The following is a 54,822-nucleotide window of genomic DNA, read 5'->3' as shown; positions in this document are numbered from 1 at the left end:
TGGTTTCGTACGTCAGTCCTCGCGCCAAGAAGAACCCGATCGACATCAGCACCACCACCGTGTTCACCGGCACGGGGAGTTACTTCGACACCAAGTCCCTGGAGCTCGCGCGCGACAAACCGCTCACGATCACCCGGCAGGTGCGCGGCGACGTCGCCGACAGCGTCCGCAGCGGGCGGGCCGTCTGGGACGTGTCGACGTCCATCGACACCGAGGAGACGCTGCCCGCGGCCGACACCACCGACTCGCTCCAGTGGACGCTGGAACGCTGGGTCACCGACCGCAGGACCAATGAGCCGGTGCACTGCTGCAAGGAGCAGCCCGTCTTCGACGGCGAGGCCTACCTGAAGTTCCCCTTCGATGTCGAGAAGCGCACCTACCGCTGGTGGGACGGCACGCTCGGCTCCACCGTCTCCCTCCGCTTCAGCGGTACGAAGAAGATCCAGGGGTACGAGGGCTACCGCTTCACCGGGACGGTGGCGCCGGCGAAGACGGGCACCCGGATGGTGCCGGGACGCCTGGTGGGACTGCCCGAGCGGGGCCAGGTCCTGGCCGAGGAGTGGTACGCCAACCACGGCGTGGAGCTGGTCGTGGACCGGCGCACGGGACGCATCGTGAACGCGATGATCGGCCCGCGCAAGACGCTGCGGGCCCCCGGCGGGAAGAAGGACGCGCTGGTGCTGCTGGACAGCCGACGGATGGAGTTCACCCCGGCCACCCAGCGCGCCCAGGTGGCGCAGGCGAGTGCGGACAGCGACAAGCTGCGGCTGGTGGGCGAGACGCTGCCGGTGGGCGGCGGCGCGGCGGGGATCGCGCTGGCGGGGTCGGGGCTGTTCCTGGTCGTACGGGGCCGCAGGGACACCCCGGACCAGGGCTGAGCCGTCCTCCGGCGGCCGGGAAGCGCCCCGCGGCAGGGCCGCGCGCGCTCCCGGCCGGGCCGTGGGACGCGGCCGACGTGCTCCTGGGGGGCCGAGGTCAGCAGCATGACCCCGCCGAATGGCTTACCGAGTGCGGGATGTGATGAGGCGTCAGCCGATATCCGTGCGGAATTTGTCACGCACGTGAGTAGCCGCCCCGCACCCGGTGGCGAAAACTGCCTAACCACCCCACCGCACACGCAACGCCGTACGTCCCCACCCGTCAACCACCGCCAGGCCGCCCGCGGCCGCTCATCGGTCAGTCATCGGTTCCGCACCCTCGACACGAGTTGGAGCCCGGATGCCCCAGCACGGACCCCCCACGCCGCCCCTCGCGGCGCCCCCCGCGCCCCGCACGTCCCTGCGGCCCCCACAGCCGCAGGAGCCAACGGTACAGCCCCGCCGCATCGTCTTCCTGTCCCGGCGGGACCTGGGCAACCCCGCCGCCGGCGGCTCCGAGCTCCTCGTCGACCGGCTGGCCGACGGACTCACCGCCCTCGGCCACGAGGTCACCCTGCTGTGCGGCGGCCCCACCGCCCGCCGCAACTACCGGGTCGTGTCGGCGGGCGGCGACCTCGGCCACTTCCTGCGCGCCCGCCGCACCTTCGAGAAGCACATCGGCGGCTGCGACCTGCTGGTCGAGGTCTGCAACGGCCTGCCCTACCTGACTCCGCTCTGGCACCGCGGCCCCAGTCTCTGCCTGGTCAACCACGTGCACACCGAGCTGTGGGGAATGCGCTTCCCCGGCCCCGCCGCCGGACTCGGCAGACGCCTGGAGCACTGGGCCCTGTCCGCCGCCCAGCGCGACAACCTCCTGGTCGCCGTCTCGCCGTCCACCGCGAACGCCCTCGGCGCACTCGGCGTGGACCGCGAGCGCATCCGCGTCGTGCACAACGGCGTCGAGAGCCCGCAGGTCCTCACCGCCCGCTCCCCCGAGCCGCTGTTCCTCGCGGTCGGCCGCCTGGTGGAGTACAAGCGCATCGACCTGCTGCTGCGCCTGTGGGAACGGGTGCGCCCGGTCACCGGGGGCAGGCTGGTCATCGTCGGCGACGGCCCCGAGCGCCGCCGGCTGGAGGCGATGGCGGGCCCCGGTGTCGTCTTCAAGGGATACGTCTCCGAGGCCGAGAAGCACGAACTGCTCTGCGCCTCCTGGCTGTTGCTGCACCCGTCGGCCGTCGAGGGCTGGGGCCTGGTGGTCACCGAGGCCGCCACCCGCGGCACCCCGTCCGTCGGTTTCGACGTGCCGGGGCTGCGGGACTCCGTCGAGGACGGGGTCACCGGCGTCCTGGCGCGCGGCGAGAGCTCGTTCGCCGCCGCCTGGTGCGCGCTCGCCCTGAGCGCCGAACGGCGCACCGCGATGGGACGGGCGGCGATGCGCCAGGCGGAGCGCTACCGCTGGTCGGGCACGGTGAGCGCGTTCCGCGCGGTGGCCGCCGAGGCCGTGGGCGCCGCCGTACCGCAGCCGAAGACGCCGGGGCCGGTGCCGGCCGGGGCGGTCGCCCTGCGATGAAGGACGCCAGCCGCACTCCGCCGCCGCTCCGGGACCCCTCCTTCCGGCGCTCCGCCGCACTCCTGCGGGCCTTCCTGAACGAGCAGGAGGACCCCGAGCACTGCTACACGCTGCTCGCGCGGGACGCCGCCGACCAGGTGCAGCGGTACGTGCCGCTCAAGGACCGGGTCGTGGTGGACGTCGGCGGGGGCACCGGGTACTTCGCCCGGGAGTTCCGGCGGCGGGGCGCGGAGACGTACCTCTTCGAACCGGACCCCCGGGCGCTGACGCCCGCCGGGCACCGGCCGCCGGAGGGCTCGGTGCTGGCCGACGGCTATCTGCTGCCGCTCGCCGACGGGGCCGCCGACGTCTGCTTCTCCTCCAACGTGCTGGAGCACGTCGCCGACCCGCAGACCTTCCTCAGCGAGATGGTGCGGGTGACCCGGCCCGGCGGGCTGATCTACGTGTCGTTCACCAACTGGTTCTCGCCGTGGGGCGGCCACGAGTGGGCGCCCTGGCACTACCTGGGCGCCGACCGGGGCCGCCGCCGCTTCGAGCGGCGCACCGGCCGCAGCGCCAAGCACACCGTCGGCGAGAACCTCTTCCCGATCCACGTCGGGACCACCCTGCGCCAGGTCAGGGAGCGGGAGGACGTCGCCGTCGTGTCGGCGCGCGCCCGCTACTGGCCGCTGCTGCCCTCGCTCCCTCCGCGGATCCCGGTCCTGCGGGAATTCGTCACCTGGAACCTCCTCCTCATCCTCCGGCGGTGTCCATGACCAGCACGCTCCAGGCTCCGCCCGGCCCGCCGTCGCACGCCGCGCCGGTGCCGGACGGGCGCGGCCCCGACGACGCGCCCCGCTCCCGCAAGTGGCTGCTGGGTTTCTGGGCGGTCGTCCTCGTGGCGTTCCTGGCGGTGTCGCCGGGGCGCATGACGTTCGAGACGAAGCTCGGCGTGGCCGCCGCCCCGTTCACCTTCCTCGCCGACCTGGGCGAGCTGTGGCACGCGCGGGCCGGGTTCGGCGGGATCTTCGACCAGTACATCGGTTACGCCTTCCCGATGCTGCCGTTCTACGCGCTGGCCGACCTGGTGCAGCTGCCGGTGTGGCTGGCGGAGCGTCTGTGGCTGTCGCTGGTGGTGTCGGTCGCGTTCTGGGGTGCGCTGCGCCTGGCGGAGCGGCTCGGGGTCGGCTCCGCGCGGAGCAGGCTGCTGGGCGCGGCCGTGTACGCACTGTGGCCGACGTACACGATCGTCATCGGCTCCACGTCGGCGGCGGCGCTGCCGGGGGCGTTCCTGCCCTGGGTGCTGCTGCCGCTCGTCAACCCGGCGCTCAGCGCCCGGAGTTCGGCGCTGCGCTCGGCACTGCTGATCCCGTTCATGGGCGGGGTGAACGCCGCCTCCACCCTCGCGGCGCTGCTGCCGGTGGGCCTGTACCTGCTGAGCCGCCCGGCCGGGCCGCGCCGCCGCACCCAGCTCCTGTGGTGGGTGCCGGGGGTGCTACTGGCCACCCTGTGGTGGGTGGTTCCGCTGCTGCTGCTGGGCATCCACGGCGAGAACTTCATGCCGTACGTCGAGCAGGCGAGCACCACCACCGACACCATGTCCGCCACCGAGCTGCTGCGCGGCGCGGGCAACTGGACGGCGTACCTGAACTTCGGCGAGCCGTGGCTGCCCGCCGGGTGGACGGTCGCGGCCTCCGTGCTCGCGATCCTCGGCTCGGCCTGCGCGGCGGCGATCGGGCTCGCGGGGCTCGCCCGGCGGGACGTGCCCGAGCGGCGCTGGCTGCTGCTGGTCGTGCTCTCGGTCGTCCTCATCACCCTTGCGGGGTACGGGGGTTCGCTGGGCGCGCTGTTCCCCGGCACGATGCAGGACTGGCTGAACGGGTGGCTGGTGCCGTTCCGCAACATCTACAAGTTCCAGTCGGGTCTGGCGCTCGCCCTGGTGCTCGGCCTGGTGCACGCCGTCGCGGTGGTCTCGGAGCGGCACGGAACCCGCCGGGTGCCCGGCCGCTCCCACCTGCCCGCGCTGGCGGCCCTGCTCGTCCTGCCGGGCCTGCTGCTGCCGTACGTGAACGGCAGCATCCTCCAGCCGGGAGCGTTCCGGAAGCTCCCCGACCACTGGGCGCAGACGGCCGCCTGGCTCAAGGAGCACTCCCGCGACACCCGGGCCCTGGTCACGCCGGCGACCGCGCACGGCATCCACACCTGGGGCTCCACCATCGACCAGCCGCTGGACGTGTTGGCCAAATCCCCGTGGGCGCAGCGGGACTTCGTGCCGTTCGGCACCCCCGGCAACCGGCGGGTGCTCGACGCGGTCGAGCAGTCCCTGATGTCCGGCGGCGAAGTCCCGGGCCTGGCCGCCTACTTGAACCGGGCCGGGCTGCACTACGTCGTCGTACGCAACGACCTCGACCCCGACCAGATCGGCTACGTGCCGCCGCAGACCGTGAAGCGCACCCTGGAGTCGTCCGGGTACCGGCGGGTGACCGGCTTCGGTCCGGTCCTCACCGGCGGGCGCATCCCCGACGACACGCCCGTGCAGGTCGAGGGCCTGTACCCGAGGCAGCAGGCGGTCGAGGTGTACGAGCCCCCGTCCGGCACCCGTGACCCGGGGCGGGCGGCGCTCAAGCCGGTGGCCGACACGATGACGCTGGCCGGCGGCCCCGAGTCCCTGCTGCGGCTGTCCGCCGACCCCTCACTGCGGGACCGGCCGGCCGTGCTGACCGGGGACAACGCCCCCGGACTCGGCGAGCCCCCGGTGCGGGCGGCGGGCGACGGGCTGCGCCGGGCGGACACCCGGTTCGGGCTGGTGAACACCAACACCTCGTACACGTACACCGAGAAGGAGCGCAATCAGCCGGGCAGCGCGCAGGACCCCGGCCGCGAACCCCGGCAGATCCTGCCCGACGACGATCCCCGCCGCCAGACGACCGCCGTGCTGCGGGGCGCGAAGTCGGTGACCGCGTCCAGCAGCGGGAACTGGCTGTTCCACCTCCCCCAGTACGACCCGGTGAACGCCTTCGACGGCAACCCGGAGACCGCCTGGGCGGAGGGCAGCGCGGCCCGGCCCGCGGGCCAGTGGCTGCGGGTCGACTTCAACGCCCCCGTGACCATGCCCGGGACGCTGCGCCTGACCCCGCTGCCCTCCGACGGGATGCGGGCCGCGCCGACGGTGGTCCGGGTGGAGACCGACCGGGGCGGCGCGACCAGCCCGCTCCAGCCGAACGGGCAGCCGCAGACCGTGGACGCCCCGCCCGGTGAGGCCAAGTGGCTGAAGATCACCATCGAGGAGGCCCAGCAGGGCCGCCCCGGCCTGATGGGCGCGGGCTTCAGCGCGGTGGACGTCCCCGGCGTGACGGTGACCCGGCTGCTGTCCCTCCCCAAGGACGCCGCGGACGACGGCACGGACCCGAACGTGCTCTCCCTGCACCGGGGCAGCGACCCCGGCGGGCTCTCCCCGGTCTCGGCGGAGGTGGGGCTGCACCGCCAGTTCACCACCCTGCGGGACGGGGCGTACTCGCTGAAGGCGAAGGCCCTGCCCGTTCCGGGCGAGGCCCTGGACGAGCTGCTCTACCGTCAGGCGCCGGACCAGCGGCGGCAGTTGCTGGTGAGCGCCGAATCCACGGCGAAGCTCGGCACCTCGCTGAGCCCCCGCAACCTCGTGGACGGCGACCTGAGCACCTCGTGGATCTCCGGCAACAAGGCCGTCCTGCACCTGCGGTGGCCGGAGAAGCGGCCCGTCGGGCAGATCGTCTTCGCGGCGGCGGGCGGCCTCTCCACCCGCCCCGAGCAGGTCGAGATCAGCTCCCCGGACGGCGCGGCGACGGCCGCCGTCGACCCCAACGGCCTGGCGAGCTTCCAGCCGATCACCACCGACCGGCTGGACATCACCCTCACCAAGGCGGCGCCGCTGACCATCCACAACCCGGTGGCGCAGGGCGAGCTGCAGCTCCCCATCGGACTGAGCGAGGTGTACGTCCCGGCCCTGGAGGACTACCGGGTGCCGCAGCCCGACCCCTCCCGCGCCTTCTCGCTCCCCTGCGGCCAGGGCCCGGTCCTGTCCGTCGACGGCACGCTGCACGCCACGAGCGCCCGTGGCACCCTGCGCGACCTCACCGAACGCCGCCCGATCGAGGTCTCGCTGTGCGCGGGCGAGCAGCGGGACGGCGTGGCCCAACTGGCCGCCGGTACGCACCGGTTGGAGGCGGGTGACACGGGTCCCCTCGCCATCACCGACCTGACGCTGACGCGGGGCGCGGTCTCCGCGCCCTCCGCCGACCGGCGCGCGCTGGACTTCAAGGACTGGTCGGGCGACGCGCGCGAGGTGAGGGTCGGGGCGGGCGCGGCCTCGTACCTGCAACTGCACGAGAACGCCAACCCCGGCTGGCGGGCCACCCTGAACGGCAAGGAGCTCAGCCCGGTCCGGCTGGACGGCTGGCAGCAGGGCTGGCTGGTGCCGGAGGGCGAGGGCGGCACGGTGCGCCTGGAGTTCGCCCCGGCGCGCTGGTACGTCGGCGGTCTCATCGCGGGCGGTGTCGCGCTGCTGGCGCTGGCGGGCCTGGTGCTGTGGACCCGGCGGGACGCCCGCGAGCCGGACGGGCCCGTGCCGGCGCCGCCCGCCCCCGGTGCCGTGCTCGGCCTGGCGGCGCTGACGGTGATCATGATCCTGGTGGCGGGGCCGCTGGCCCTGGCCGTGCCCGTCCTGGCACTCCTGGCCCGTTGGCGCCCGGCGCTGCTCCCGCTGGTCGCCCTGGCGGCGATGGCGGGCGCGGGAGTCGCGGCGGCCTGGGGCGCGGGAACGCCGGTGGCGGCCCAGGCGGGCGCCTTCGGCCCGCTGGCCCAGTCACTGGCCGTGGTGGGCGTGGTGGCGGCGGTGGTGACCCTGGGCTCCGCGGCGGCGCCGGACTCCGGAGGCACCCTGCGGTGGCCGTGGCGTCGGAGGGAGGGGTGACGGCGCGAGCACGCTCGCGGCGGGGGGACGTCCCGCACCGGCAGGCGGGGGTTCCGGCCCGGCGGGCGGGGGTTCCGGTCCGGCGGGAGGACGTCCCGCTCTGCCGGGCGGGGGTTCCGATCCGGCGGGCGGAGGTCCCGCGCCGCCGGGCGGGGGTTCCGGCCCGGCGGGGGGACGTCCCGCTCCGCCGAGCGGTGTCCGTCTGCTTCCGGCGGGCGGACGTCCCGCGCTGCCCGGCGGACGTTCTGGTCCGGCTCGCGGACGTCCCGCACCGCCGAGCGGTGTCCGTCTGCTTCCGGCGGGCGGACGTCCCGCGCTGCCCGGCGGACGTTCTGGTCCGGCTCGCGGACGTCCCGCACCGCCGGGCGGAGTCCGTCTGCCTCCGGCGCGCGGAGTCCCCCTGCTTACCGCGGATCGCGGCCCGGCGCCGCACCGTCCGCGCTGCCGCGGCCCGCGGCGTCGGGACGGCCACCGCTCACCCGTGCCCCCGGGCCCGGCCCCACGTCGATCACCCGAGGAGCCCGTGATGCGCGCCCCGAACTCCACCACGCCCTTCACCGTCGTCGACGAGATCACCCGGCACTGTCTCGACCCCGCCGAGCCCGAGACCGTGCACATCGAGGTGCACCTCCCCGAACCACCCGATCCGGAACGGCTGCGGAAGGCCTTCGTGCAGGCCCTGCGGCAGCATCCCCGCGTCCTGATGCGCGAGGCCCCCGGACCCTGGTACCGCCGCCGGTACGAGTGGGAGCTCACCGCGCACCCGGACACCACGGGCGTCGTCGTCCACCACTCCGACGCGTCGCCCGGCGTGCTGGAGGCGGCCAGGGCACGGGCGCTCACCCACGCCCCGCCGCTCTCGCTGTCGCCGCCGGTACGGCTGGAGATCATCGGGAACGTACTGCTGCTGGTCCTCAACCACACCGCCCTCGACGGGCCCGCCTGCCTGCGCGTCCTCGCCACCACCGCCGAGCTCTACGGGGGCCGCGACAACTCCCCCGCCGCCTCCGCCACGCCCGAGCGGCCCGAGCACCGCCCGCGGCAGCCGGTCCCGGGGACCGGGTTCGCCCCGGTGGCGCGGGTCGCCGCCGGACCGCACCGGGGCACCAAGGCCACGGGCAACGGCATGCTGGCCGTGGAGCTGCCGGTGCCCCGCCGGCCGTCCGGCGTCCTCTACACCGTCAACGACCAGTTGATGGTCGCCACCGCCCGCACCATCGCCGAGTGGAACGCCGAGCGGGGCGCGCCCCCGCGCCCGATGCGGATCACGATGCCGGTGGACGACCGCTCCCGGGGCATGGACATGCCCATCGGGAACGGCACCCGACTGGTGGAAGTCCCCTTCCTGCCCGAGGAATTGGCGCAAGCGGACACGCCGGGGCTGCTGATGCGGACCGCCGACCGCACGCGCGCGCTCAAGGCCCTCTCGCGGCCCCAGCTCGGCCACGGGGCGCGGCTGCTCACCGCACCGGTCGTCCCCGTCGCCCTGCGCGCCGCCGCCACCCGGCAGCTCCGGCGGGCCGTGGCGGCGTGGACGTCGACCACCCTGCTCAGCAACATCGGCCGGGTCCCCTACCCCCTGGACTTCGGCGACGGGGCGGGCCGGGCGAGCGCGGTGTGGTTCTCGGCGCCGGCCCGCATGCCGCGCGGGCTGACCGTGACCACCGCGGCCACCGCCGGCCGCCTGCACCTCTGTCTGCGCTGGTCGGGCGCGCTGCTGGGCCGGGCGGACGGCGAGCACCTGCGCGAACTCTTCGAGAAGCACCTCCAGTCGACCTCCGCGCTCGCCCCACCCGCCACCACCCCCTGAAACACCGTCCCCGCCACCGCCCGACGACGCACCTCCCCCGCCCCTTTGACCCCGAGGAGGGATCGCCGCCATGACGGCTCCCACCGCCGACCCGCACCTGCCCCGCGACGCCGCCCACGAGGAGCCGCGCGACGGACTGCGCGACTTCTACGAGAACCCCGCCGTGCCCGTCGCCTCCGGCGACCCGCGCAGCCGCCGCCAGGCCCTCATGCTCGCCGCCGCCCTCGCGGGCGCCCCCGGCGCCACCGTCCTCGACGTGGGCTGCGGCGACGGCACCGCCGCCGCGACGGCCGCCCCGCTCCTGCCCGGCCACCGGATCGTCGGGGTGGACTGGTCGCAGGACGCCCTGCGCAGGGCGTCCCGGCGGTTCGCCACCACCAAGGGCGAGTTGTCCGCCGTGCGCGGCCAACTCACCGACAGCGGACTGCCGTTCGCGACCGCGTCCGCCGACGCCGTCCTGTTCAGCGAGGTGATCGAGCACCTCGTGGACCCCGACAGCGCGCTCGACGAGATCCGCCGCGTCCTGAAGCCCGGCGGCCACCTCATGCTGTCCACCCCCAACCTCGCCGCCTGGTACAACAGGGCACTCCTGCTCGCCGGGGTCCAGCCGGTCTTCTCCGAGGTGAGTCTGCGCGGCATCCACGGCCGACCGGGCCGCGAGGTCGTCGGCCACCTGCGGCTCTACACCGCGCGCGCCCTGCGCGGCCTGCTCACCGCGTCCGGCTTCGAGGTCGTCCGCACGGCCGGCGCCCCCTTCCACGGGGTGCCCCGCCCGCTACGCGCCCTGGACCGGCTGGCCTGCGCCGCGCCGTCCGCCGCCTCGATCCTCCTCGTCCACGCACGCGTACCCGGACGACGCGCCGCCCCCGCTCCCGGCCGGGGGAGTCGAGAGCCGTGATGTGGTGGGGCGTGCTGGCGGCACTGTGCGCGAACGTCCTCTACAGCGGAGGCTTCGTCCTCCAGAAGCGCGCCCTGGGCGACCTGCCGGGCCTGGACGTGCACCGCCCGCTGCGCGCGGTGCGGCTGCTGCTGGGCAGTCTGCCGTGGGTGGGCGGGTCGCTGGCGCTCGCGGGCGGGTTCGCCGCGCAGTTGGTCGTCTACCGGACCCTGCCGATGACCGTCGCGCAGGCCCTGTTCATCTCGGGCCTGGTGCTGCTCCTGCTGCTGTCCTCGCGCACCCTGGGCGAACGCGTCTCGGTGCGCGAGCGGTACGCGATGGGCGCGGTGGTGCTCGCGCTGCTGATGGTGGTGCTGTCGCTGGACTCGGGCGGCGAGGACGTGGGCGCGTACTCGCCGCCCGCCCTGATCCTGCTGCTCAGCGGGGTGTCCATCGGCGCGGGCATCTGGGTGTACGTCGTCACCGACCGGCGCGACGCCGTCCGCACGCCGCCGGCCGACGGCGTCCCGCACCGGACCAGCGGTGTGCCGTACGGGGTGGCCGTCGGGCTCGTGTACGGGGTCAGCTCGCTGGCGATCAAGGGGCTCTCGGCGCTGTTCGACGCCGGGAACCTGCCCGGCACGGTCACCGCCGTGCTGACCTCCCCGTACCCCTATCTGCTGCTCGTGACCGGCGGCACCGGTCTCGTCCTGTCGCAGACCGCGCTCCAGCGCTGCCGGGCCTCGCTCGTGGTGCCGGTGTGCACCACCACGTCCTGCCTCTACACCGCCACGCTCGGCAGCCTCGCGTTCGGCGAGTCGCTGCCGGGCGAGCCGCTGCGGCTGGTGCTGCGGGTGGCGGGGGCGGCCCTGGCGGTCGCCGTCCTGCTGAGCCTTTCCTCGTACGAACAGCCCTCACCCGAAAAGGACCTCACCCGTGAACCCCACTGACCCGCTGCTGAAGATCCTGGCCTGCCCGATCGACAAGGGCCCCCTGTCCCTGGTCCCGGACGGGAGCGCCCTCTACAACCCGCGGCTGCACCGCCGGTACCCGATCGTGGACGGCGTCCCCCAGCTCCTGCCGTCCTCGGGCGAGCAGTTGGACGAGGGCGAACACCGCCGCCTCATGTCGTCCTGACGCGGGGCGGCGGGGCGCGGCGGGGAGCCTCAGGGGTAGACCCGCACGGAGTTCGTGGAGGTCAGGCTGGTCCACAGTCCGGTGCTGCAGTTGTTGACCGTGAGGTCCCAGGCGACGCTTCCGGTGCCGTTGTAGCCGGTGCGTCCCTGGACCTTGGCGCCGCCCGTCTGGCAGTTCTTGACGGTGTAGTCGCCGACGAGGTTGGCGACGTTGTACGTCCCGTAGCGGTAGAAGCTGTAGACCATCGGGTGGTTGGGGCTGCCGTCGAAGATGTCGCCCCGGTAGATGCAGACGTAACCCGGACTGCAGGAGGCGGTCGCCCGCGCCTCGGCGGCCGAGGCCGTCGACGTGGTGGTGAGGGCGGTCGGCACGGCCAGGGCGAGCGCCGCGCCCAGGGCGGCCGGGGCGCGGCCCCTCCGGGTCGCCCGTCGGGGTCGAAGAGGGGTGCGGGTGACGTTCACGTGCTCTCTCCCATTCGTCGTGCCGAGGTACCGCGCGGTACGGAAGTGGTCCGTCCGGAAGCAGTATGGGTCTTCGCCCGGCCTCCGTCACCGGCGCGACGGGGCGAAGGCGCGAACGGGCGCACGCATGACCGGCGGGACGCCGGCGGGCCCGCGACCTGCGGGGCTCCGCGGAGTCCGTGGCCGAGCCACCCTCTTCCGTACCCTGGCAGCATGCAGATGCGCCCCACCTTGAACTGGGTTCCCGACGGTGACCTGCCGCCCGCCGTCTCCGACTGGACGCCCGTCGCCGACCTGCTGGGCCGTGGCGGCGTGCTGGTGCTCAGCGGTGCCGGGATCTCCACGGAGTCCGGCATTCCGGACTACCGGGGCGAGGGCGGCAGCCTGAGCCGCCACACCCCGATGACGTACCAGGAGTTCACCTCCGACCCCCGGGCCCGGCGCCGCTACTGGGCGCGCAGCCACCTGGGCTGGCGGGTCTTCGGCCGGGCCCGCCCGAACGCCGGGCACCGGGCGGTGGCGGCCTTCGCCCGGCACGGCCTGCTCTCGGGCCTCATCACGCAGAACGTCGACGGGCTGCACCAGGCCGCGGGCAGCGAGGACGTCGTGGAACTCCACGGCAGCCTGGACCGCGTCCGGTGCCTGACCTGCGGCACCGTCGAGCCGCGCGGCGCGCTCGCCGTCCGCCTGACCGAGGCCAATCCGGGTTTCGCGCCGGTGGCCGCCGGGATCAACCCGGACGGCGACGCCGACCTCACCGACGCGCAGGTCGGGGACTTCCACGTGGTGCCGTGCACGGTCTGCGGCGGTGTCCTCAAGCCGGACGTGGTGTTCTTCGGCGAGCCGGTCCCGCCGCAGCGGGTCGAACAGTGCCGGGAGCTGGTCCGCGGGGCCGCGTCGCTGCTGGTCCTGGGCTCGTCGTTGACGGTGATGTCGGGGCTCCGGTTCGTACGCCAGGCCGCTCGGGCGGGCACGCCGGTGGTGATCGTCAACCGGGACGCGACGCGCGGCGACCGCGAGGCGCGGGCCCGGGTGGCACTGCCGCTCGGGCAGACGCTCACGGAGGTCGCCGACCGGCTCGGGGTGGAGGTCGACCAGGCGGAACCCGTACCACACCGAGGAGAGCACCACTGATGCCGACCCCGTCCGGCCCCCACCCGCACTCCCGCCCCCTGTACGGCTGCATGGGAATCGGCGGCGCCTGGGACCCCACCCCGTACACGGCGGCGGACATCGCCGAGGCGGAGGCCGCCGTCGAGGCCGCGCTGTCGGCCGGCATCACCGTGTTCGACCACGCCGACATCTACCGGCACGGCAAGTCCGAGGCGGTCTTCGGCGAACTCCTCGCCCGGGACGCCGGGCTGCGCGGCCGCATCACCCTCCAGACCAAGTGCGGCATCCGCCTGCCCGACGGCGACGGCGGCGGCCGGTACGACCTGCGCGGGAGCAGCATCGTGCGCCGCGTCGAGGAGAGCCTGACCCGCCTGCGCACCGACGTGCTCGACGTCCTGCTGCTGCACCGGCCCGACCCGCTGACCGGCCCCGAGGAGATCGCGGAGGCGCTCGGCTCGCTGCACGCGCAGGGGCTCGTACGGCGCTTCGGCGTGTCGAACATGAGCGCCGCCCAGATCGAGCTCCTCCAGGCCCACCTGGACGTGCCCCTCACCGTCAACCAGCTCGAAATGAGCCTGGCCGCCCGCGACTGGGTCGAGTCCGGGGTCCTGCTGAACACCCGGGCGGCGGCCGACAACGGCTTCCCGCACGGCACCGTCGAGTACTGCCAGGGCCGGGGCGTCCGGCTCCAGGCCTGGGGCGCGCTCGCCCAGGGCCGCTACACCGGCCGCGCCCCCTCCTCCCCCGCCGCGCGGCTCGTCTCCGGCATCGCCGCCCGCAGGGGCACGACACCGGAGACGGTCCTGCTGTGGTGGCTCCAGCGCCACCCGGCCCGGATCGCCCCGGTGATCGGCTCCAGCCGCCCCGAGCGCATCCTGCGCTGCGCCGACGCGGTGCGCCGCGCACCGGAGCTCACCCACGAGGAGTGGTACGAGCTCTGGACCGCGGCCCGGGGCGAGCCGCTGCCGTAACGGCGCTCAGGACGCTCAGAAGGCGTGTGCCATCAGCTCCGCGAACAGCGCGTCCTCGTCGGCGTCGAGGCCCCGCGAGCGGAACCAGGCGCAGATGTTGGCGCAGTCGCGCTGGAGGAAGGCCATCCCGTTGAGGTTGCCGACCAGGTCCACGATCTGGGGCAGATCGATGATCACCAGCCGCTCGCCCGCCGCCAGGATGTTGTACGCGGACAGGTCGCCGTGCACGAAGCCGTTCTGCACCATCGTGGCCAACGCGTCGGTGAGCTGCTCGAAGTACGAGGCGAGCAGTGGGGGCGAGGGCCGGACCTGGGCGAGCCGGGGCGCGGTCACCGCCGCGCCCTCCTCGTCGGGAACCGTGATCCACTCCATCAGGATCTCGGTGCCGTCGATCTGGACGGGGTACGGAACGGGCAGCCCGAGGCCCCACAGCCGCACCAGCGCGCCCCACTCGGACACGGCCCACTCCCCGGCCGCGACCTGCCGTCCGAAGGTGCTCTTGCGCTTGAGGGCGCGCTCGTCGCGGGAGCGCCGCATGGAACGGCCCTCGGTGTAGGAGGCGGCGCGGTGGAAGCTGCGGTGTTCGGCGGAGCGGTACCGCTTGGCCGCCATGACCGCACCGGCGTCCGGATCGAGGGGGTCGGCCCGCTCGACGAGGTGGACGTCGGCCTCCTTGCCGGTCTTGAGGACGCCGAGTTCGGTGTCGATCGCGCCCTGCGAGGTCACGACCCAGTCGGGGCGCGGCTCGGGGCCCCGGCTCAGCGGTTCGACGCTGAGCCAGGTCGACCAGCGCTGGCCGTCCTTGAGGTCGTCGTCGTACGCCTGGAAGTCGAAGACGAAGCGTTCGTCGACCTCGCCCGGATCGGCCGCGGGCGGGACCCGGCGGGAGGAGTCGACGGCGGAGAGGTCAGGAAAGGCCGGGAACTGCGGGAACTGGGGGTACTGCGGGAAGTCGTCGCGAGACATCGCTGAAGGTGCTCCATGAGATGAGGGAAGACAGGACTGCGGGCAGCCCGAGAACAGTCGTGATCACGGTCGTGCCTCCTCTCGCGAAGCACCGGGCGGCTCCCGGCGTCCCGCCCATGGTGCGGTGCGGACGCGGGGGCGGCAACCGAATTGATGCGGCGCCCCGCCAACTCCGTCCCGCCGGACTCACCGAGCGGGTGTTATGATCACTTCCTCAGCCTTTCGGGTCCGGACGCTTCCGGCCGAGAGGCTTTTTTTGTGCCCCGAGGCAGCGGGCACGTCTCCGCAGGGCTTCTCCGGGCGTTCCGCCCGGAGAAGCCCTGCCCGCCCCTCCCCCGAAGGAGCCCCGTGTCCGTCTTCTCCGTGCGTCCCGCGTACGAGGCCGACCGCCCCGTGCTGGAGCGTCTCTGGCTGATGTTCCGTCACGACCTGTCCGAGTTCGGCGGGCAACTGCCCTTCGCGGACGGGACGTACAGGAGCGACTGGCTCCGGATGGCCTTCGAGGAGGCCGACCGGGCGCCGTACCTGCTGCTGAGCGGCGAGCACCCCGTCGGCCTCGCTCTCGTCCGCGGGCTCGACGGCACCACGCGTGTGCTGAACGGCTTCTTCGTGGTGCGCGGGGCCCGCAGGTCGGGGATCGGGCTGCGCGCGGTGGCGGAGGTCGTCGCCCGGCACCCCGGCCCCTGGGAGATCGCCTTCCAGGACGCCAACGCGGGCGCCGTGCGCTTCTGGCGCCGGGTCGCCGCCGAGATCGCGGGCGACGCGTGGACGGAGGAGCGCAGGCCGGTCCCGGGCCGGCCCGACCTGCCGCCCGACGTGTGGATCTCCTTCGTACGGCCGGGGCCGCGCCCCCCTCAGAAGGCGTAGCGGACGCGCAGCCAGGGGGCGTGGGTGGTCAGCAGGTGCTGGAGCTGCTCCAGGGAACGGCGTTTGACGTCCGGGGAGTAGCGGACGTTCAGGGCGCCGTTCTGGGAGCGTTTGGTCTCCTGGGCGGCCGGCTGCCAGAGCAGGTCCTCGGCGCGGGGGTGCCAGCCGAGGTTGACCTCGTGGAGCTGTTCGTTGTGGGTCAGCATGATGATCTCGGCCGCCGCCTGCTGCTTCACCCGGGCGGGCAGGACGTCGTCGAGGTGCGTGAGGAGGTCGGCCCAGTCGCGCTGCCAGCCGGGGCGCAGGACGACGGGCGAGAGGTTGAAGTGGACCTCGTACCCGGCGTCGAGGAAGTCGGGGGCGGCGGCGATCCGCTCCGCGACCGGGCTCGTACGGATGTCGAGCACGCGGGCGTCCGCCGACGGCATCACGGAGAAGCGCACCCGGGTGCGGCCCCGCGGGTCCAGGGCGAGCAGGTCGGGGTTGACGAACTTGGTCGCGAAGGACGCCTTGGCCGTGGGGAGGGTGCGGAAGGCAGCGATCAGGTCGGCCGTGTTGTCGCAGACCAGGGCGTCGACGGAGCAGTCGCCGTTCTCGCCGATGTCGTAGACCCAGGCGTGCGGGTCGCACTGGTTGGGCTCCGGTTTGGGGCCCTGGGCGCGGACGTGGCGGCGGACGTAGGCGACGATCGCCTCGATGTTGGTGAAGAGGGTGATCGGGTTGGCGTACCCCTTGCGGCGCGGGACGTAGCAGTAGGCGCAGGACATCGCGCAGCCGTTGGAGGCGCCCGGGGCGATCCAGTCGGCGGACCGTCCGTTGGGGCGCGTCTCCAGGGTGCGCTTCACGCCCAGTACGAGGGTCTCGGTCTTGACCCGGACCCAGCGGGCGACGTTGCCGTCGTTGCCGTGCAGGGAGGGGATGCGCCAGTGGCTCGGCACCTCGGTCACCCGGGCGTCCGGCAGTCTCGCCATGATCTGCCGGCCGCGCGGCGAGTCGAGGGCGGCGGGTTCCGCGTAGACCTCGCGCACGTCGAGCAGGCGGCGGGCCTGCGCGCTGTCGGCGAAGGCGGAGGACCGCGGGGCGGCGTCGGACCAGTCGAACAGGGCCTCCTGTTCGGGCCGGTCCGGCGGCGGCCCCGTGCTCGGCCGGTCCACGGGCGTCTCCTCCGACGAGCGGTATGGGGGGAAGCGAGCCGTCAGCGGTGCGGGTTGCCCTGGTCGGGGTCGTCGTCAATGGTCTGCCAGGTCTCGCCGCGCTGGCTGCCGCCGCTGGGCTGCGGGGGCGACCCGGCGCCCTGTCCGGGCACCTCCGACCGCTTCTTGTTGCCCGCACGACGGCTGCCGAAGAAGAACGCCCCCAGCAGGAAGAGCACCACCACGACGCCCACCACGATCAGCAGCAGCGAAGGCCCGCCCTCGGCGGCCAGGATCTGAGAAGAGTTCATGTCCTCCTGCCTACCCCCGATTCGATCAATCAGCGACCGGAAGGGCGTCCTAAATGGCGCCGCCCCGCCCGCACACGACGGCTCCGGGAACATCGCCCCTGGTCAGGGCGGCATTCCCGGAGCCGGGTGAAAGGTCAGCCCACCGGCACCCGGTTGCGCGGAACCAGTTGGGCCACCCCGAACAGCAGGGCGTACCCCTCCGGGAGCCCGGCCAGGATCCGCTCGCTCAGACGGGGACCCGCCAGCCGGGCGACCTGACGCAGCACGGACCCCGCGTCCCACCGGGCCGGTCCCGGTCCGGTGCCCCGGCGGGCGGCCAGGTCCTGGACGAAGCCGAACCCGGTGAGCGGGCGCGGGCCCGGGGCCCGGGAGACGAGGGCCTCGGCCGCCTCGCGGGGCAGCCGGGCGGCCAGCTCGACCCGTTCGTCCCCGGTGAGCTGCGCCCCCAGGCAGGCCAGCACCATACGGGTGACGTCCTCGGCGTGCGCGGCCGACCGGTACAGGCCGTCGGCCCGCACCCGGGCCACGAACTCGCGGAAGTCCGCTCCGTGCTCCCGGGGCACGGCGTCGGGCGTACGCGTGCGCCCGGGAGTCGCGGTGGCGGTCATGCGTTGATCTGCCGGGGCTGCTCACCCGTGCCGCTGATCGAGATCTTGCGCGGCTTCGCCTTCTCGGTGACCGGGATGCGCAGACTCAGCACACCCGCGTCGTAGCGGGCGTCGATCCGCTCGGTGTCCAGGGTGTCCCCGAGGATCAGCTGCCGGGTGTGGGTGCCCGACGCGCGCTCGGCGGCGATCATCTCGGCGCCCTCCGGGGCGGCGGAGCGGCGCTCGGCGCGCACGGTCAGCACATTGCGCTCGACGTCCAGGTCGATCGACTCCGGGTCCACGCCCGGAAGGTCGAAGTGCACGACGAACTCGTCGCCCGACCGGTAGGCGTCCATCGGCATGGCCGCCGGGTGCGCCGCCGTTCCCCACATCTGCTGGGCGAGCCGGTCCAGTTCACGGAAAGCGTCGGTACGCATGAGCATCACGGTGACTCCTTTTCTCTCTGCGGCTGCGATGCCCTGACGTCTTCTTATATAGCTCACCAACCAGAATGTTGACAAGCCCCGACTCAACTAAAGTGCGGGCCCGGAACCCGGGGTTGGCATCGGCCCGTGGGGGAACCCGCACGCCGACGATCGGAGAGCGGATGCAGGTGGACCTCCTCGGCTTCCTCGGTGTGGTGCTGGTGGCGTACGTGGTGCCGGGACCCGACTTCCTGGTGGTGGTCCGGTCGGCGACCGAGCACCCGTCGAAGGGACGCGCCGCCGGCCTCGGCGCGCAGACCGGGCTGTGCGTGCACATGCTCGCCGCCGCCGTCGGCCTTTCGATGGTGGCCGCCCGCTCCCCCGTGGTCTTCGACGTGATCAAACTGCTGGGCGCGGCCTACCTGGTGTACCTGGGCGTACGGGCCGTCCTCGCCGCCCGCCGCGCCGCCCGGGAGCACCGCACGCACCGGGAGGCGGCTGCGGACACCCCCTTGACTGCTGGGCCGGCTGGGCCGGCTGGGCCGACCGGGGAAGAACCCGGCCGGGGCCGGTGGCGGTCCGGCTTCTCCCAGGGCTTCCTGACCAATGTGCTCAACCCCAAGGCGGCGCTGTTCTTCCTGAGCATCCTGCCGCAGTTCGCGCACGGCACCGGCTCGCTCACCCGGGAGATCTTCTTCCTCGGCGCCCTGGATGTCCTGATCGGCGTGGGCTACTGGTTCGGCCTGGTCGCCGTCGCCGCGCGCCTCCAGGCGTTTCTGGCGCGTCCGAAGGTCCGCCACCGCTGGGAGCTGACCACCGGGTGGCTGTTCATCGCGATCGGCGTGGGGGTGGCGACCGCCGCCTGAGGCTACCGCTGCCGCGCCGGGGCCATCGCCCAGCGGATGACGCCCGTCACCGCCGTCCCGGAGGCCCGGGTCAACGGAGCGAGACGGCGCGGGCCCGCGCTCAGGTCCAGTTCCGTGCGGGCCCAGGCGGGCATCAGCGCGGCCGCGTTCACGGTCAGGGCGCGGTAGGGGACGCGGGCGGGCCAGGGCAGCGGGGGCTCGGTGACGATGAACCGGGCGGCCTCCCGCGCCGCCCGCGTCGCCCGCAGTTCCGGGCGGTATCCGGCGAGCACCTCGCGCAGTTGGGCCACGTCCGAGGGCGGCCGCTCCGCCCCGAGCGCCTCGGCGATGCGGGCCGCGTCCCGGACGTACGCGTCGCAGTCGGCCCGGGACAACGGGTGCGCGCCGAAGGTTTGGTGGGCGGTGAGGAAGCTGTCCACCTCGGCGGCGTGCACCCAGGCCAGGAGGTGCGGGTCGTCCGCGCGGTAGGGGCGGCCGTCCTCGGCCGTTCCCCGCACCCGGGCGTGCACCGCGCGCACCTGCGCGACGGCGGCCGACGCGTCGGCGTCGGTGCCGTACGTGGTGACCGCCAGGAAGGTGCTCGTACGGGCGAGCCTGCCCCAGGGGTCGCCCCGGTAGCCCGAGTGCGCCGCGACCGCGGCCATGGCCAGCGGGTGCAGGGACTGCAGGAGCAGGGCGCGCAGCCCGCCGACGAACATGGAGGCGTCCCCGTGCACGGTCCGGATCGGCCGCTCGGGGCCGAACCAGCGGGGGCCCTCGGTGCCGTGGATGCGTTCCCGGTTGGCCGGTCCGTCCTCCCCGGCCACCTGGGCGAACAGCAGGCCGCCCAGGCGGTTGCGCAGAGCCTCGCCGGTGCGTCGGATCACGTCCGTGCCTCCCCTGTGCCATCGTCGGTGCCTCCAGTGTGCCTCCGGGGACGGGCGTTCACGGCGGCGGATTTCGGATCGGCGCTCATACGCCGGATGTTCCGGGGCAGCAGTGGCCGTGAGGGAGAAGAGCTCCCCGCGACGGCTGGGCGGCAGGTCGCCCGGTTATACGAAGCCGAAGAGGAAGGACGCTCTGTGTCGAAGGTCGAAGAGTCCGTCGAGGTCGAGGTCCCGGTACGCACCGCGTACGACCAGTGGACCCAGTTCGAGACGTTCCCGCAGTTCATGGACGGCGTCGAGCGCATCGAGCAGCGCACCGACCGGCTGACCCACTGGGTGACGAAGATCGGTGGCGTCAGCAAGGAGTTCGACGCCGAGATCACCGAGCAGATCCCCGACGAGCGGGTCGCCTGGCGGGCCGTGGGCGGCGAGGTCAAGCAGGCCGGTGTGGTGACGTTCCACCGCTTGTCCGCGGACCGGACCAAGGTCATGCTTCAGCTCGACTACGAGCCGGAGGGGCTCACCGAGAACGTCGGTGACAAGCTCGGGATCGTCAAGAGCAAGATCACCGGCGACCTGAAGCGGTTCAAGACGTTCATCGAGGACCGCGGCCGCGAGACCGGCGCCTGGCGCGGCCAGGTCTGACCCGGCCGCCGGCCGCGAGCCCTGGAATTCCCGGCCGGAATTCCAGGGGTTCCCGGGCCTCGGGGCGGCCCCCGCGCGAGCACCTCGCGCGGGGGCCGCCCCTTTTTCCGTCCTCGGGTTTTCCATCCTCGGGACTTCTTCCTCAGGACTTCTTGTGGACCACCTTGCGGACGTTCTCCACGCTGCCGCAGTCGTCCTTCAGGTACTCCTCGCGCGCGCTCAGGAAGGCCGAGCCGAGTTCCGTGCGCCGGGAGTCGGCGACGTTCTCGCGGGCCCCGTTGAGGATGGTGCGCTCCTCCTCGTCCAGGTGGTGCGTGACCGCCTCGACCAGTTCCTCCAGCTTCTCGTCCCAGTCGTCGGAGCCGACCTCCTCGACCTCCAGGAGGGCCAGCAGGGCCTCGTTGCCCTCGTCGTGCTCCTCGGAGCCGTGCTCGACCTCTTCGTCGTCGATGTTCTTGTAGCGCTTGAGAGCGGGGTACACCTCGTCCTCCTCCGCCTCCCCGTGCGCGATCAGCAGCGCGGAGAACTCCCGCAGCGCCCCGGCCCGGTCGTCCTCCACGCTGCGCATCCGGCGGAACAGCTCCTCCATCCGGCGGTGGTCCTCCAGGATCAGTTCCACCACGTCCTGCGACTGCTGTGCCACGGTCTTCTCCACATCGGTAGGCGGCAACGTCCCCCCTCGGGTACCCCGTCCCACGCCGTCACCCCCTTCCGACTGGGCCGAATGCGTTTGCGCACCGGTCTCACTGTTCGTGGGACTCGCCGCCGGTGCCGCGGGGGCCGCTGCGGGGGTCGCCGAAGGAGACCTCGTCCGCCTTGACGACGTCGGCGTCCATATTGCGCTCCATCATCTGCAGGGCCGCCTCGGCGAGGTCCTCGTGGATGTGGGCGACCGCGTCGCGCGGGATCGTCACCCGCAGGTGGCGGATGTGCGCGTCTAGGGCGGAGTACAGGACGCACTGCTCGGTGACCTGGCCGCACAGCACGATGTGCTCCCTGCCCTGCTCCCTGAGCAGATAGCTGAGCGGGGTCTCGTAGAAGATCGAGTGCCGGGCCTTGAGGACGAAGAGCGACCGGTCGTCCGGCACCAGCGGACGCACGAGATCGGCGTGCGGCCCCTCCAGCGCCCGGTCGAGAATTTCGCCCTGGTGGGAACGCCACGCGCCGTAGTTGTCGTTGACGTAGATGACCGGGACGTCCAGCCCGCGGGCCCGCTCGATGAGCCGGACGATCGCGGGGAGAGCGGTTTCGGCCGACGGGAGCAGGAGGTGGGCGTCGTCGTGTTCGTAGGTATTGATCATGTCGATGACGATGAGCGCCGTCGGCCCGGTCTCGTCCCGCCCCGTGTCGTCGCGCCCGGTGTCGTCCCGTCCCGTGTCGTGACCCGTGCCCCGGCCGGTGTCCCGTTCCGCGTCCTGCCCCGCTTCCTGTTCCGTGTCCTGGTCCATGTCCTGGTCCATGTCCTGTGCCGTGCCCTGTTCCATGCCCTCCACCTTGCCCTTCGCGTACGCGTTCCGCCCCTTCACCTGCCCAGGACCGCCGCCTTCTCCCGAATCCCCGTGCGTCGCCGGGGGTACGGTCCGGCTTCCCGGGTACTGCGAGGTGGAGCGTCCGCCCCCCGATCCGCTGAGGAGTCCCCGTGTCCCTCCCCGACGAGCAGCCGACCGACCGGTCGACAAGCGTGACCACGTCGACCGCCGCCGCCGAACTGCTGGCCGGACTCCAGGTCGACGAGCAGCGCCCGGAACAGCCCGTGCTGCTGAACGAGGACGGCGGGCCCCTGCAGACCTGGCGGGAGAACTACCCGTACGACACGAAACTGCGCCGCGCGGCGTACGAGCGGCAGAAGCGCATCCTCCAGATCGAGCTGCTGAAGCTCCAGAAGTGGGTGCGCGACACCGGGCAGCGGGTGGTGGTCCTGTGCGAGGGGCGGGACGCGGCGGGCAAGGGCGGCACCATCAAGCGCTTCACCGAGCGCCTCAATCCGCGCGGGGCCAGGGTCGTGGCGCTGGACAAGCCCACCGACCGCGAGCGCGGCCAGTGGTACTTCCAGCGGTACATCACCCAACTGCCCGCCGCCGGGGAGATCGTCTTCTTCGACCGGTCCTGGTACAACCGGGCCGGGGTCGAGCGGGTCATGGGCTTCTGCACGCCCGAGGAGTACCGGCACTTCTACGCGCAGGCGCCGGTCTTCGAGCAGATGCTGGTCGACGACGGGTTCGTGCTGGTGAAGTTCTGGTTCTCGGTGTCGCAGGGCGAGCAGCGCACCCGGTTCGCGATACGCCAGGTCGATCCCGTACGGCAGTGGAAGCTGTCCCCCACCGACCTGGAGTCGCTGGACCTGTGGGACGCGTACACGGCGGCGAAGGTCGACATGTTCCGCGCCACGGACACCGAGCACGCGCCGTGGACGGTGGTGAAGAACAACGACAAGCGGCGGGGACGCATCGAGGCGATGCGGCACCTGCTGCTGCGCTGCGACTACACGGCCAAGGACGAGGAGGCGATAGGCGTCGCCGACCCCCGCATCATCGGGGCCGCCGACACGCTGCTGGAGTCCGGCGAGGCGCCGACCGCCCTGTCCCCGACCCCGCTCCTGTCGCAGCCGGAGGGGGACGGTCCCGGACGCCATCCGGAGACCGGGAGGCCCGGGGAGGCCGAGCGGACCGGGAAGCCGGAGGAGAAGGCGAAGGGGGCCGGGAAGCCGGAGGAGAAGGCGGACGGGGCCGGGAAGACCGAGGGGTGAGCCGCTCAGGCCACTGCCCGGAGCCTGGCCGCGGCCAGGGCCTCCTTGACCTCGCGGGCGACGCGGGCGGCGTCCGCGGGGTTGTTCACCACGTCGGTGCACGTCATGTCCACGACGAGGACGTCGCTGGCCGAGTAGTGCAGGTGCACCCAGTCGTCGTAGCCCGACCACAGCGTGCGGTAGTACTCGACGAGGCCCGCGTCCTGCTCGAAGTCCCGGCCGCGCAGCCCGATGCGGTGCAGCACGGTCTCGAAGTCCGCCTTGAGGTAGACCATCAGGTCGGGGGCCTTGCGGTAGGGCAGGCCCTCGATCTCGCCCATCATCTCGCCGAGCAGGCCCTCGTACACCCGCATCTCCAGGGCGGTGATCCGGCCCAGGTCGTGGTTGACCTTGGCGAAGTACCAGTCCTCGTAGATGGAGCGGTCCAGGACGCTGTCGTCGTTCTTGTACGCCTCCTTGATCGAGGCGAACCGGGTCTGCAGGAAGTAGAGCTGGAGGAGGAAGGGGTAGCGCTTGGCCTGGATCTCCTCGGGGCTCGCCGTGTAGAAGAGCGGGAGGATGGGGTTGTCGTCGACGCTCTCGTAGAAGACGTCGCTGCCCAGCTCCTTGGCGATCAGTTCGGCGACGCTCGTCTTGCCGATCCCGATCATGCCACCGACGCAGATCACTGCCATTCCTCGCTTCTCCCCCGGGGTTCTCGCACGCGCGGCCGGGCGGGCCGGGCGCCCCGCACCGCGGGGAGACGGGCCGGCGGGCCGCGGTGTCCCCCGGGTTGCTTCCCGGTGGTCCCTGCCGGGCCACGCGGCGACGAGTCGCTGCCCCGCGACCGGCTAGAAGCATAGACGACGCCTTGGCCACGGCTCGCGCGCCGGTCCGCGCCCGCCGGGGGCCCGCTCGCACGCGCTCCCGCGCCCGCCGGGGGCCCGCTTGGGCTCGCACGTGTTCGCGAAGGGAGACCGGATGGAGTGGCTGTGCGACTCATGTGTTCCATGTTCGGCTCAACTGGCCTACGTTCGTTGGCACTTGCCACCCGCCGTTGCCGAAGGCGGGTTTCGGGAACGGAGGGGCGGCGCGGTGACGACTGCCGGTGAGGAGTGGGGCGAGCGGGCCAGGTGCCTGTCCCTCGATCCGGACGACCTGTTCGTGGAGGGCGCGGCCCAGAACAGGATGAAATCGGTGTGCGGGAGCTGTCCGGTGCGCACGGAGTGCCTGGCGCACGCACTGGACCGGCGCATCGAGCACGGCGTCTGGGGCGGCATGACCGAGCGCGAACGCCGTGCCCTGCTGCGCCGCCGTCCCCTGGTGACCTCCTGGCGCGGTCTGCTGGAGGCGGCCCGCCGCGAGCACGAGCGCGACAGCCGGGCGTCACGGGCGGGGTGAGGCCGGGCGGGGGGCGGCGGCCCCTCCGCCACCCCCTGTCAGTTGAGCCGGATCAGCGCCTCCACCAGGCCCGGCCTGGTCCGCGGGAAGTCCAGCGGCACGATGCCCGGGCCGCGCCGGCCCCCGGCCTCCGGGCGGCTCAGCAGGGCGTGCACCTTGGGGTTGAGGCGGTCGGAGTTCCAGCGGGGCGGGAGCCCGGCGGCGGCGCTCACGAGGTTGGCGTACTGCTTGCCCGGCCGGGCCACCGCCTCCCGGAACCGGGCCTCGATCCGCGGGTACTTCGCGAACGGCTCGGCCTGGCAGTCGTCCTGGATGTCGGAGACCGAGGAGTCGCCCCAGCGGATTCCGCCCGGCAGTCCGCGAAGAGGGCCCCGAACTCCGCCCCGGAGACCTCGGAGTACTCGTGCTTGACCCGCATCAGCACCGTCTCCGACGGGTGGGCGGCGAGGAAATCGCTGCAGGCGCTCAGCACGTCGTCGAAGTCGAGGCGCTGGTAGACCGCGCCGTGATGGATCGTGTACGAGCCCTCGAAGACTCGGCACCGTATGCCGAGGGAGCGGATGCCGGACGCCAACTGCTGGGCGACGGTGGTGTTCTGGCACTCCGCCCACGGCCCGCCGTACCGCGCTCCCGAGTCGTGGGCGCCGGGCACCGTCAGCGTACGCAGCGGCCGGCCCGCGTCCAGCCCGGCCATCCAGTCCCCCGTGCCGAGGGCCCGGGGGCTCTCACCGGCCCGGGCCGTTCCCGTACCGGCGCGGGCCAGCGCCCCGGCGGCGGAGAGGGCCACCGCCCCTCTGAGGAACCCACGCCGATCCATGCGCAACCCGTCTCCCCGGTGTCGCCGCGGTCACAGGGACGCAGCGAAGCACACCTGACGCCCCGTCAGCCAGGGTGTGCACCGGGCCGGCCTCCCGCTGGCGGCCCCTTCGTCGCGCGCGCAGACTGGTCCGCATGGTCAAGGACAAGGACACGCGCCCCGGCCGGCGCAGCGCCGGCCTCCTGCTCTTCCGCCGCACCGGCACGGCCGGGCCGCAGGACGTCGAGGTGTTGATCGGCCACCTGGGCGGCCCCTTCTGGGCGCGCCGGGACAAGGCCGCCTGGTCGGTCCCCAAGGGCGAGTACGGCCCCGACGAGGAACCGGCGGCGGCCGCCCGCCGGGAGTTCCAGGAGGAGCTGGGTCTGCCCGTACCGGAGGGAACGTGGCTGCCGCTCGGCGAGGTGCTCCAGAACAACGGCAAGACGGTCGTGGCCTGGGCCCTGGAGGCGGACCTCGACCCGGCGGACGCGGTGCCGGGGACCTTCGTCATGGAGTGGCCGCGCGGCTCCGGCGTGCAGCGGGAGTTCCCGGAGATGGACCGCTTCGCCTGGTGCACCCCCGCGCAGGCGGCCGAACGGCTGGTGTCGGGCCAGTCCGCCTTCGTCGACCGCGTCCTCGCACTGGTTCGGCCCTCCTCGTAGCGCCCGGCCCGCTCCTCCGGACGGGGCCGCTCACCCCGTCCGGCCGTTCGGGCTCAGCGTCTCGTCGAAGAAGTCGGCGACGTGTGCCAGGACGTGGGCGCGGTCGGATCCCGGGAGTCCCATGGCGACATGGGTGCTGAAGCCGTCCAGCAGGGCCCGGACGCGGGTGGCGATGCGCTCGGCGTCCACGGCGCGGAACTCGCCCCGGGACGCGCCCTCGACGAGGAGGGCCACCAGGTCGCGGTGCCAGGACAGTTCGATGTCCAGGAGCCGGTCGCGGGCGGCGTCGTCGAGGGAGCGGGCCCGGTTCCAGAGCTCCAGCCAGAGCGTCCAGTGGGGGTCGCGGGGCGCCTGGGGAACGTACAGCCGCACGAAGGCGTCGAGCCGCTCCCGCACCGGGACCTGGCGGGCCAGGGCCTGGCGGCGCTCCACGCCGAGCTGTTCCTCGCTCCACTCCAGGGTGCGCAGCAGCAGCTCGTCCTTGGAGCGGAAGTAGTAGAGGAGGTGGCCGCTGCTCATGCCGACCTCCCGCCCGAGTCCGGCCATGGTCAGCCTGTCGAGGCCGTCCTCGGCGATGGCGGCCATGGCGGCGGCGAACACCGTCTCGCGCGGCGGCGCGGTCCTGCGCCGCCGCGGGGCGGGACCGGACGCGGGACCGGGGCCGGGCACGGAGCCGGGCGGGGGGTCGGCAGGGGCGTTGTTCACTCGTACGTTCTACCTGATCGGTGCGGTACGGAGGGGGGCGGTGCCGTCGGGGCCGGTCAGGCCCCGGCCGTCGGGCGGGCGGGCTGCTGCTGGGTGATGCAGTGGATGCCGCCGCCGCCCGCGAAGATCGTGCGGGCGTCGACGAGCACCACCTCGCGGTCCGGGAAGAGGCGGCGGAAGAGCGCGGCGGCCTCCTCGTCGCGGGGGTCGTCGAAGGCGCACAGGACGACGCCGCCGTTGCAGAGGTAGTGGTTGATGTAGGAGTGGTCGAGCCAGTGGCCCTCCTCGTCCTTCACGCCCGCCGGGGCGGGGACCTCGATGACGGTCAGGGGGCGGCCCTTGGCGTCCGTCTCCGTGCGGAGCTGCGCGGCGATGTTCCGGCAGAGCTCGTGGTCGGGGTGGGCGGGGTCGGGCTGGGAGTGGACCAGGACCACGCCGGGGGCGGCGAACGCGGCGACGATGTCGACATGGCCGAGGGTGCCGTAGCCGTGGGGAGGGTAGTCGCCGGTGAGGCCGCGGGGCAGCCAGATCGCCTTGGTGGTGCCCAGCCGGGCGTGGATCTCGGCCTCGACCTGCTCGCGGGTCCAGCCGGGGTTGCGCTCCGGGCCGAGCTGGACGGTCTCGGTGAGCAGGACCGTGCCCTCGCCGTCGACGTGCAGGCCGCCGCCCTCGTTGACCAGGCGGGAGGCGTGGGTGGGGACGGACGCCAGGTCCGCGACGTGCGCGGCGACCTTGGAGTCGTGCTCCCAGGAGGCCCATTCCTGGGCGCCCCAGCCGTTGAACACCCAGTCCACGGCGGCCAGTCGGCCCGACTCGTCGTCGGTGACGAAGGTCGGCCCGATGTCGCGCATCCAGGCGTCGTCCAGGGCGTGCTCGACGAGGTCGACGTCCGGCCCGAGCAGGGCGGCGGCGCTCTCGGACTGGCCCGGGGCGACGACCATCGTGACGGGTTCGAAGCGGCGCACCGCGCGGGCGACGGCGGCCCAGGCCTCGCGGGAGGCGGCGAGTTCGGCGGGGTCGTGGAAGGTGGTGTTGGGGCCGGGCCAGGCCATCCAGGTGCGCTCGTGCGGGGCCCATTCGGGGGGCATGCGGAACATGGTCGTGTCCTTGTGTCAGGGGGCGGCGGGGCTCAGGGGGGCGGCGGGGCTCAGGGGGCAGCGGGGCTCAGGGGAGCGGCCGGTCAGCCGGACGGTCAGCCGGTCAGCCGGTCAGAGGAAGTACAGGCGGTTGAGCGAGACCGAGTCCGAGGGCTCGGAGCGCAGCGGGTCGCCGTCCAGGGTGACCAGGCCGGTGCGGCCGTCCACGTCGACGGAGCCCGTGCGGGAGTTGCGGAGCAGGTCGGCCGGGCCGATGTTCCGGGTGCCCCGGACGGCGACCCGGCGCCGGCGGGTCGGCATGCTGTCGTTGCCCTGGTCGAGGGCGGCCTGCGCGACGAAGGCGACGGAGAGGTCGGCGGGGGCGGCGCCGTGCGCGCCGAACAGGGGGCCCAGCACGAGGGGCTCGCACGTGTCGGTGGCGGCGTTCGGGTCACCCGTGACCCCGTACGCGGGGAAGCCCGACTTCAGCACCATCTGGGGCTTCGCACCGAAGGAGTCGGGCCGCCAGAGCACGATGTCGGCCATCTTGCCGACCTCCACCGAGCCGACCTCGTGGGCGAGGCCGTGGGCGATGGCGGGGTTGATGGTGAGCTTGGCCAGGTAGCGCAGGACGCGGGCGTTGTCGTCGTCGCCCTCCGCGCCGCGTTCGGCCTTCATCTTCCCGGCGAGCTGGAAGGTGCGGCGCACGGTCTCGCCCGCGCGGCCCATGCCCTGGGCGTCGGAGGAGGTGATGCCGATGGCCCCGAGATCGTGCAGCACGTCCTCCGCGCCCATCGTCCCGGCGCGGATGCGGTCGCGGGCCATGGCGGCGTCGCCGGGCAGGTCCGTCTTGAGGTCGTGTACGGAGACGATCATCCCGTAGTGCTCGGCGACGGCGTCGCGGCCGAAGGGGAGGGTGGGGTTGGTGGAGGAGCCGATGACGTTCGGCACACCGGCCATCTTCAGCACGTTCGGGACGTGTCCGCCGCCGCAGCCCTCGATGTGGAAGGCGTGGATCGTACGGCCTTCCAGGACGCGCAGGGTGTCCTCGACGCTGAGGCATTCGTTCAGCCCGTCGCTGTGCAGGGCGACTTGGACGTCGTGTTCGTCGGCGACGCGCAGGGCGGTGTCCAGGGCGCGGGTGTGGGCGCCCATGTCCTCGTGGACCTTGAACCCCGAAGCTCCGCCCTCCGCGAGCGCCTCGACGAGGGGCGCCCCGTGCGAGGAGGAGCCCCGGGCCAGGAAGCCGATGTTGACCGGCCACGCGTCGAAGGCGCTGAACGCGTGCCGCAGCGCCCACGGCGAGTTGACCCCGACGCCCCACACCGGTCCGAACTCCTGGCCGATGATCGTGGTGACGCCGCTCGCGAGCGAGGCCTCCATGATCCTGGGCGACAGCAGGTGGACGTGCGTGTCGACGGCCCCGGCGGTCGCGATGAGCCCTTCGCCCGAGACGATGGTGGTCCCGGTCCCGACCACCACGTCGACGCCGTCGAGGGTGTCGGGGTTGCCGGCCCGGCCGACGCCCGAGATCCGGCCCTCCCGGATGCCGATGGAAACCTTGCGGATGCCCTGCACCGCGTCGAGCAGCAGCACGTTGCTGATCACCACGTCGCAGGTGTCCCGCACGGCGGCGGCCTTGAGGTGCAGCCCGTCCCGCGCGGTCTTGCCGAACCCGGCGAGGAACTCGTCCCCGGGCGACTGCGAGTCGCTCTCCACGCGCACGACGAGCCCGGAGTCCCCGAGCCGCACCCGGTCCCCGGCGCGGGGGCCGTGCACGGCGGCGTACTCGTAGGGGGTGATGGCAGGGCTCATCGGTTCGCCTCCGTCGGACGGGGGGTGGGTTCAGCGGGCACGGAAGGGGTGGAAGGGGCTGCGGTCCCGGGCCGCCCGGCACCGGCGGAGCCGGCGGGCACGGCACGGGCCGGGGAGGCGGAGGCGTACGGCACCGCCCCGACGGGGCCGGGGCCGGGATCGGGGGCGGCCGGGGGGCGGGTCACAGCGCCGCCCCCAGATAGCCGCACGCCGCCGCCCTGCGCAGGGCCTCCTCCTTGGCGCCCGGCGCGTCGAGCGGGCCGTCGACCAGTCCGGCGAAGCCGATCGCGACGCGGGCGCCGCCGATCGGGACCAGGCCCACCTCGGCGCGCTCGCCGGGGCCGAAGCGGAAGGAGGACCCGGCGGGGACGGCCAGGTGCATCCCGTACGCGGCGGCGCGGGGGAAGTCCAGGCGGGGGTTCGCCTCGAAGAAGTGGAAGTGCGAGGTGACGGACACCGGGACGTCGGCGGTGTTGTGCACGGTGATGCGCACCGTCGCGGCGGGGTCCTCGTAGCCGGGGCCCGGCAGGAGGGCGCCGGGGGCGTCGTCGCCGAGTGTGCCGCCCCGGAAGGGGTCGCTCACGACCGCGAGCCGCGAGCCGTCGTCGAAGACCGCCTCGACGTGGACCTCGGTGACCACGTCGGCGACCCCGGGCAGGACGTCCTCCGGTCCGAGGACTCCGCGCGCCGCCTCGATGGCTTCCGCGAGCCGTCGTCCGTCGCGTGCCGCCTCGCAGACGGTGTCGGCGATCAGGGCGGTGGCCTCGGGCACGTTGAGCCGCAGCCCGCGCGCCCTGCGGGCCCGGGCCAGCTCCGCCGCCCCGAAGAGCAGCAACCGGTCACGTTCGGTCGGGGTCAGTCGCACGCCGTCACTCCTCCACGCACTGTTTAGAACGGCACTCTAAACAGACGGAGGGCCAGAAGGGAAGCGGCGACGTGCAGGTATCCGTGGGAGGCGTCGCCTCGTGCCGCACTTGTTTGACCGCTGCTCAATGCCTGCCTCCGCGCTCGGGCGGCCCGACGGCCCCCTCTCCGTACGGCGGGACGCGCCTGCGTACCCCCCTTCCGGCAGCCCACACGATGGCGCACTTCACACCGCTCGCCTGTCCGATCGGTCAGTTCTGACCGATCGGACAGTTACGGTGGGGGCATGGCACGCCCTGCGTCCGCGATGCGCGGAGACATCCTGAGATCAGCCCTGCGCCTGTTCGCCTCGAACGGGTTCAGCGGTACGTCCCTGCACGCCATCGCGGCCGACGCGGGCTGCTCGAAGGCGTCGCTGATCTATCACTTCAGCACCAAGGAAGCGATCCTCACCGAGCTGCTGACCCCGGCGGGCGAAGAGCTGGCCGCGCTGGCCGCGCGCCTGGACGCCCTGCCCGGCGAGGAGCGCGTGACGGCGACGGTCACCGGCTTCGTGGACCTCGCCCTGCGCTACCGGCGCGAGGTCAAGATCCTCTTCGAAGACACCCCCACGATGATCTGCAACCCCGCACTGGGCGACATCCCGGCCCTCGGCCAACGCCTCGTCGCGGCCATGAGCGGCGGCTCGCAGGAGCCCGGCCGCGTCGTCGGCGCGCACATGGTGCTCGGGGCGGTCTTCGTCACCTGCGCCGGGGAGGTCGACGTGCCCGACGGGGTACTGCGCGAGGAACTGATCGCCGGTGCCCTGCGGACGCTCGGCCACCCTGCCGGGTAGGCCGACCCGAGCGACCCGCGCGACCCGCGCTCCACACGCGACCCGCGCATCCCACGCCCCCCGCGCGCCCGCCCCGACCTCCTCCCCCCTCCGCACCGAACGCCCCTCGTGGCCGTACCGAACCAGGAGTCACACCTCCGCATGGCATCCCTGCTCTACCGGCTCGGCCGGTTCTCCTTCCGCCGCCGGGGCCGCATAGCCGCCGGCTGGCTGGTCCTGCTCGCCCTGCTCGGCACCCTGGCCCTGCTCTTCCATGGCCAGACGACCGACAAGTTCACCATGCCGGGCACCGAGTCGCAGCGTGCCCTGACCTCGCTTAAGGAGGAGTTCCCCGAGGCGAGCGGAACGACCGGCACGATCGTGGTGGCCGCTCCCGAGGGCGAGAAGCTCACCCCGGCCCGGGTCGCCCCGGTCGTGGCCGAGGCCAAGGACGTGCCCGGCGTGCTGGGCGCGATCGACCCCTTCCAGGCGAAGGCCCTCTCCCCCGACCTGCGGTACGCCCTGGTCCAGGTGCAGTTCGACAAGAGCGCCGAGGACGTCACCGACGCCGAACGCACCGCCTACGAGAAGGCCGGCGCCTCCGCGAAGGGGCTGACCGTCGAGCACGGCGGCGAGGTGATGACCGCCAAGGTCGAGGTCGGCTCGACCGAGGCGATCGGCGTCGCGGTCGCGGCCGTGGTCCTCGTGGTCACCTTCGGCTCGCTCGTCGCGGCAGGCATGACCCTGCTCAACGCCCTGATCGGGGTCGGCGCGGGCATGGCCGGGCTCTTCGCGCTCAGCAGCACCGTCGAACTGACCAGCACCGCGCCCGTCCTCGCGCTGATGCTGGGGCTGGCCGTCGGCATCGACTACTCCCTCTTCATCACCTCCCGCTACCGCCAGTACCTCGCCGAGGGCCTGGACGGCGAGGAGGCCGTCGGCCGGGCCACCGGAACCGCCGGCTCCGCCGTGGTCTTCGCGGGCGCGACCGTCGTCATCGCCCTGGTGGGCCTGTCGGTCGTCGGCATTCCGTTCCTGAGCGTCATGGGCCTGGCCGCCGCCGGAACCGTCCTGGTCGCCGTGCTCGTCGCGCTCACCCTGCTGCCGGCCGCGCTCGGCTTCGCGGGCGAGAAGGTGCTGCCGCGCCGGCTGCGCAAGGGGCAGCCCGCCCCGCAGCGCACGGAGCCGTTCGGCTTCCGCTGGGGCCGCCTGGTCGCCCGGCTGCGCATTCCGCTGCTGGTCGTCGGCATCGCCGGTCTCGGCGCGCTCGCCCTGCCCGCGCAGGACATGCGGCTCGCGCTGCCCGACGCGGGCACGGCCGCCGTGGACTCCCCCGCCCGCAAGGCGTACGACCTGACCAGCGAGGGCTTCGGTCCCGGCTTCAACGGGCGGCTGCTCGCGGTGGTCTCCTCCGACGACCCGGCGCAGACCAGGGCCGCGACCGCCCAGGCCGCCGGGCTCATCCAGGACACCCCCGGTGTCGTCGCCGTCGCCCAGCCGCAGTTCAACAAGGCGGGCACCACCGCCCTGCTCCCCGTCATCCCGAAGGCCGGTCCCACCGACGTGGCCACCGAGGACGCGGTGCACGCCATCCGCGACAAGGTCGACCAGGTCAAGGGCGTGGACATCGCGCTGACCGGTGTCACCGCGCTCGGCATCGACGTCTCGGAGAAGCTGTCGGACGCGATGCCGGTCTACCTCGGCCTCGTCGTGGGCCTCTCGGTGCTGCTGCTGATGCTGGTGTTCCGCTCGGTGCTGGTGCCGCTGAAGGCGGCGCTGGGCTTCCTGCTCACCGTCGGCGCGACCTTCGGCATCACGGTCGCCATCTTCCAGCAGGGCCACCTGGCGGACCTCCTCGGCATCGACACGCCCGGCCCGCTGGTCAGCTTCCTGCCGATCCTGCTCATCGGCATCCTCTTCGGCCTGGCCATGGACTACGAGGTCTTCCTCGTCTCCCGGATGCGCGAGGACTTCGTGCACGGCACGCCCGCGCGCGACGCGGTGGTCGGCGGCGTCGGCCACAACGCCCGGGTGGTGACCGCCGCCGCGCTGATCATGACGGCGGTGTTCGGCGGGTTCGTGCTGCTCGACGACCCGATCATCAAGTCGATCGGCTTCGCGCTGGCGGTCGGCGTGGTCGTGGACGCGTTCGTCGTACGGATGACGCTCGTCCCCGCGGTGATGACCCTGCTCGGCCGGGCGGCCTGGTGGCTGCCGCGCCCGCTCCAGCGGGCCCTGCCCGACCTCGACATCGAGGGCGCGAGCCTGGACGCGGCGACGGGCAAGGACACGGGCACCGGGGCCGAGGAGCGCGATGCGGTCCGCGTCTGATCCGCACCCGTAGGCGTATCCGTGCTCCGTACGCGTACGGAAGCGGCGCCCCGGCCCCGGTTCTGCGACCGGTGTCCGGGGCGTCCGCGCGTGACGCCCGCTCCTACGGCAGGATCACCGCGCGCAGCCCGTAGTCCAGCTCCGAGCCGTCGACCAGCAGTGCCTCGACCGCCGGTGTCGCTGCGTCGATGTCCGCCACCAGGCCGCCGCCCGCGTAGCGCGGGTAGCCGGAGGAGCCGGTCTCGCCGGTGGCGGTGACCTCCTCCGCGCGGACGGCCGTCTCCTGCACGGTGGCGGGGTGCCCCTCGACGTGCTCGGGCACCAGGTAGATCGTGAAGCGCTCGGTAGCCATGCCCGCAATCTAAGCCGCCGCGCACCGCACGGCACCCGGGGCGCGCTCGCGGGGCCGCGCGCTGCTGCGGACCCGGCTCGGCGGGCGCGGCGCCGTCCTCGTGCGCCCCCGCCCGTTCGCCTCAAGCGCTCGGCCGCCCGGCTCGTGGGTGGTCGAAGCCCCCCAGGGTCCGCAGGTGCAGCCACAGCACGAGGCGCCGGTCGGGGTCCTGGAGGTCGGCGCCGAACTGCCGGCAGGCCTGCTTGAGCCGGTAGCGGCAGGTGTTGGGGTGCACCGAGAGCTCCTTGGACGCCCGCCCCACGTCGCAGCCCGCGTCCAGCCAGGCGGCCAGCGTGCGGGCGTACTCGGTGCCCTGCTCGGCGTCTGCCGCCACGATCCGCTGCCAGTCGCCCGCCCGGAGCCCGGGGTCCTCGCGGAGCACGGCGGCGAGCCGCAGCAGCGTCACCCGGGCGCGCACCTCGTCGACCGTGGCCACCGGCAGCCCGTCGTGCAGCAGCCGCAGCACCAGGTCGGCGTCCGTCCGCGAGCCGGGTACGCCGCCGGGTCCGGGCGCGACGGGGCCGAGCGCCGCCCGTACCGGAACGCGCAGCGCCTGCCCGGCCCGGTGCACGATGTCCTCGGCGAGCCGCCGGTGCTGCTCGGCGTCGCCGGACGCGGCCAGCAGGGCGTACACCACCCCGTCGACGCGGACGCAGGCGTGCCGGCCGCTGCGGGCCGCGCACTGGAGGCGTACAAGGTCCAGCAGCCGCAGCGAGGTCCACTCGCCGTCCGGGGCGCTGCCGGTGTCCGCCGGTGCGAACGCGGCGACGCGGACCGGGCCCGCCCCCAGCAGGCGGGTCGCGTCCTCGGGTTCCGCGGTACCGTCCAGCAGCCTGCGCAGCAGCTCGGTGTCGCGGTGGCGGGCCAGTTCCTCGGCGGCGCGGGCGCGCAGCAGGAGCAGGGCGGCGGTGGACGCGCCCTGGATGAGGGTCTTCTCGGCGTCGGCGGCCAGCGTCCCGTCGTCGACGACCCAGACGGAGCCCAGGGGCTCGTCCCCGGCCCGTACCGCGACGGCGAGCCTCGGCAGGTCGCCGTCGGTCAGCGCGGGCAGCCGCACGGGGCCCGGCGCGGCGAACACCGCCCGGTACTGGGCGGCGTTCGCCAGGCCCTCGGGGACCTGGAGGCCGAGGATGCCCTGCCGCCGGTCCTCGTCGACGGGCTGTCCGGGCACGGTGGAGTAGGCCAGGATCCGCTGGTGCGGGTCCTCCAGGCTGGTCGCCCCGCCGGTCGCCGTGGCGATGGCCCCGGCCAGGGCGAACAGGTCGGCGAGACCGTCGCCGCGGGCGGGCCGCGCCTCGATCGCCGAGGCCAGGGTGAGGTGGACGTGGTGCCAGGCCGCGCCCTCCTCGACGGACAGCAGGGCCACGCCGTACGCCTGGGCCTCCGCGACCGGCGCGTTCTCGGCGCCCCGGACCAGGACACCGGCCATCGCGGCCGCGGCGGCCTCCCGCACGAGCGGCCCCGCGTCGCCCGGCCGCACGCCGACCGCCAGCAGCAGGGCGCCGGGGGCGGCCGGGAGCGGGGCGTGGGCGTCGTACAGCAGCACCTCGGTGATCCGCACGGCGCCGTCGCGCGGCACGGCGAGCAAGCGCAGCGCCGGGCTGCGGACGACGTCGATCAGGTCGCCCAGGGCCCTGGCGTCCATGCGTGCTCCTTCGGGATCTCTGCGGGGGCCCAGTCTCTCAGCGGCGGCCGGGGCGGATCTCGTTGCCCACGGCGGCGCGGACTCTGAGACCATGCAGGGAACGTCGACGACCCCGTGCGCGCGGAAGGCGGAAGGGAGTGCGCCGGGCCGACGCAATGCCAGTGGCTGAGAGTGATGTGGGGAAGGACCGTCGGGATGTCCGACGCACACGACGACGGCCTCGCCGTCGACATGCACCTCGAATCCGCCCGGGGTCTGCGGGCGGCCCAGGCGCGTGAGCAGGTACGGAAGTTGATGACCGCGTGGGCCGCCGCGTACGCGCAGGCACCGGTCGGGGACGCCTTCGCCACCAGGCTGCAGGACGCGCTGCTGGCCTGCTCCGAACTCGTCAGCAACGCGCATCGGCACGGCGGCGGGCTCACCCGGTTCGCGGCCCGCGTCGAGGGGGACGTGCTGCTCCTGGAGGCCGACGACCGCAGCCCGGAGCCGCCGGTCGCGCCCACCGGGGTGCGGGTGGGTCCGGGAGGCTTCGGCTGGGCGCTCGTGCAGACGGTCGCCACGGAGACCGCGGTGCGGGTGCACCCTGGGGGCGGCGGCAAGACCGTGACCGTACGGCTGCCGCTCGGCTGACCGGGGGCCGCGACGGGACGAGGGGGTGCGGTCCGTGCTCAGCCCGCGGCGGGGTCCGGCGGGAGGGCCGGTGGGGCGGGGTGCGGGACCGCCGGGGCGAGGGACTGGTCGGCGAAGTCGAAGTAGCAGTGGGCCCCGGTGAGCTCGAAGAGGCGCTTCACCACCGGTCGCAGCCGGCTGTCGATCCCCAGCCGGCTGCCCCGCGCCCGGCAGTGCCGCTGTATGTCGAGCATCAGGTGCAGGAACGAGGAGTCGGCGAACACCAGATCGCTCAGGTCCACCCGGACGGAACCGCTCGCGGCGAGGGCCGCCCGGATCAGCGCGAGCTGGAGCGTGGGCGCGGACTGCCAGTCCACGCTGCCCGTGAGGCGTACGGTGCAGCAGCCCGCACCCATGGTGACGCTCAGGCGGTAGGCGCTGTCCTTCTCACCCGGCATCAAGGCTTCACCCGGCATCGGGTCGCTCATTCCTTGTTGTGCGTTCATCACCACATCGCGCAGACGTTCGTGCACTCCGCCTTCCGGTGTGAGCATGGCCAGGACGCGCATCCGTCTTTCGATGCGAGGGGGTGGAGCGGCCGGTCGGCGCCGCGGAGGCGCACCCTCCGGGGTCGTCCGCCGCCCCGGCACACCTGTCCGGGGAGCACCGGCCGCACCAGCTTCCCATGCACCGGTACCCGTGAAACAGCATGGGATGATCACACGATCGGGTGTAACTCGACGGTCATTCCTCCACCTCTGCAAGGGTGTTCGGTTCCGCGCGGCCTCCCCCGCCGGGCGGGGACGCCGCCCGGGACCGGCGGGGGGGGCCGTATTCTCTCCTCATGGAGCGAAGCACTTCTCCGAACGACGGACCTGCCGCGACCCGGACGGGCCGCGGCAGGCCGGGGACGGAAGGGACGGCGGCGTCCGCGCCCGTGGTGAGCGCGTCGGGCGACCTGGACTGGGACAGCTCCGACGCCTTCGGCGAGCGGCTGCGGCAGGCGACGGCGGGCGACGATCCGCTGGTGGTCGTCGATCTGGCCGCGGTGACGTTCGCCGACTCCTCCGTGCTGCACGCCCTGCTCACCGCGCACCGGACGCTGGAGGCGCGGGGCGGCGCGCTGGCGATCGCCGGACCGCTCTCGCCGTCGGTGCTGCGCCTGTTCGAGATCTCGCGGGCCGACGCCTACCTCAACCTCGTGGACGATCTGGAGACGGCTCGGAAGCTGTCGTAGCCCCGCGGGGCGCGGGCGCCCCGCCGGTGACGACCCTGCCGGGGCCGCCGCCGGGGAGCGCGGCGACCGTGACGGCCACCAGCGCCAGGGCGATGCCGGCGACGGTGGCGGCGGTGACCTCGGTGCCGCCGTGCGGCAGCAGCAGGTCGAGGGCGAGGGAGCCGACCAGTTGGCCGGTGATCGTGCACAGTCCCAGCAGCAGGACCCCCAGCTTCCGCACGGCGGCGACCGCGATCGAGATGAACGCGATCCCGACGAGTCCGCCGAGATAGAGGTACGGCTCGGAGGGCAGCCGGTGCGGAAGGCCCGCGAGCGCGGCGTGCACCAGGAAGACGACGGCCAGCGCACCCGTACCGGCGAGGAAGTTGAAGAACGTGCCGGTGTACGCGGACCCGGACGCGTCGCGCACATGTCCGTTGACGGCCTGCTGCCAGCTCACGCACACCCCGGCCACCAGCGGCAGCACGAGCGCCGCGTACGGCAGGTTCCCGCCGAGCTTGTCGGCCACCGACAGGACGACGGCCGCCAGCACGAGGAGCGCGCCGACGACCCGGCGCCGGGTGGGCCGTTGCGGTCCGGCCGGGCCGAGCCCGACGCGGTCGAAGACCAGCCCGCCCGCGACCTGGCCCGCGACGACCGCCACGCTGAACAGGGCCACTCCGAGCACGCCGACGGTCAGCCCCTGGGTGAGCACGAAGGCCGCCCCGCCGAAGCCGCCCAGCACCTGCCACGGGCGCAGCCGCCGGGCGCGGACGTCCCGGACGACGCGCGTGACGCCGCGCCGGGCCGTGCGCACCGCGCAGAGCCCGAGGGCCAGCACGAGGAGCCCGGAGCCGAAGGAGAGCACGGCCGCGGCGGATCCGTCGCCGCCGAGGCCGGCGGCGAGTCCTCCGGTGAGGCGGGACTGGAGGGAGATCAGGGCTCCGGAGAAGACGGCGAGCAGCAGCCAGGGGGATGTGGCGGTGGGCATGGCGGACGACCTCCGAAGAGTGGTTCTGGCGCGGCACGCCGGGGCCCGGGACACCCGTGCGGAGGCGTCCGGGCCCGCGCCGGACCGACTGTTCTTTGTAGCCGAGGCCTCCGCGGCGGGCGCGGGCGGGTCGCGGGCCCGCCGGACGGCGGCGCGCGATCGACGGGCCGCCCGTCACGTTCGCGGCCCGGCCCCCGGCGGTCCTCAGCCCGTGGCCGGGGGCCTGCGGGTGTCGAAGGCCACGAGGGTGTTCCGCGCGGCGGCCACGACCAGGGCGCGTCCCGCGACGGCCGCCCGGGGGCTCGCGCCCTGTTCGCCGGTGAGTCCGTCGGCCTGCGGGCCGGTGGTCCACAGGACGGTCCCGTCGTGCGGGGAGAGGGCGACGACCCGGCCGGTGGCGGAGCTGAAGTAGAGCGCGCCGAGTCCGGCGACGGGGCCCGAGGCGCCCTCGACGCTGGTCTGCCGCACCCATTTCCGGCGGCCCGTCAGGGGGTCGAGCGCCGTGACCCGGCCGGTCTGCCCGCTGACGTACACCGTGCCGTCGGCCATGCCCGGCGTGCCCTCGACGGGCTCGGGCAGGCGGCTGTACGTCACCCGGCGGGTGGCCGGGTCGAAGCGGGCCACGCCCTCGTAGCCCGCCATGGCCGGGCCCCGCAGGTGGACCTGGAGGAGGACCAGCCGGCCGGCGGCCACGCCCATCGGCACGGCAGGTCCGTCGACGGCGACCGGCCGGCCGGGGACGCCGGAGGCCCGGTCGAGCGGGCGCAGGGTGGGGTGGCGCACCTCGACGTCGTCGATCTCCGCGCTGGGCGCACACATCGCGTACAGGTGCGGGCCGGCCGGGACCGGCGAGCACTGGGTGCGCGCGGGGAACGGCGTCGTCCAGGCGAGCCTGCCGCTGCGCGCGTCGCGGGCCTCGAAGCGGGTGTTGGCGGCGTCGACCGTGACCACGGAGGAGCCCATCAGCACCGCGTCCTGCGAGCGGCCGGTGACGGCCATGGACTGGGCGCCGGAGGGCGCGGACCACCGTTCGCGGCCGTTGTCCGCGTCGAGGGCCACCACTTCGCCCTTCGGGTACCGGTCGGAGATGCGGTAGCCGAGCACCGTGTCGGCGGTGGCGCCGACCAGGTGCATGCCCTGTACGGGGACGCCCGGGCTCGTACGCGTCCACACGCGGCTGCCGTCGGCGCTCCTGATGCGGGTCGCGAGGACGCCGCCGCCCCCGCAGAACAGGGTGTCGCCCCGGGCGATGCAGCGCAGTTCGTCCGGGATGTCCTCGCGGCCGCCCCGCACGCTGGTCCTCCAGGGGGTGAAGCCCTTGGGGAGGGGGACGCCGGGTGCGGCGACGCTGTGGCTGCGGCCGTCGTCGCGGGGGTCGGTCCTGCTGCCGAGGCCGTCGGTGGTCACCGCGGCGATGCCGCCGCCGACGGCCGCCACCGCGACCGCGGCCGCGAGCACCGGCCGCCAGCTACGGCGCAGGCGGCCGCCCGCGGGCTTCTCGGCGGCGGGGTCCGGGCCGGGCGCCGTGGCGTCCCGGGCCGGGGGGTGGTGCTGGGTGGCCGTGTCGCGGGTGCGGGCGGGCGCGGCCGGGGCGGCGGCGTCGCCGAGGTCCGTGGGCAGGTCGCGCAGCCGGACGAGGAGTTCACCCGCGGTGGGGCGGCCCTCGGGCTCCTTGGCCAGGCACGGCTCGACGACCGCGCGCAGCAGCGCGGGCACGGGGCCGAGCGCCGGTTCCTCGTGTACGACCTGATAGGCGCTCAGGTACGGGCTGTCCGCGTCGAAGGGCCCCTGGCCGGTGGCCGCGTACACCAGCAGCGTGCCCAGCGAGAAGACGTCGGAGCGCGGTCCGACCCCGCGCGGGTCCTGCAACTGCTCCGGCGACATGAAGGGCGGGGTCCCTATGACGCGGCCCGTCATGGTGAGCGTCTGCTGGTCGGCGGCGCGGGAGATGCCGAAGTCGATGACGCGCGGGCCCTCGGGCGAGAGGACGACGTTGGAGGGCTTGAGGTCGCGGTGCACGACGCCCGCCCGGTGGATGTCGCGCAGCGCCTCGGTCAGGCCGATGGCGAGCGTCCGCAGGGGAGCGCCGGCCAGCGGGCCCTCGGTGGAGACGCGCTGGGCGAGGGTCGGCCCCTCGATGTACGTCGTCGCCATCCACGGCTGCTCGGCGTCCGGGGCGGCGTCGACGACGGCGGCGGTGAACGCCCCGCTCACCCGGCGGGCCGCCGCGACCTCCTGGCGGAAGCGGATGCGGAACTCCTCGTCGGCGGCGTACTGCTGGTGGATCAGCTTGATCGCGACGGGGCGGCCCGAATCCGTACGGCCGAGGAAGACCGTGCCCATGCCGCCCGAGCCGAGGCGTGCCTCCAGCCGATAGCCACCGATCTCGGCAGGGTCACCTCCGCGCAGCGTCACTGGGGCCTCTCGTTCTCCTGGTGGGTGCATGTGCCTTTCGCCCCACAAAGTAGCCGCCCGGCGGGGGTGCGGGGCAAGGCGGGTTCCGCTCGTGGCGTGAAGGTGCGCGGGCGGGCGGGGGCGGGCGGTCAAGATCCCTCGTGTCACGGGTCCGTCCCGGCGTCCGCCGGGCGGCGGTCTCCCGCGGAACCACGGCCCTGGCCGTACGGGGAAGGGGAACCGGGGGCGTTCCGAGGGGCGGGGCGTGTAACAGCCCTGTACGACGGGCCGGTCCGGCGGAACGATTCGGCGGCCCCGGCGGCTCCTTGTGACCAGTGACGCCGTTCCCACCGGGCGGCACGCCCCGCCCACCGACGCTGAGGAAGAAACGATGCGCGTACAGAAGTTCACCCTCGCCGCCCTCGCGGTCGCCGCCGGCCTGTCCCTCACCGCCTGCCAGAACGACGACGGCGCGGCGCGGGGCGGCCCGTCGGCGGCGCCGACGAACGCGCCGTCGGGCGGGGAGGCGGGCACGGGCGGCCCCGCCGGGAGCGAGAGCCCCGGCCCGGCGGACGGCGCCGCCACCGCGGGGAGCGGGAGCGGGTCCGGCACGGGCGGCAAGGCCGCCAAGTGCCGTACCGGCGGACTGAGGATCACCGCGACGGACGCCACCGTCGGCGGCGACGAGGACAGGACCGTCGCCGTGGAGCTGAAGAACACCGGCAGCGGCCCCTGCGCGATCTCCGGGTTCGCCGGCGTCGACCTGAGGACGGAGGAGGGCACGCTGTCCGCGAAGCGCACCGGTGAGCCGGTCGTCGCCGGCACGCTCAAGAGCGGCGAGTCGACGTACTTCGGCATCCACTACCCGGCCGGTGACAGCGGCGGCACGGGGGTCCGCGTCACCGGCCTGGTGGTGACCCCGCCCGACGAGACAACCCCGGTCGCCCTCGCCTGGCCGGGCGCGGCCTCGCTGCCCGTGACGGACGGTTCGGGCAGGCCGGTCACCGTCGGCCCGGTCGGCAGCGCGGGGCAGGGCGGAGCCCAGTAGGGCCGCCGGGGGCCCGGACGCGTCAGGGTCTCGCGCGGAAGGCCCTGCGGTAGGCCGCCGGGGTCGTGCGCAGGGCGGCGTGGAAGCGGCGGCGCAGGTTGGCCGCGGAGGACAGGCCGACCCGGTGGGCGATGGTCTCCACCGGCAGGTCGGTCTCCTCCAGCAGGGCGCGGGTGGCGTCGATGCGGCGGTCGAGGAGCCAGCGGCCGGGGCTGATGCCGAGCTGTTCGGTGAAGCGCCGGGAGAGGGTACGGGGCGACAGCCGGGTGTGCAGCGCCATCTCGGCGACGGTGACCGGCTGGTCCAGGCGGGCGGCGAGCCAGTCCAGGAGCGGGGCCAGCGAATCGGTGCGGGGCGCGTGGGCGGGCAGTTCGGCGTACTGGAGCTGGCAGCCCTCGCGGTGCGGCGGCATCACCAGGTGCCGGGCGACGCGGCGCGCGTAGGCGGCCCCCTGGTCGGCGCCCACCAGGTGCAGGCACAGGTCCAGGCCGGCCGCTCCGCCGGCGCTGGTGGCGACGTCGCCGTGGTCCACGTACAGCACGGCCTTGTCCACCCGGACCCGTGGGAAGCGGTCGGCCAGTTCACAGGTGAGCCCCCAGTGGGTGGCGGCCCGGCGGCCGTCGAGGAGTCCGGCGGCGGCGAGGACGAAGGCGCCCGAGCAGATGCCGGCGACGCGGGCGCCGCGCCGGTGCGCCCGGCGGACCGCGTCCGCCACCGCCGGCGGCACGGGGGTTCCGGGCGGCCGGTCCCAGCCGGGGACGAGCACGGTGTCGGCCTCCTCCAGCGCCTCCAGGCCCGCCGTGACCAGGAGGTCGTAACCGGCCCGGGTGCGGACGGGGCCCGGGTGTTCGGCGCAGACCGCGAAGTCGTACCGGCGGGGGACGTCCGTGCCGTGATCGCCGAACGCCTCGGCCGCGCAGGCCAGCGTGAGCACCGGCTGCGGGGCGCTCAGCAGGGCGACGACCCGGTGCGGGGCCGCCGGACGGGGCGGCGTCGAGGGGCGGGACATGGCGGGAAAGTACCTCATCGTGTCGTTCCGGACACTGGGATTCGCCAATTGGTCTGAACCACTATGACCGGGTGACTTACGCGCGACGCCGGACAGGCGGCCAGGACCACCCCGACCAGGCGCATCGACCCGACCGGCCCGGCCGGCCGGACCGGCAGGGCGAACCGGGCCCGCGGGGCGCCCCGGACGGCGCCCCGCACGGCCGGAAGCCGGCGCTCCGCCGCAGGCCGCCCGCCGGCGGCCGTCCCCCGCTGTGGGACCGGCCCTTTACCCTCTTCTTCGCCGCCCGCACCGTCTCCCAGCTCGGCGACGCCATGATGCCGGTGGCCGCCGCGCTCGCGGTCGGCGCCGTGTACGGGATCTCCGGGGTCGGCCTGGTGCTCGGCACCTGGACGGGGACGTTCGTCGCCCTGGTCCTGTTCGGCGGGGTGCTCGCCGACCGGTTCGGGGCGCGCCGGATGATGGTCGGCGCGGACCTCGTACGGGTCGCCACCCAGGGCGTGCTGGCCATCGCCTTCTTCACCGGGACGCCCCCGTTCTGGCTGCTGGTGACCATGGCGGCGCTCGGCGGCGCGGCCGTGGCGATGTTCCTGCCGGGGATGAACGGGATGGTCCCGCTGGTCGCCCGCGAGCCGCAGCGGGCGAACGCCACCCTCAAGGTCGCCGACGCACTCGCCCATCTGGTCGGGCCCGCCGTCGCCGGGGTGCTGATCGCGCTCACCAACGCCGGGACGGTGTACGCGATCGACGCGGGCACCTTCGTGGTCAGCGCCCTGTGCCTGGGGTTCGTCCGCCTCGCCCCGGGCGTCTCCTCCCCCGCCGCGCGCGGCGGTTCGCTGCGGCGGGAGCTGCGGCAGGGCTGGCGGGAGTTCCGGGCGCGCACCTGGATGTGGTCGGTGATCCTCATCTGGATGGTCTACGGCGTCCTCGTCTTCGGCCCGCTGGTGCCGCTGAGTTCGGGGCTGATCGGGTCCCGGCTCGGTCCGGACGCGTACGGTCTGGCGGTCTCGTTCCTGGGGGTCGGGACGGTGCTCGGCGGGCTGTCGGCGCTGCGGGTGCGTCCGTCGCGGCCGCTGGCCGCCGGGGCGGTGGCGATGGCGCTGTACACCGTGCTGCCGCTGTGCGTGGCGCTGGACGCGGGGCTGCCGGTGCTGCTGACGGGCCATGTGCTCGGGGGCGGGGCGATGGCGTTCTGGTCGGTGATGTGGGCGACGAGCGTGCAGACCCATACGCCCGCCGCCGTCCTCAACCGGGTTTCCGCGTACGAGCTTGCGGGCTCGGTGTCGGGCATCGCGCTCGGTCAGGTGCTCGCGGGGCCCGCGCTCGCGCTGGCGTCCCCGGCGCGGCTGCTGCTGGTGTCGGCGGGCGTGTGCCTGGTGGGCTGCGTGGCGCTGTTCGCGATTCCGGCGATACGGGGGCTGCGACGGGCCGCCGTGGGAGAGGGGGCCGGCCCGGCGGCCGGATGAACGTACACACCGCCCTGGAGTATTCGTCGCTCCACTCGGAGCTTCCACCGAAGTGCCCGCGCGTTGCCGCGGGTTCCTTGACCCGTCTGCCCGCCGCGACTTAATTTCGAACAGTTCAACAAGGGAAGACCCGCGAGCCGTCGGGCCGGAAGGAGGCACTGTCGGATGTCTGTCATCTCCGATCTCCAGCGCCTCGCCCGGCGCACCGCCTGGGCTCCCGGCCGCGTGGCCCACGGCTGCTGAGGCGGCCCCTTCCGCCGGTGCGACCCGCTCACGGGCCCGGCGTCACCCTCTGATCTCCGCCACCGCCTGCGGGGTCAGCACACGCCTCCCCGCGTAGCGTCCGGTGTCCCCGCTCTCCGGGACGTACCGTCGCAAGCTGCACCCCGGCAGGCTGCACCGCCGAAGAGAAAGCTCCCGAAATGCCCGCTACGGCGATTAGGTCGACTGCGCCCCAAAAAGAGGTTCTGCCATGGTAAGCGCGCGCATCACGGTCAACGGCAAGGAAACCTCCCTCGCCCCGGACGCACCCCACACCACCGTGCTCGACTTCCTGCGCGAGCGCGGCCTGACCGGCACCAAGGAGGGCTGCGCCGAGGGTGAATGCGGCGCCTGTTCCGTCCTGGTGGCCCGGCCCGGCGTCAACAAGCCCACCGACTGGGTCGCGGTCAACGCCTGCCTGGTGCCGGCCGCCGCGCTGGACGGCCAGGAGGTCGTCACCGCGGAGGGCCTCGCCACTCCCGGCGCGGCCGGCACGCCCGCCGCCCTGCACCCGGTGCAGGAGGAGATGGCGGTCCGCGGCGGCTCGCAGTGCGGCTACTGCACGCCCGGCTTCGTCTGCAGCATGGCCTCGGAGTACTACCGCCCCGACCGCTGCGCGCACGAGGCGTCGCCCGACACCACCGACGCCGCGGGCACGGCCGACGGCACCTCGGACCCGGAGCACGGCCCCAACGGCTTCGACCTGCACGCGCTGAGCGGCAACCTGTGCCGGTGCACGGGCTACCGCCCCATCCGTGACGCCGCGTACGCCGTCGGCGAGCCCGCCGCGGACGACCCGCTGGCCCAGCGCCGCGAGCAGTCCCCGCCGGAGCCGGTGGCCACGGCGTACACCCAGGGCGACAGCACGTTCCTGCGCCCCGCGACGCTGGCGGAGGCCCTGCGCGTCCTGCGCGAGCGCCCCGAGGCGGTCCTGGTCGCCGGCAGCACCGACTACGGCGTCGAGGTCAACATCCGCTCCCGGCGCGACACCTGCGTCGTCGCCATCGACCGCCTCCCCGAACTGCGCGAGCTGCGCACCGAGGCGGAGTACCTGGAGATCGGCGCGGCCCTCACCCTCACCGAGATCGAGCGCCGCCTGGACGGGTCCGTGCCGCTGCTGGCGGAGCTGTTCCCGCAGTTCGCCTCCCGGCTGATCCGCAACGGCGCCACCCTCGGCGGCAACCTCGGCACCGGCTCCCCCATCGGCGACAGCCCGCCGGTGCTGCTCGCGCTGGACGCCTCGCTGGTCCTGGCCGGCGCCGACGGCGAGCGCGTGGTCCCCCTGGCGGACTACTTCACCGGGTACCGGCAGAGCGTGCGCCGCCCCGACGAGCTGATCCGCGCGGTGCGCGTTTCGACGCCGCTGTCGCGGGTGACGGCCTTCCACAAGATCGCCAAGCGGCGCTTCGACGACATCTCCAGCGTCGCGGTGGCCTTCGCGGTGGACGTCGAGGGCGGCATCGTCCGCAGGGCGCGCATCGGCCTGGGCGGCGTCGCCGCCACCCCGATCCGTGCGCTGGCCACCGAGGCCGCACTGGAGGGCAGGCCCTGGACGCAGGAGACTGTAGACGCGGCCGCCCGCGTCCTGCGCGGCGAGGGCACCCCGATGAGCGACCACCGGGCCAGCTCCCTCTACCGTTCCGCGATGCTCGGCACGAGCCTGAAGAAGCTGTACGCACAGACCACCACCGAGGCGGTTTCGTCATGAGCCATCTGTCCGAGCGCCCCGAGAAGCCCGTCGTCGGCGTCTCCATGCCGCACGAAAGCGCCTACCAGCACGTCACCGGCACCGCGCTCTACACCGACGACCTCGTGCACCGCACCAAGGACGTCCTGCACGCCTACCCGGTCCAGGTGATGAAGGCCCACGGCCGCATCACCGCCCTGCGCACCGAGCCCGCGCTCGCCGTGCCCGGCGTGGTCCGCGTCCTGACCGGCGCGGACGTACCCGGCGAGAACGACGCCGGCATGAAGCACGACGAGCCGCTCTTCCCCGACGAGGTCATGTTCCACGGCCACGCCGTGGCCTGGGTGCTCGGCGAGACCCTGGAGGCGGCCCGGCTGGGAGCGGCGGCCGTGGAGGTCGAGCTCGACGAGAAGCCCGCGATCGTCACCGTGGAGGAGGCCATCGCGGCCGAGAGCTTCCACGGGGCGCGCCCGCTGATGGAGACCGGTGACCTCGAGGCCGGTTTCGCCGAGTCGGCGCACGTGTTCACCGGCGAGTTCACCTTCTCCGGGCAGGAGCACTTCTACCTGGAGACGCACGCCGCGCTCGCCCTGATCGACGAGGGCGGCCAGCTCTTCATCCAGTCCAGCACCCAGCACCCGTCCGAGACGCAGGAGATCGTCTCGCACGTCCTCGGCGTCCCGGCGCACGAGATCACCGTGCAGTGCCTGCGGATGGGCGGCGGCTTCGGCGGCAAGGAGATGCAGCCGCACGGCTTCGCGGCGATCGCCGCCCTGGGCGCCAAGCTCACCGGCCGCCCGGTCCGCTTCCGCCTCAACCGCACGCAGGACCTCACCATGTCCGGCAAGCGGCACGGCTTCCACTCCTCGTGGCGGATCGGCTTCGACGCCGAGGGCCGCATCCAGGCCCTCGACGCCACGCTGACCGCCGACGGCGGCTGGAGCCTGGACCTCTCGGAGCCGGTGCTGGCGCGCGCGCTGTGCCACATCGACAACACGTACTGGATCCCCAACGCCCGGGTCGCCGGCCGCATCGCCAAGACCAACACCGTCTCCAACACGGCCTTCCGGGGCTTCGGCGGCCCCCAGGGCATGCTCGTCATCGAGGACATCCTCGGCCGGGTGGCCCCGCAGCTCGGCCTGGACCCCATCGAGCTGCGCGAGCGCAACTTCTACCGGCCCGGACAGGGCCAGACCACGCCGTACGGCCAGCCGGTCACCCAGGCCGAGCGGATCTCCGCGGTGTGGGAGCAGGTCAAGGAGAACGGCAACCTCGCCGACCGCCGCCGGGAGATCGCCGCGTTCAACGCCGCGCACCCGCACACCAAGCGGGCCGTCGCCCTCACCGCGATCAAGTTCGGCATCTCCTTCAACCTCACCGCCTTCAACCAGGGCGGCGCGCTGGTGCTGATCTACAAGGACGGGTCCGTCCTGATCAACCACGGCGGCACCGAGATGGGCCAGGGCCTGCACACCAAGATGATGCAGGTCGCCGCCACCACGCTGGGCATCCCGCTGCACCGGGTGCGCCTCGCCCCGACCCGTACGGACAAGGTGCCCAACACCTCCGCCACCGCCGCCAGCGCGGGCGCGGACCTCAACGGCGGTGCGATCAAGAACGCCTGCGAGCAGCTCCGCGACCGGCTGCGCCAGGTGGCCGGCACCCAGCTCGGCGGCAACGCCTCCGACGTGCGCATCGTGGAGGGCGTCGCCCGGGTCCTGGGCAGCGACAAGGAACTGGCCTGGGACGACCTGGTGCGCACGGCGTACTTCCAGCGGGTCCAGCTCTCGGCGTCCGGCTTCTACCGGACCGAGGGGCTGCACTGGGACGCCAAGAGTTTCCGGGGCACGCCGTTCAAGTACTTCTCCAACGGGGCCGCCGCGACCGAGGTCGAGGTGGACGGCTTCACGGGGGCGTACAAGATCCGCCGGGTCGACATCGTGCACGACGTCGGCGACAGCCTCTCCCCGCTGATCGACATCGGGCAGGTCGAGGGCGGCTTTGTGCAGGGCGCGGGCTGGCTGACGCTGGAGGACCTGCGCTGGGACACCGGCGACGGACCGCACCGGGGCCGGCTCCAGACGCAGGCGGCGAGCACGTACAAGCTGCCGAGCTTCTCGGAGATGCCGGAGGAGTTCAACGTCACCCTGATGGAGAACGCCACCGAGGAGGGCGCGGTGTACGGCTCCAAGGCCGTCGGCGAGCCTCCCCTCATGCTGGCCTTCTCGGTACGGGAGGCCCTGCGGCAGGCCGCCGCGGCCTTCGGCCCCGCCGGGGCGAGCGTCGAGCTGGCGTCCCCGGCGACGCCGGAAGCGGTGTACTGGGCCATCGAGTCGACCCGGGAGGGCGCCGGGGAAGACCTGGAAGCCGCCGCCGGCACGTCCGCGCTCAGCAATGCCTGACATGACCTGGGTGGCCGCGGTCGCGCGGTTGCGGGAGCGCCGGGAGACCGGCGTTCTCGTGACCGTCGCGACCGTGCGCGGCCACGCCCCCCGCAAGGCCGGCGCCAAGCTCGTCGTGGGGCGCACCGAGACGTGGGGTTCCATCGGCGGCGGCAACATCGAGGCCGTCGCGATCGACCGGGCCCGCGAGCTGATGGACGCCCGGGGCGCGGAGCCGGAGCTGATGGAGTTCGCCCTCAACGACAAGGTGTCGGGCCCGCACGGCGTGCAGTGCTGCGGCGGGGCGGTCAGCGTGCTGCTGGAGCCGCTGCCCGTGGTCCCGGCGGTGGCGGTCTTCGGAGTGGGACATGTCGGGCTGGAACTGTCCCGCATCCTGGCGCGGCACGAGATCGACCTGCACCTCGTGGACACCCGGCCCGAGATGGTCTCCGCCGAGCGGCTGGCCGTCCTCGCGGACGCGGTGGCCCAGGTGCACGCGCACCACGTTCCGCTCCTGCCGGAGGAGGTGCTCGCGGAGCTGGCTCCGGGCACCCATGTGCTGATCATGACGCACGACCACGCGGAGGACGCCGCCCTGTGCGACGCCGCCCTGCGCACCGCGGGCCTCGGCTCGATCGGGCTGATCGGCTCCTCCGCGAAGTGGGCCCGCTTCCGCAAGCGCCTCGCGGACGAGGGCGGTCACGACGACGCCACGATCGACCGGATCACCACCCCGATCGGCCTGCCGGACATCACCGGCAAGGAACCGGCCACGATCGCGGTGAGCGTGGCGGCGTCCCTGCTGCTGGCCTTCGAGGCGGACCGGGGCTGAGCGCCGCACGTCCCGCCGGGTCACGGAGGGTCACGGGAAGGGGTGGGGCGGGGGGAAGTCCGCCCCGGCGCCGGGCGCCGACCCGACCACGCCCCGCCCCGCGTCCAGGCGCCCCGTGCCCACGCTCGCCAGCAGCCGCAGCCCCGCCTCCGACTCCGTCCCCGGCTCCGCGTGGTACGTCACCAGGGACTGGTCGTGGTCGTCCGGCAGCCGCAGCGTCTCGTACGACAGGGTCAGCTCGCCCACCAGCCCGTGCCGCAGCCGCTTCACCCCGTGCCCCTTCTCCCGCACGTCGTGCGTCGCCCACAGCCGCCGGAACTCCTCGCTCTTCACCGACAGCTCCCCCACCAGTGCCGACAGCCGCGGGTCGTTCGGGAAGCAGCCGGCCTCCATGCGCAGGAAGCTGACCATGTCGGACGCCTTCTGGTCCCAGTCCACGAACAGCTCCCGCGCCCCCTCGTGCAGGAAGCAGATCCGCGCCCAGTTCCGCTCCTGCTGCGGCAGCGCCCCCCAGTCCCCGAAGAGGGCCGCGGCCATCCGGTTCCAGCCGAGGATGTCGGACCTGCGGCCCACCACGTACGCGGGCACGCCGTCCAGCGCGTCGACGAGCTGGAGCAGCGCGGGCCGCACCCGCTGCGGACGCCCCGCGCGCTTCTTCTTGTGGGCGGTGGGCCTGGCCAGGTGCGTGAGGTGGGAGTGCTCCGCGTCGGTGAGCCGCAGCGCGCGGGCGATCGCGTCCAGGACCTCGCCGGAGACGTTGCGGCCGTTGCCCTGTTCCAGGCGCGTGTAGTAGGCCACCGACACCCCCGCGAGCTGCGCCAGCTCCTCGCGGCGCAGGCCCGGCACCCGCCGGTGGCGGCCGAAGTCGGGCAGGCCGACGTCCCCCGGCTGGAGCCGCGCCCGGCGGGTGCGCAGGAACTCGCTGAGCTCGGCACGGCTGTCGAGGGGCTCGGTCGCGGGGGTGCGGGCGGAGGCGGGGCGGTCGTCCATGGTGTCCAGTATCCCGGGTCGTACGCACACCAGGGTGTCCCCGCCAGTAGTAGGACCACTGGACGTACGCAACGCGGTGACCTGGGCGGATGTCCGTACGGCTGGCACGGTGGGGGCATGAGCACCGCACAGACCAGCACCCAGAACACCACCACCGTCTCCGCCTGGGCGGCCCCCTCCGCGAAGGCGCCGCTGGAGCGGACCACGATCGAGCGCCGGGCCGTGCGCCCCTCCGACGTCCTGATCGACATCAAGTACGCGGGCATCTGCCACTCCGACATCCACCAGGCGCGCGACGGCTGGGGCGAGGGCATCTTCCCGATGGTCCCGGGTCACGAGATCGCCGGTGTCGTCTCCGAGGTCGGCTCCGAGGTCACGAAGTTCGCCGTCGGCGACCGGGTCGGCGTCGGCTGCATGGTCGACTCCTGCCGCGAGTGCGAGAACTGCCGGGCGGGCCTGGAGCAGTACTGCGTGCGCGGCAACGTCGGCACGTACAACGCCCTCGACCACGACGGCGAGCCCACCTACGGCGGTTACTCCACGCACATCGTCGTGGACGAGGCGTACACCGTGCGCATCCCCGACGGGCTCGCCCTGGACGTCGCCGCGCCGCTCCTGTGCGCGGGCATCACCACGTACTCCCCGCTGCACCGCTGGCAGGCGGGCCCCGGCAAGAAGGTCGCCGTCGTCGGCCTCGGCGGGCTCGGGCACATGGCCGTCAAGATCGCGCACGCGATGGGCGCCGAGGTGACCGTGCTCTCGCAGTCGCTGCGCAAGAAGGACGACGGCCTGAGGCTGGGCGCCGACCACTACTACGCGACCAGCGACGAGGCGACGTTCGAGCAGCTCAAGGGCTCCTTCGACCTGATCCTCTCGACGGTCTCCGCGCCGCTGCCGCTGGACAGGTACCTGGGCCTGCTGCGCTCGGAGGGCGCCTTCGTGAACGTCGGCGCTCCCGAGGAGCCGGTCTCCCTCAACCTCTTCTCGGTGATCGGCGGCGGCAAGACCCTCGCCGGTTCCATGATCGGCGGCATCCGGGAGACCCAGGAGATGCTGGACTTCTGCGCCGAGCACGGGCTGGGGGCGGAGATCGAGCTGATCGACGCCGACCGGATCAACGAGGCGTACGAGCGGGTGCTCGCCAGCGACGTCCGCTACCGCTTCGTGATCGACGCGTCGACCGTCTGAGCCGTACGGGATCTTCCGCGCCCGGTCCCGGAAGTCCGGGGCCGGGCGCGGGGCTCATTCCGCCGGGAGCGCGGCCAGCCGGAACTCCACCGCGTCCCCGTGCCGGGTGAACTCCCTGACCAGCCAGGCCCGTTCGCCGATCGTGCGGCCCGCGGCCGTGGTGTGGGCGGGTACGGCCAGTACCGGGTGCCCCGGGGCGCCCGCGCGCAGTTCCGCGTCGGCGGACGTGCCGTCGGAGAACCGCAGGTCCACCGGCAGCGACCGCGGCGCGGCCACGAAGGCCGCCGCGTCGGGCAGTCCCTGGAGGCGGCAGCGCACCCCGGGGAAGAGGTGGGTGTGTCCGCACACCGCCGGATACGTTTCCGCCGCGTCGCGCTGGTGGGGCATGGGAGGGCTCCGTTCGAGGGAGGGGGAGGGGGCGCAGTCTCTCCTCATCCTGGCGATGCCCGGGCGGGCCGGCCGGCCCGACCCGCCGGGGCGCCCTCGCGCGGGGCCGGTACCGGACCGGTCGGGACGACTGCGCACAACGATGTACGTCCGTTTCGTCACCTCGGACGACGCGCGTCCGGCATGACACCGGGAGCCTGGAAGAGGAACCGAGGTTCCTCCCTCCCTCCCTCCCTCCCTCCTTCGCGGAAGGAAACGTCATGCTGGGACATCACGCCCGTACGGCATCGGCGGTGCTCGTCGCCCTCCTCGCCACGGCCGTCACGACCGCCGCCACCGCGGCCCCCGCCCCCACCGCTCCCCCGGCCCCCGACCTGCGCGCCGACGTGAACCAGGACGGCCGCGTCGACCTGACCGGCGACACGGACGAGCCCGGCGAGGACCGGTGGCGGCCCGGCCGGGGCGCGGTCTTCCTGCCGAACCTGGACGACGACGCCCGCCGCTGCCGGGCCACCGCGGCCGACCTGGACCGGGTCGACCCGGCGGTGGACGAGCGGCTCGCCGCCTGCCACGACGCCGCCGACGAGCGGGTGAACGGAGAGCGCGACGCCCGGGACCTGGCCCCCCTGCGGGTGCGGCCGATGCGGGTGGCCGACGACGCCGCCGGACACCTCGGGGTGTCGCCCGCCCAGGCTCCGTACGTACGCCTCTTCGTCCGTAGGGGCGGTGAACTCATCGCTTTGAAGGGCGAACTGACGGCACGTGAGTTGCGTGCCGGAATCGAGCTCGCCGTCGAGGGGCGGGACGTGGTGCGTGATCCGCGCCGTTGGAACGGCGAGGTGGACATCGTCCTGACGGTACGTCAGGGGGGTGCGGCGGCGTCGGACCGCGTACGGATGCGGGTCGCGCCCGTGCTCGTGCAGCACGATCTCCAGCGCGCCGAGTCCGTGTTCGCCGCGGCGCCCGGACCCGGCAGCGGGATCGTGCCGGGCTGGATCGGGGCGCGGTACAGGCCCTCCGAGTGGAAACCCTTCGCGGACTCGCTGCGCAGGGCGGCCGAGCGGGCCGGGCTGCCGCGCGACAAGCTGACGTTCACCCCCGGGACCGCGCAGTGGTGGCGGGACATCTGGCGGCAGGACACGGTCGAGCCGGGGACGGTGAGCATGCCGGCGCCGGGCGGCGTGCACCGGATGCGGATGCTGCTGCGCGCGCCGGTGGTGTGGCCCGCGAGCGAGCTGGGGCCGAGCACGCTGAGCCGTTCGGCGCGGCTGCTGTTCCGGGAGCTGCGGGGGCCGGACGTGGGCGTGGTCCAGCAGTTCACCCGCGCCCGTCCCGCGAACGTGGACGACCTCCAGAACTTCGCCGGGAACTTCGAGTCCGTACCCCCGTACCCCGGGCATCCGCAGGGCCGCATCGTCTACGGCGCCAGCGCCGACCGGGCGCCCGACCCGTCCTTCGTGCGGATGCTGGCCGCGCAGGGGCAGCAGGCTCCGATCGCGGTCGACACCTCCTGGCTGCTGGTGGGACACACCGACGAGACGGTCCACGTCGTACGGGCGGACAACGCGCGCGGCTGGACCCTGATGGTCTCCGATCCCCGGCTGGCGACGCGCCTGCTGCGCGAGGCGTCCGCGCGGGGCGGGGGCGGCCGTCTCCTCTTCGAGGGGACGACCGCCGAGGACCGGCCGACGGTGGACGCCGTGCTCGGCGACGCGGCGTTCCTCGCCGGGAACGAGAGGGCCGCCCGGCACGTCGACGCCCAGGTGGACACGCTGCTGCGGGAAATCGGCCTGTCGGAGCGGGAGTTGGTGCGGGTGCCCGTGCTGTACGCCTGGGGGAGGTTCGACCCGTCGATCCCGCGGGAGCGGGCCGTCGCCTACTCCCCCGGCCTCGCCAACGGGCTGTCCCTGTCCGCCCGGGACTACGCGGCCCCGGACCCGCACGGCCCGATGGTGGGCCGCGAGGACCTGTTCCGTACGGCGACGGAGCGCGCCCTGCGCCGCCAGGGGGTGCGCGTGAGCTGGGTGGAGAACTTCAAATGGGCCCACCTGGCGGGTGGCGAGGTCCACTGCGCGACGAACGCCCTGCGCGACACATCGGGAGGAACTCCCTGGTGGCGGCCGTAAAGGAGTGTCCGAGCGGCGAACCCCCGCCCTACGATGGCGCGATGACCGAGATCAGGGACTTCCAGATCACCTTCGACTGCGCCGATCCCGAGCGCGTCGCCCGCTTCTGGTGCGAGGTGCTGGGGTACGTCGTGCCGGAGCCGCCGCAGGGGTTCGCCGACTGGGCGGCGTACCACCGCTCGCTGCCGCCGGAGCGGCAGGGCGCCGGGTTCGTCTGCCAGGACCCGACGGGGGTGCGGCCGAGGATGTACTTCCAGCGGGTGCCCGAGGGCAAGACCGTCAAGAACCGGGTGCACCTCGACGTGCGGGCCGGCACCGGACTGGTCGGCGAGGAGCGCCTGGCCGCGCTGGAGACCGAGTGCGTGCGGCTCGTCGCGCTGGGCGCCACGCGGGGGGAGCTGCTGTTGGCGGACGAGTTCAACGAGTCGTGCCAGAACATGCGGGACGTCGAGGGCAACGAGTTCTGCCTCGACTGAGCGCCCGCCCGGGCGCGGGCGGCGGGGGGGGGGGGGGGGGGGGGGGGGGGGCCGCCCCCCCCCCCCCCGCCCGCCCCCCCCCCCCCCCCGGGGCGGGCCCGCGGGGGGGTGGGGGTGGGGGGGAGTGGGTGTGCTACGGGTCCACGG

The 54,822-nt window shown here is 73.9% G+C and carries 50 protein-coding genes and 1 pseudogene (1 of these 51 running past the window's edge); 28 read left to right on the top strand and 23 right to left on the bottom strand.

Going from position 1 to position 54,822, the window contains the following annotated elements:
- The 8 genes from ACIP93_RS18035 to ACIP93_RS18000 all read left to right on the top strand — a co-directional run.
- Window positions 1–878 carry the 3' portion of a DUF3068 domain-containing protein gene (locus tag ACIP93_RS18035; protein WP_345219550.1) on the top strand. The gene continues 76 nt to the left of window position 1, outside the view, so the window shows 878 of its 954 coding nt (coding positions 77–954); the start codon falls outside the window, past its left edge; the stop codon is at window positions 876–878.
- Window positions 879–1,218: 340 nt separating this feature from the next.
- Window positions 1,219–2,427 (top strand): glycosyltransferase family 4 protein, encoded by a 1,209-nt coding sequence (locus ACIP93_RS18030; RefSeq protein ID WP_401759998.1) that lies wholly within the window; start codon window positions 1,219–1,221, stop codon window positions 2,425–2,427.
- Entirely contained in the window at window positions 2,424–3,182 is a 759-nt protein-coding gene (locus tag ACIP93_RS18025) for a class I SAM-dependent methyltransferase (protein ID WP_345219548.1), read from the top strand. The genes ACIP93_RS18030 and ACIP93_RS18025 overlap by 4 nt, the downstream gene beginning before the upstream one ends.
- Window positions 3,179–7,354, top strand: a complete 4,176-nt coding sequence (locus ACIP93_RS18020) for an alpha-(1->3)-arabinofuranosyltransferase family protein (RefSeq protein WP_401760607.1) — start codon at window positions 3,179–3,181, stop codon at window positions 7,352–7,354. Before ACIP93_RS18025 ends, ACIP93_RS18020 begins: the two co-directional genes overlap by 4 nt.
- 526 nt (window positions 7,355–7,880) lie before the next feature.
- The gene (locus ACIP93_RS18015) at window positions 7,881–9,164 is read left to right on the top strand and encodes a condensation protein (RefSeq protein WP_401759995.1); all 1,284 of its coding nucleotides are present in this window, start codon (window positions 7,881–7,883) and stop codon (window positions 9,162–9,164) included.
- 70 nt (window positions 9,165–9,234) lie between these two features.
- Entirely contained in the window at window positions 9,235–10,062 is an 828-nt protein-coding gene (locus ACIP93_RS18010) for a methyltransferase domain-containing protein (RefSeq protein ID WP_401759992.1), read from the top strand.
- Window positions 10,062–10,991, top strand: a complete 930-nt coding sequence (locus ACIP93_RS18005) for a hypothetical protein (RefSeq protein WP_380837949.1) — start codon at window positions 10,062–10,064, stop codon at window positions 10,989–10,991. The genes ACIP93_RS18010 and ACIP93_RS18005 overlap by 1 nt, the downstream gene beginning before the upstream one ends.
- Window positions 10,978–11,178, top strand: coding sequence for a Trm112 family protein (locus ACIP93_RS18000; RefSeq protein ID WP_345219545.1), 201 nt, complete (start codon window positions 10,978–10,980; stop codon window positions 11,176–11,178). Before ACIP93_RS18005 ends, ACIP93_RS18000 begins: the two co-directional genes overlap by 14 nt.
- 29 nt (window positions 11,179–11,207) lie before the next feature.
- Here the strand turns inward: ACIP93_RS18000 and ACIP93_RS17995 are convergent, their stop codons facing one another.
- Window positions 11,208–11,639 carry a hypothetical protein gene (locus ACIP93_RS17995; RefSeq protein WP_401759989.1) on the bottom strand — a complete coding sequence of 144 codons (432 nt, stop codon included), beginning with the start codon at window positions 11,637–11,639 and terminating at the stop codon, window positions 11,208–11,210.
- A gap of 213 nt (window positions 11,640–11,852) precedes the next feature.
- Here ACIP93_RS17995 and ACIP93_RS17990 point away from each other — a divergent pair, with 213 nt between their 5' ends.
- Window positions 11,853–12,773, top strand: a complete 921-nt coding sequence (locus tag ACIP93_RS17990) for an NAD-dependent protein deacetylase (RefSeq protein ID WP_401759987.1) — start codon at window positions 11,853–11,855, stop codon at window positions 12,771–12,773.
- Window positions 12,773–13,723: an aldo/keto reductase family oxidoreductase gene (locus ACIP93_RS17985; protein WP_401759984.1), complete on the top strand. Its 951-nt coding sequence runs from the start codon at window positions 12,773–12,775 to the stop codon at window positions 13,721–13,723. Before ACIP93_RS17990 ends, ACIP93_RS17985 begins: the two co-directional genes overlap by 1 nt.
- Before the next feature lie 15 nt (window positions 13,724–13,738).
- Here the strand turns inward: ACIP93_RS17985 and ACIP93_RS17980 are convergent, their stop codons facing one another.
- The gene (locus tag ACIP93_RS17980) at window positions 13,739–14,689 is read right to left on the bottom strand and encodes an RIO1 family regulatory kinase/ATPase (RefSeq protein WP_345219541.1); all 951 of its coding nucleotides are present in this window, start codon (window positions 14,687–14,689) and stop codon (window positions 13,739–13,741) included.
- Window positions 14,690–15,103: 414 nt separating this feature from the next.
- On the opposite strand from ACIP93_RS17980, the gene ACIP93_RS17975 reads away from it, so the two are divergent.
- Complete coding sequence (locus tag ACIP93_RS17975) at window positions 15,104–15,556, top strand: GNAT family N-acetyltransferase (RefSeq protein ID WP_401760605.1); 453 nt, start codon at window positions 15,104–15,106, stop codon at window positions 15,554–15,556.
- Here the strand turns inward: ACIP93_RS17975 and ACIP93_RS17970 are convergent.
- From ACIP93_RS17970 to ACIP93_RS17955, 4 genes are all read right to left on the bottom strand, one after another.
- Window positions 15,544–16,710: a spore photoproduct lyase family protein gene (locus ACIP93_RS17970; protein WP_401759982.1), complete on the bottom strand. Its 1,167-nt coding sequence runs from the start codon at window positions 16,708–16,710 to the stop codon at window positions 15,544–15,546. The two genes, ACIP93_RS17975 and ACIP93_RS17970, sit on opposite strands and share 13 nt — an antisense overlap.
- A 41-nt stretch (window positions 16,711–16,751) precedes the next feature.
- Window positions 16,752–17,000, bottom strand: coding sequence for a DUF6479 family protein (locus ACIP93_RS17965; protein WP_345219538.1), 249 nt, complete (start codon window positions 16,998–17,000; stop codon window positions 16,752–16,754).
- 134 nt (window positions 17,001–17,134) lie between these two features.
- Window positions 17,135–17,608 (bottom strand): DUF2267 domain-containing protein, encoded by a 474-nt coding sequence (locus tag ACIP93_RS17960; RefSeq protein WP_401759979.1) that lies wholly within the window; start codon window positions 17,606–17,608, stop codon window positions 17,135–17,137.
- The gene (locus tag ACIP93_RS17955) at window positions 17,605–18,030 is read right to left on the bottom strand and encodes an Hsp20/alpha crystallin family protein (protein WP_345219536.1); all 426 of its coding nucleotides are present in this window, start codon (window positions 18,028–18,030) and stop codon (window positions 17,605–17,607) included. Before ACIP93_RS17955 ends, ACIP93_RS17960 begins: the two co-directional genes overlap by 4 nt.
- A 164-nt stretch (window positions 18,031–18,194) precedes the next feature.
- Between ACIP93_RS17955 and ACIP93_RS17950 the strand changes: the two genes are divergently transcribed.
- Window positions 18,195–18,878, top strand: coding sequence for a LysE family translocator (locus tag ACIP93_RS17950; protein WP_401759976.1), 684 nt, complete (start codon window positions 18,195–18,197; stop codon window positions 18,876–18,878).
- Between the two features lie 2 nt (window positions 18,879–18,880).
- Here the strand turns inward: ACIP93_RS17950 and ACIP93_RS17945 are convergent, their stop codons facing one another.
- Complete coding sequence (locus tag ACIP93_RS17945; RefSeq protein ID WP_380837944.1) at window positions 18,881–19,741, bottom strand: oxygenase MpaB family protein; 861 nt, start codon at window positions 19,739–19,741, stop codon at window positions 18,881–18,883.
- A 198-nt stretch (window positions 19,742–19,939) separates the two neighbouring features.
- Between ACIP93_RS17945 and ACIP93_RS17940 the strand changes: the two genes are divergently transcribed.
- Window positions 19,940–20,389, top strand: a complete 450-nt coding sequence (locus ACIP93_RS17940) for an SRPBCC family protein (RefSeq protein WP_345219533.1) — start codon at window positions 19,940–19,942, stop codon at window positions 20,387–20,389.
- Window positions 20,390–20,531: 142 nt separating this feature from the next.
- Here ACIP93_RS17940 and ACIP93_RS17935 read toward each other — a convergent pair whose 3' ends face one another.
- Window positions 20,532–21,032: a hemerythrin domain-containing protein gene (locus tag ACIP93_RS17935; RefSeq protein WP_345219532.1), complete on the bottom strand. Its 501-nt coding sequence runs from the start codon at window positions 21,030–21,032 to the stop codon at window positions 20,532–20,534.
- Window positions 21,033–21,132: 100 nt separating this feature from the next.
- Entirely contained in the window at window positions 21,133–21,702 is a 570-nt protein-coding gene (locus ACIP93_RS17930; RefSeq protein WP_401760603.1) for a cysteine hydrolase family protein, read from the bottom strand.
- A 368-nt stretch (window positions 21,703–22,070) separates the two neighbouring features.
- On the opposite strand from ACIP93_RS17930, the gene ppk2 reads away from it, so the two are divergent.
- Window positions 22,071–23,135, top strand: a complete 1,065-nt coding sequence (gene ppk2, locus ACIP93_RS17925) for a polyphosphate kinase 2 (RefSeq protein ID WP_401760601.1) — start codon at window positions 22,071–22,073, stop codon at window positions 23,133–23,135.
- Between the two features lie 5 nt (window positions 23,136–23,140).
- Here ppk2 and ACIP93_RS17920 read toward each other — a convergent pair whose 3' ends face one another.
- Entirely contained in the window at window positions 23,141–23,809 is a 669-nt protein-coding gene (locus ACIP93_RS17920; protein WP_345219531.1) for a deoxynucleoside kinase, read from the bottom strand.
- A gap of 400 nt (window positions 23,810–24,209) precedes the next feature.
- Here ACIP93_RS17920 and ACIP93_RS17915 point away from each other — a divergent pair, with 400 nt between their 5' ends.
- Window positions 24,210–24,515 carry a WhiB family transcriptional regulator gene (locus tag ACIP93_RS17915; protein WP_345219530.1) on the top strand — a complete coding sequence of 102 codons (306 nt, stop codon included), beginning with the start codon at window positions 24,210–24,212 and terminating at the stop codon, window positions 24,513–24,515.
- Window positions 24,516–24,553: 38 nt separating this feature from the next.
- On the opposite strand, the pseudogene ACIP93_RS17910 reads toward ACIP93_RS17915, so the two are convergent.
- Window positions 24,554–25,332: pseudogene (locus ACIP93_RS17910) on the bottom strand (phosphatidylinositol-specific phospholipase C domain-containing protein).
- Window positions 25,333–25,466: 134 nt separating this feature from the next.
- On the opposite strand from ACIP93_RS17910, the gene ACIP93_RS17905 reads away from it, so the two are divergent.
- Window positions 25,467–25,973 carry an NUDIX domain-containing protein gene (locus ACIP93_RS17905; RefSeq protein ID WP_401759971.1) on the top strand — a complete coding sequence of 169 codons (507 nt, stop codon included), beginning with the start codon at window positions 25,467–25,469 and terminating at the stop codon, window positions 25,971–25,973.
- Between the two features lie 30 nt (window positions 25,974–26,003).
- Here the strand turns inward: ACIP93_RS17905 and ACIP93_RS17900 are convergent, their stop codons facing one another.
- From ACIP93_RS17900 to ureA, 4 genes are all read right to left on the bottom strand, one after another.
- Entirely contained in the window at window positions 26,004–26,558 is a 555-nt protein-coding gene (locus ACIP93_RS17900; protein WP_401760599.1) for a TetR/AcrR family transcriptional regulator, read from the bottom strand.
- A gap of 176 nt (window positions 26,559–26,734) precedes the next feature.
- Complete coding sequence (locus tag ACIP93_RS17895; protein ID WP_345219527.1) at window positions 26,735–27,775, bottom strand: agmatine deiminase family protein; 1,041 nt, start codon at window positions 27,773–27,775, stop codon at window positions 26,735–26,737.
- 111 nt (window positions 27,776–27,886) lie between these two features.
- A complete protein-coding gene (locus ACIP93_RS17890) occupies window positions 27,887–29,569 on the bottom strand; it encodes an urease subunit alpha (RefSeq protein WP_345219526.1) in 1,683 nt (560 codons plus the stop codon).
- A gap of 181 nt (window positions 29,570–29,750) precedes the next feature.
- Window positions 29,751–30,434 carry an urease subunit gamma gene (gene ureA, locus ACIP93_RS17885; protein WP_345219525.1) on the bottom strand — a complete coding sequence of 228 codons (684 nt, stop codon included), beginning with the start codon at window positions 30,432–30,434 and terminating at the stop codon, window positions 29,751–29,753.
- Window positions 30,435–30,719: 285 nt separating this feature from the next.
- Here ureA and ACIP93_RS17880 point away from each other — a divergent pair, with 285 nt between their 5' ends.
- Window positions 30,720–31,268 carry a helix-turn-helix domain-containing protein gene (locus ACIP93_RS17880; protein WP_345219524.1) on the top strand — a complete coding sequence of 183 codons (549 nt, stop codon included), beginning with the start codon at window positions 30,720–30,722 and terminating at the stop codon, window positions 31,266–31,268.
- A 141-nt stretch (window positions 31,269–31,409) separates the two neighbouring features.
- On the top strand, window positions 31,410–33,578 hold the full coding sequence (locus tag ACIP93_RS17875) for an MMPL family transporter (RefSeq protein WP_401759965.1): 2,169 nt from the start codon (window positions 31,410–31,412) through the stop codon (window positions 33,576–33,578).
- A gap of 103 nt (window positions 33,579–33,681) precedes the next feature.
- Here ACIP93_RS17875 and ACIP93_RS17870 read toward each other — a convergent pair whose 3' ends face one another.
- Both ACIP93_RS17870 and ACIP93_RS17865 read right to left on the bottom strand, forming a co-directional pair.
- Window positions 33,682–33,930 (bottom strand): hypothetical protein, encoded by a 249-nt coding sequence (locus tag ACIP93_RS17870; protein WP_345219522.1) that lies wholly within the window; start codon window positions 33,928–33,930, stop codon window positions 33,682–33,684.
- 121 nt (window positions 33,931–34,051) lie between these two features.
- Complete coding sequence (locus ACIP93_RS17865) at window positions 34,052–35,614, bottom strand: PucR family transcriptional regulator (protein WP_401759962.1); 1,563 nt, start codon at window positions 35,612–35,614, stop codon at window positions 34,052–34,054.
- Between the two features lie 195 nt (window positions 35,615–35,809).
- Here ACIP93_RS17865 and ACIP93_RS17860 point away from each other — a divergent pair, with 195 nt between their 5' ends.
- Window positions 35,810–36,244, top strand: coding sequence for an ATP-binding protein (locus tag ACIP93_RS17860; RefSeq protein ID WP_345219520.1), 435 nt, complete (start codon window positions 35,810–35,812; stop codon window positions 36,242–36,244).
- A 38-nt stretch (window positions 36,245–36,282) separates the two neighbouring features.
- Here the strand turns inward: ACIP93_RS17860 and ACIP93_RS17855 are convergent, their stop codons facing one another.
- Entirely contained in the window at window positions 36,283–36,699 is a 417-nt protein-coding gene (locus tag ACIP93_RS17855) for an STAS domain-containing protein (protein WP_345219519.1), read from the bottom strand.
- A 368-nt stretch (window positions 36,700–37,067) separates the two neighbouring features.
- Between ACIP93_RS17855 and ACIP93_RS17850 the strand changes: the two genes are divergently transcribed.
- Window positions 37,068–37,460, top strand: a complete 393-nt coding sequence (locus ACIP93_RS17850; RefSeq protein ID WP_345219518.1) for an STAS domain-containing protein — start codon at window positions 37,068–37,070, stop codon at window positions 37,458–37,460.
- Here the strand turns inward: ACIP93_RS17850 and ACIP93_RS17845 are convergent.
- Both ACIP93_RS17845 and ACIP93_RS17840 read right to left on the bottom strand, forming a co-directional pair.
- Window positions 37,417–38,430 carry a DMT family transporter gene (locus ACIP93_RS17845; RefSeq protein ID WP_401759957.1) on the bottom strand — a complete coding sequence of 338 codons (1,014 nt, stop codon included), beginning with the start codon at window positions 38,428–38,430 and terminating at the stop codon, window positions 37,417–37,419. The genes ACIP93_RS17850 and ACIP93_RS17845 overlap by 44 nt on opposite strands.
- Window positions 38,431–38,634: 204 nt before the next feature.
- Window positions 38,635–40,845: a PQQ-binding-like beta-propeller repeat protein gene (locus ACIP93_RS17840; protein WP_401759954.1), complete on the bottom strand. Its 2,211-nt coding sequence runs from the start codon at window positions 40,843–40,845 to the stop codon at window positions 38,635–38,637.
- A 370-nt stretch (window positions 40,846–41,215) separates the two neighbouring features.
- Here ACIP93_RS17840 and ACIP93_RS17835 point away from each other — a divergent pair, with 370 nt between their 5' ends.
- A complete protein-coding gene (locus ACIP93_RS17835) occupies window positions 41,216–41,872 on the top strand; it encodes a DUF4232 domain-containing protein (protein ID WP_401759951.1) in 657 nt (218 codons plus the stop codon).
- Between the two features lie 22 nt (window positions 41,873–41,894).
- Here ACIP93_RS17835 and ACIP93_RS17830 read toward each other — a convergent pair whose 3' ends face one another.
- Window positions 41,895–42,881, bottom strand: a complete 987-nt coding sequence (locus tag ACIP93_RS17830) for a GlxA family transcriptional regulator (RefSeq protein WP_401759948.1) — start codon at window positions 42,879–42,881, stop codon at window positions 41,895–41,897.
- A gap of 71 nt (window positions 42,882–42,952) precedes the next feature.
- Here ACIP93_RS17830 and ACIP93_RS17825 point away from each other — a divergent pair, with 71 nt between their 5' ends.
- The 4 genes from ACIP93_RS17825 (at window position 42,953) to xdhC (ending at window position 49,508) form a co-directional block, all read left to right on the top strand.
- Window positions 42,953–44,347: an MFS transporter gene (locus tag ACIP93_RS17825; RefSeq protein ID WP_401759945.1), complete on the top strand. Its 1,395-nt coding sequence runs from the start codon at window positions 42,953–42,955 to the stop codon at window positions 44,345–44,347.
- Window positions 44,348–44,819: 472 nt separating this feature from the next.
- A complete protein-coding gene (locus ACIP93_RS17820; RefSeq protein WP_401759942.1) occupies window positions 44,820–46,316 on the top strand; it encodes a xanthine dehydrogenase small subunit in 1,497 nt (498 codons plus the stop codon).
- Window positions 46,313–48,697, top strand: a complete 2,385-nt coding sequence (gene xdhB, locus ACIP93_RS17815; RefSeq protein WP_401759940.1) for a xanthine dehydrogenase molybdopterin binding subunit — start codon at window positions 46,313–46,315, stop codon at window positions 48,695–48,697. The genes ACIP93_RS17820 and xdhB overlap by 4 nt, the downstream gene beginning before the upstream one ends.
- Window position 48,698: 1 nt before the next feature.
- A complete protein-coding gene (xdhC, locus tag ACIP93_RS17810) occupies window positions 48,699–49,508 on the top strand; it encodes a xanthine dehydrogenase accessory protein XdhC (RefSeq protein ID WP_401759937.1) in 810 nt (269 codons plus the stop codon).
- Window positions 49,509–49,538: 30 nt separating this feature from the next.
- Here xdhC and ACIP93_RS17805 read toward each other — a convergent pair whose 3' ends face one another.
- Window positions 49,539–50,498 (bottom strand): helix-turn-helix transcriptional regulator, encoded by a 960-nt coding sequence (locus ACIP93_RS17805; protein WP_345219510.1) that lies wholly within the window; start codon window positions 50,496–50,498, stop codon window positions 49,539–49,541.
- Between the two features lie 117 nt (window positions 50,499–50,615).
- On the opposite strand from ACIP93_RS17805, the gene ACIP93_RS17800 reads away from it, so the two are divergent.
- Entirely contained in the window at window positions 50,616–51,686 is a 1,071-nt protein-coding gene (locus ACIP93_RS17800; RefSeq protein WP_401759933.1) for an NAD(P)-dependent alcohol dehydrogenase, read from the top strand.
- Between the two features lie 54 nt (window positions 51,687–51,740).
- On the opposite strand, the gene ACIP93_RS17795 is transcribed toward ACIP93_RS17800, so the two are convergent.
- On the bottom strand, window positions 51,741–52,073 hold the full coding sequence (locus ACIP93_RS17795) for a hypothetical protein (protein WP_401759930.1): 333 nt from the start codon (window positions 52,071–52,073) through the stop codon (window positions 51,741–51,743).
- Between the two features lie 260 nt (window positions 52,074–52,333).
- On the opposite strand from ACIP93_RS17795, the gene ACIP93_RS17790 reads away from it, so the two are divergent.
- Entirely contained in the window at window positions 52,334–54,199 is a 1,866-nt protein-coding gene (locus tag ACIP93_RS17790) for a protein-arginine deiminase family protein (protein WP_401759928.1), read from the top strand.
- 41 nt (window positions 54,200–54,240) lie between these two features.
- Window positions 54,241–54,675, top strand: coding sequence for a VOC family protein (locus ACIP93_RS17785; protein WP_401759925.1), 435 nt, complete (start codon window positions 54,241–54,243; stop codon window positions 54,673–54,675).
- Window positions 54,676–54,822 lie beyond the last annotated feature (147 nt).

The sequence above is a fragment of the Streptomyces sp. NPDC088745 genome (assembly GCF_044751045.1).
Classification (GTDB): domain Bacteria; phylum Actinomycetota; class Actinomycetes; order Streptomycetales; family Streptomycetaceae; genus Streptomyces; species Streptomyces cremeus.
Note: the sequence above shows the minus strand (reverse complement) of the source record. Positions and strands in the feature narration are given on the sequence as shown.

What these genes read in the sequence shown, in the direction of transcription:
- ACIP93_RS17820 (WP_401759942.1), top strand. Translation starts at nt 44,820, where the DNA reads ATGGTAAGCGCGCGCATCACGGTCAACGGCAAGGAAACCTCCCTCGCC.
- ACIP93_RS17850 (WP_345219518.1), top strand. Translation starts at nt 37,068, where the DNA reads ATGGAGCGAAGCACTTCTCCGAACGACGGACCTGCCGCGACCCGGACG.
- ACIP93_RS17845 (WP_401759957.1), bottom strand. Translation starts at nt 38,430, where the DNA reads ATGCCCACCGCCACATCCCCCTGGCTGCTGCTCGCCGTCTTCTCCGGA.
- ACIP93_RS17890 (WP_345219526.1), bottom strand. Translation starts at nt 29,569, where the DNA reads ATGAGCCCTGCCATCACCCCCTACGAGTACGCCGCCGTGCACGGCCCC.
- ACIP93_RS17895 (WP_345219527.1), bottom strand. Translation starts at nt 27,775, where the DNA reads ATGTTCCGCATGCCCCCCGAATGGGCCCCGCACGAGCGCACCTGGATG.
- ACIP93_RS18005 (WP_380837949.1), top strand. Translation starts at nt 10,062, where the DNA reads ATGTGGTGGGGCGTGCTGGCGGCACTGTGCGCGAACGTCCTCTACAGC.
- ACIP93_RS17835 (WP_401759951.1), top strand. Translation starts at nt 41,216, where the DNA reads ATGCGCGTACAGAAGTTCACCCTCGCCGCCCTCGCGGTCGCCGCCGGC.
- ACIP93_RS17920 (WP_345219531.1), bottom strand. Translation starts at nt 23,809, where the DNA reads ATGGCAGTGATCTGCGTCGGTGGCATGATCGGGATCGGCAAGACGAGC.
- ACIP93_RS17975 (WP_401760605.1), top strand. Translation starts at nt 15,104, where the DNA reads ATGTTCCGTCACGACCTGTCCGAGTTCGGCGGGCAACTGCCCTTCGCG.
- ACIP93_RS17860 (WP_345219520.1), top strand. Translation starts at nt 35,810, where the DNA reads ATGTCCGACGCACACGACGACGGCCTCGCCGTCGACATGCACCTCGAA.
- ACIP93_RS17855 (WP_345219519.1), bottom strand. Translation starts at nt 36,699, where the DNA reads ATGCCGGGTGAAGCCTTGATGCCGGGTGAGAAGGACAGCGCCTACCGC.
- xdhB (WP_401759940.1), top strand. Translation starts at nt 46,313, where the DNA reads ATGAGCCATCTGTCCGAGCGCCCCGAGAAGCCCGTCGTCGGCGTCTCC.
- ACIP93_RS17790 (WP_401759928.1), top strand. Translation starts at nt 52,334, where the DNA reads ATGCTGGGACATCACGCCCGTACGGCATCGGCGGTGCTCGTCGCCCTC.
- ACIP93_RS17800 (WP_401759933.1), top strand. Translation starts at nt 50,616, where the DNA reads ATGAGCACCGCACAGACCAGCACCCAGAACACCACCACCGTCTCCGCC.
- xdhC (WP_401759937.1), top strand. Translation starts at nt 48,699, where the DNA reads ATGACCTGGGTGGCCGCGGTCGCGCGGTTGCGGGAGCGCCGGGAGACC.
- ACIP93_RS18030 (WP_401759998.1), top strand. Translation starts at nt 1,219, where the DNA reads ATGCCCCAGCACGGACCCCCCACGCCGCCCCTCGCGGCGCCCCCCGCG.
- ACIP93_RS17960 (WP_401759979.1), bottom strand. Translation starts at nt 17,608, where the DNA reads ATGACCGCCACCGCGACTCCCGGGCGCACGCGTACGCCCGACGCCGTG.
- ACIP93_RS17955 (WP_345219536.1), bottom strand. Translation starts at nt 18,030, where the DNA reads ATGCTCATGCGTACCGACGCTTTCCGTGAACTGGACCGGCTCGCCCAG.
- ACIP93_RS17905 (WP_401759971.1), top strand. Translation starts at nt 25,467, where the DNA reads ATGGTCAAGGACAAGGACACGCGCCCCGGCCGGCGCAGCGCCGGCCTC.
- ACIP93_RS17990 (WP_401759987.1), top strand. Translation starts at nt 11,853, where the DNA reads ATGCAGATGCGCCCCACCTTGAACTGGGTTCCCGACGGTGACCTGCCG.
- ACIP93_RS17985 (WP_401759984.1), top strand. Translation starts at nt 12,773, where the DNA reads ATGCCGACCCCGTCCGGCCCCCACCCGCACTCCCGCCCCCTGTACGGC.
- ACIP93_RS17900 (WP_401760599.1), bottom strand. Translation starts at nt 26,558, where the DNA reads ATGGCCGCCATCGCCGAGGACGGCCTCGACAGGCTGACCATGGCCGGA.
- ACIP93_RS17805 (WP_345219510.1), bottom strand. Translation starts at nt 50,498, where the DNA reads ATGGACGACCGCCCCGCCTCCGCCCGCACCCCCGCGACCGAGCCCCTC.
- ACIP93_RS17880 (WP_345219524.1), top strand. Translation starts at nt 30,720, where the DNA reads ATGGCACGCCCTGCGTCCGCGATGCGCGGAGACATCCTGAGATCAGCC.
- ACIP93_RS17795 (WP_401759930.1), bottom strand. Translation starts at nt 52,073, where the DNA reads ATGCCCCACCAGCGCGACGCGGCGGAAACGTATCCGGCGGTGTGCGGA.
- ACIP93_RS17875 (WP_401759965.1), top strand. Translation starts at nt 31,410, where the DNA reads ATGGCATCCCTGCTCTACCGGCTCGGCCGGTTCTCCTTCCGCCGCCGG.
- ACIP93_RS17950 (WP_401759976.1), top strand. Translation starts at nt 18,195, where the DNA reads ATGCAGGTGGACCTCCTCGGCTTCCTCGGTGTGGTGCTGGTGGCGTAC.
- ACIP93_RS18010 (WP_401759992.1), top strand. Translation starts at nt 9,235, where the DNA reads ATGACGGCTCCCACCGCCGACCCGCACCTGCCCCGCGACGCCGCCCAC.
- ACIP93_RS17830 (WP_401759948.1), bottom strand. Translation starts at nt 42,881, where the DNA reads ATGTCCCGCCCCTCGACGCCGCCCCGTCCGGCGGCCCCGCACCGGGTC.
- ACIP93_RS17980 (WP_345219541.1), bottom strand. Translation starts at nt 14,689, where the DNA reads ATGTCTCGCGACGACTTCCCGCAGTACCCCCAGTTCCCGCAGTTCCCG.
- ACIP93_RS18020 (WP_401760607.1), top strand. Translation starts at nt 3,179, where the DNA reads ATGACCAGCACGCTCCAGGCTCCGCCCGGCCCGCCGTCGCACGCCGCG.
- ACIP93_RS17870 (WP_345219522.1), bottom strand. Translation starts at nt 33,930, where the DNA reads ATGGCTACCGAGCGCTTCACGATCTACCTGGTGCCCGAGCACGTCGAG.
- ACIP93_RS18015 (WP_401759995.1), top strand. Translation starts at nt 7,881, where the DNA reads ATGCGCGCCCCGAACTCCACCACGCCCTTCACCGTCGTCGACGAGATC.
- ACIP93_RS17865 (WP_401759962.1), bottom strand. Translation starts at nt 35,614, where the DNA reads ATGGACGCCAGGGCCCTGGGCGACCTGATCGACGTCGTCCGCAGCCCG.
- ACIP93_RS17965 (WP_345219538.1), bottom strand. Translation starts at nt 17,000, where the DNA reads ATGAACTCTTCTCAGATCCTGGCCGCCGAGGGCGGGCCTTCGCTGCTG.
- ACIP93_RS18025 (WP_345219548.1), top strand. Translation starts at nt 2,424, where the DNA reads ATGAAGGACGCCAGCCGCACTCCGCCGCCGCTCCGGGACCCCTCCTTC.
- ACIP93_RS17785 (WP_401759925.1), top strand. Translation starts at nt 54,241, where the DNA reads ATGACCGAGATCAGGGACTTCCAGATCACCTTCGACTGCGCCGATCCC.